The organism is Spirosoma flavum (assembly GCF_042686045.1).
Taxonomy (GTDB): domain Bacteria; phylum Bacteroidota; class Bacteroidia; order Cytophagales; family Spirosomataceae; genus Spirosoma; species Spirosoma flavum.
In genome coordinates this window covers 980,417-1,038,087 of record NZ_JBHUOM010000001.1, presented here as the reverse complement: position 1 = coordinate 1,038,087, position 57,671 = coordinate 980,417, and the positions used below count along the sequence as shown (strand labels likewise).

At 47.1% G+C, this 57,671-nt stretch carries 51 protein-coding genes (2 of these 51 running past the window's edge); 35 read left to right on the top strand and 16 right to left on the bottom strand.

The genetic code is table 11. The features are described from left to right. The 3 genes from rbsK to ACFS25_RS04190 all read left to right on the top strand — a co-directional run. A protein-coding gene (rbsK, locus tag ACFS25_RS04200; protein ID WP_381497151.1) for a ribokinase crosses the window boundary here: on the top strand, window positions 1–235 show its 3' end. 692 nt of this gene lie to the left of the window's left edge; the window shows 235 of its 927 coding nt (coding positions 693–927); its start codon lies off the left edge, out of view; the stop codon is at window positions 233–235. 62 nt (window positions 236–297) lie between these two features. Next, on the top strand, window positions 298–1,887 hold the full coding sequence (locus tag ACFS25_RS04195) for an ADP-ribosylglycohydrolase family protein (RefSeq protein WP_381497150.1): 1,590 nt from the start codon (window positions 298–300) through the stop codon (window positions 1,885–1,887). Between the two features lie 79 nt (window positions 1,888–1,966). Continuing rightward, complete coding sequence (locus tag ACFS25_RS04190) at window positions 1,967–3,181, top strand: hypothetical protein (protein WP_381497149.1); 1,215 nt, start codon at window positions 1,967–1,969, stop codon at window positions 3,179–3,181. A 98-nt stretch (window positions 3,182–3,279) separates the two neighbouring features. Here the strand turns inward: ACFS25_RS04190 and ACFS25_RS04185 are convergent, their stop codons facing one another. The 3 genes from ACFS25_RS04185 to ACFS25_RS04175 all read right to left on the bottom strand — a co-directional run bounded on the left by ACFS25_RS04185 (window position 3,280) and on the right by ACFS25_RS04175 (window position 6,582). Further along, window positions 3,280–3,909 (bottom strand): outer membrane beta-barrel protein, encoded by a 630-nt coding sequence (locus tag ACFS25_RS04185; protein ID WP_381497148.1) that lies wholly within the window; start codon window positions 3,907–3,909, stop codon window positions 3,280–3,282. Between the two features lie 96 nt (window positions 3,910–4,005). Then, window positions 4,006–5,460: a sulfatase family protein gene (locus ACFS25_RS04180; protein ID WP_381497147.1), complete on the bottom strand. Its 1,455-nt coding sequence runs from the start codon at window positions 5,458–5,460 to the stop codon at window positions 4,006–4,008. Window positions 5,461–5,589: 129 nt separating this feature from the next. Continuing rightward, window positions 5,590–6,582 (bottom strand): GRP family sugar transporter, encoded by a 993-nt coding sequence (locus tag ACFS25_RS04175; protein ID WP_381497146.1) that lies wholly within the window; start codon window positions 6,580–6,582, stop codon window positions 5,590–5,592. Window positions 6,583–6,740: 158 nt separating this feature from the next. On the opposite strand from ACFS25_RS04175, the gene ACFS25_RS04170 reads away from it, so the two are divergent. From ACFS25_RS04170 to ACFS25_RS04150, 5 genes are all read left to right on the top strand, one after another. After that, window positions 6,741–7,184 (top strand): DMT family transporter, encoded by a 444-nt coding sequence (locus ACFS25_RS04170; protein WP_381497145.1) that lies wholly within the window; start codon window positions 6,741–6,743, stop codon window positions 7,182–7,184. A gap of 61 nt (window positions 7,185–7,245) precedes the next feature. Next, window positions 7,246–7,863 (top strand): hypothetical protein, encoded by a 618-nt coding sequence (locus tag ACFS25_RS04165; protein ID WP_381497144.1) that lies wholly within the window; start codon window positions 7,246–7,248, stop codon window positions 7,861–7,863. A gap of 88 nt (window positions 7,864–7,951) precedes the next feature. Then, on the top strand, window positions 7,952–9,202 hold the full coding sequence (locus ACFS25_RS04160; protein WP_381497143.1) for an MFS transporter: 1,251 nt from the start codon (window positions 7,952–7,954) through the stop codon (window positions 9,200–9,202). Between the two features lie 136 nt (window positions 9,203–9,338). Next, the gene (argH, locus tag ACFS25_RS04155; protein WP_381497142.1) at window positions 9,339–10,673 is read left to right on the top strand and encodes an argininosuccinate lyase; all 1,335 of its coding nucleotides are present in this window, start codon (window positions 9,339–9,341) and stop codon (window positions 10,671–10,673) included. 9 nt (window positions 10,674–10,682) lie between these two features. Then, complete coding sequence (locus tag ACFS25_RS04150; RefSeq protein ID WP_381497141.1) at window positions 10,683–10,850, top strand: hypothetical protein; 168 nt, start codon at window positions 10,683–10,685, stop codon at window positions 10,848–10,850. Window positions 10,851–10,910: 60 nt separating this feature from the next. Here ACFS25_RS04150 and ACFS25_RS04145 read toward each other — a convergent pair whose 3' ends face one another. Further along, window positions 10,911–11,774 (bottom strand): SMP-30/gluconolactonase/LRE family protein, encoded by an 864-nt coding sequence (locus tag ACFS25_RS04145; RefSeq protein ID WP_381497140.1) that lies wholly within the window; start codon window positions 11,772–11,774, stop codon window positions 10,911–10,913. Window positions 11,775–11,970: 196 nt separating this feature from the next. Between ACFS25_RS04145 and ACFS25_RS04140 the strand changes: the two genes are divergently transcribed. Next, window positions 11,971–12,165, top strand: coding sequence for a hypothetical protein (locus tag ACFS25_RS04140; RefSeq protein WP_381497139.1), 195 nt, complete (start codon window positions 11,971–11,973; stop codon window positions 12,163–12,165). A gap of 85 nt (window positions 12,166–12,250) precedes the next feature. Here ACFS25_RS04140 and ACFS25_RS04135 read toward each other — a convergent pair whose 3' ends face one another. Next, window positions 12,251–13,501 (bottom strand): MFS transporter, encoded by a 1,251-nt coding sequence (locus tag ACFS25_RS04135; RefSeq protein ID WP_381497138.1) that lies wholly within the window; start codon window positions 13,499–13,501, stop codon window positions 12,251–12,253. Window positions 13,502–13,560: 59 nt separating this feature from the next. Between ACFS25_RS04135 and ACFS25_RS04130 the strand changes: the two genes are divergently transcribed. Both ACFS25_RS04130 and ACFS25_RS04125 read left to right on the top strand, forming a co-directional pair. Further along, window positions 13,561–14,226, top strand: coding sequence for a phosphoribosylanthranilate isomerase (locus ACFS25_RS04130; RefSeq protein WP_381497137.1), 666 nt, complete (start codon window positions 13,561–13,563; stop codon window positions 14,224–14,226). Window positions 14,227–14,302: 76 nt separating this feature from the next. Beyond that, window positions 14,303–15,067 carry a hypothetical protein gene (locus tag ACFS25_RS04125; protein ID WP_381497136.1) on the top strand — a complete coding sequence of 255 codons (765 nt, stop codon included), beginning with the start codon at window positions 14,303–14,305 and terminating at the stop codon, window positions 15,065–15,067. Window positions 15,068–15,177: 110 nt separating this feature from the next. On the opposite strand, the gene ACFS25_RS04120 is transcribed toward ACFS25_RS04125, so the two are convergent. Further along, window positions 15,178–15,600, bottom strand: coding sequence for an Hsp20/alpha crystallin family protein (locus ACFS25_RS04120; RefSeq protein WP_381497135.1), 423 nt, complete (start codon window positions 15,598–15,600; stop codon window positions 15,178–15,180). Between the two features lie 329 nt (window positions 15,601–15,929). Here ACFS25_RS04120 and ACFS25_RS04115 point away from each other — a divergent pair, with 329 nt between their 5' ends. Then, window positions 15,930–17,270 (top strand): tetratricopeptide repeat protein, encoded by a 1,341-nt coding sequence (locus ACFS25_RS04115; RefSeq protein WP_381497134.1) that lies wholly within the window; start codon window positions 15,930–15,932, stop codon window positions 17,268–17,270. Window positions 17,271–17,323: 53 nt separating this feature from the next. Here ACFS25_RS04115 and ACFS25_RS04110 read toward each other — a convergent pair whose 3' ends face one another. Next, window positions 17,324–18,094, bottom strand: a complete 771-nt coding sequence (locus tag ACFS25_RS04110; RefSeq protein WP_381497133.1) for an AMP nucleosidase — start codon at window positions 18,092–18,094, stop codon at window positions 17,324–17,326. 109 nt (window positions 18,095–18,203) lie between these two features. On the opposite strand from ACFS25_RS04110, the gene ACFS25_RS04105 reads away from it, so the two are divergent. Continuing rightward, window positions 18,204–18,647 carry a type I restriction enzyme HsdR N-terminal domain-containing protein gene (locus ACFS25_RS04105; protein WP_381497132.1) on the top strand — a complete coding sequence of 148 codons (444 nt, stop codon included), beginning with the start codon at window positions 18,204–18,206 and terminating at the stop codon, window positions 18,645–18,647. A 29-nt stretch (window positions 18,648–18,676) separates the two neighbouring features. After that, window positions 18,677–19,045 carry a DHCW motif cupin fold protein gene (locus tag ACFS25_RS04100; protein WP_381497131.1) on the top strand — a complete coding sequence of 123 codons (369 nt, stop codon included), beginning with the start codon at window positions 18,677–18,679 and terminating at the stop codon, window positions 19,043–19,045. Between the two features lie 161 nt (window positions 19,046–19,206). Here ACFS25_RS04100 and ACFS25_RS04095 read toward each other — a convergent pair whose 3' ends face one another. From ACFS25_RS04095 to ACFS25_RS04080, 4 genes are all read right to left on the bottom strand, one after another. Continuing rightward, window positions 19,207–19,773, bottom strand: coding sequence for a YceI family protein (locus ACFS25_RS04095; protein WP_381497130.1), 567 nt, complete (start codon window positions 19,771–19,773; stop codon window positions 19,207–19,209). 59 nt (window positions 19,774–19,832) lie between these two features. Continuing rightward, entirely contained in the window at window positions 19,833–20,288 is a 456-nt protein-coding gene (locus ACFS25_RS04090) for a MarR family winged helix-turn-helix transcriptional regulator (protein ID WP_381497129.1), read from the bottom strand. Window positions 20,289–20,342: 54 nt separating this feature from the next. Continuing rightward, entirely contained in the window at window positions 20,343–22,172 is a 1,830-nt protein-coding gene (locus ACFS25_RS04085; RefSeq protein WP_381497415.1) for a BamA/TamA family outer membrane protein, read from the bottom strand. A 340-nt stretch (window positions 22,173–22,512) separates the two neighbouring features. Further along, the gene (locus tag ACFS25_RS04080; RefSeq protein ID WP_381497128.1) at window positions 22,513–23,034 is read right to left on the bottom strand and encodes a GNAT family N-acetyltransferase; all 522 of its coding nucleotides are present in this window, start codon (window positions 23,032–23,034) and stop codon (window positions 22,513–22,515) included. Between the two features lie 76 nt (window positions 23,035–23,110). Here ACFS25_RS04080 and ACFS25_RS04075 point away from each other — a divergent pair, with 76 nt between their 5' ends. From ACFS25_RS04075 to ACFS25_RS04050, 6 genes are all read left to right on the top strand, one after another. After that, complete coding sequence (locus tag ACFS25_RS04075; protein ID WP_381497127.1) at window positions 23,111–23,731, top strand: Maf family protein; 621 nt, start codon at window positions 23,111–23,113, stop codon at window positions 23,729–23,731. 195 nt (window positions 23,732–23,926) lie between these two features. Next, window positions 23,927–25,477, top strand: a complete 1,551-nt coding sequence (locus ACFS25_RS04070) for an alpha-amylase family glycosyl hydrolase (RefSeq protein WP_381497126.1) — start codon at window positions 23,927–23,929, stop codon at window positions 25,475–25,477. A gap of 192 nt (window positions 25,478–25,669) precedes the next feature. Then, the gene (locus ACFS25_RS04065; RefSeq protein WP_381497125.1) at window positions 25,670–26,920 is read left to right on the top strand and encodes an efflux RND transporter periplasmic adaptor subunit; all 1,251 of its coding nucleotides are present in this window, start codon (window positions 25,670–25,672) and stop codon (window positions 26,918–26,920) included. 41 nt (window positions 26,921–26,961) lie between these two features. After that, the gene (locus ACFS25_RS04060) at window positions 26,962–30,171 is read left to right on the top strand and encodes an efflux RND transporter permease subunit (protein WP_381497124.1); all 3,210 of its coding nucleotides are present in this window, start codon (window positions 26,962–26,964) and stop codon (window positions 30,169–30,171) included. 26 nt (window positions 30,172–30,197) lie between these two features. After that, complete coding sequence (locus ACFS25_RS04055; RefSeq protein ID WP_381497123.1) at window positions 30,198–31,637, top strand: efflux transporter outer membrane subunit; 1,440 nt, start codon at window positions 30,198–30,200, stop codon at window positions 31,635–31,637. A 145-nt stretch (window positions 31,638–31,782) separates the two neighbouring features. Further along, a complete protein-coding gene (locus ACFS25_RS04050; protein WP_381497122.1) occupies window positions 31,783–32,409 on the top strand; it encodes a hypothetical protein in 627 nt (208 codons plus the stop codon). 197 nt (window positions 32,410–32,606) lie between these two features. Here ACFS25_RS04050 and ACFS25_RS04045 read toward each other — a convergent pair whose 3' ends face one another. After that, window positions 32,607–33,968 carry a spinster family MFS transporter gene (locus ACFS25_RS04045; RefSeq protein ID WP_381497121.1) on the bottom strand — a complete coding sequence of 454 codons (1,362 nt, stop codon included), beginning with the start codon at window positions 33,966–33,968 and terminating at the stop codon, window positions 32,607–32,609. A 246-nt stretch (window positions 33,969–34,214) separates the two neighbouring features. Between ACFS25_RS04045 and ACFS25_RS04040 the strand changes: the two genes are divergently transcribed. From ACFS25_RS04040 to ACFS25_RS03985, 12 genes are all read left to right on the top strand, one after another. Next, the gene (locus ACFS25_RS04040; RefSeq protein WP_381497120.1) at window positions 34,215–35,099 is read left to right on the top strand and encodes an ABC transporter ATP-binding protein; all 885 of its coding nucleotides are present in this window, start codon (window positions 34,215–34,217) and stop codon (window positions 35,097–35,099) included. 4 nt (window positions 35,100–35,103) lie between these two features. Further along, window positions 35,104–38,730 (top strand): ABC transporter permease/M1 family aminopeptidase, encoded by a 3,627-nt coding sequence (locus ACFS25_RS04035; RefSeq protein WP_381497119.1) that lies wholly within the window; start codon window positions 35,104–35,106, stop codon window positions 38,728–38,730. A 250-nt stretch (window positions 38,731–38,980) separates the two neighbouring features. Continuing rightward, entirely contained in the window at window positions 38,981–39,904 is a 924-nt protein-coding gene (locus ACFS25_RS04030; protein ID WP_381497118.1) for an aspartate carbamoyltransferase catalytic subunit, read from the top strand. A gap of 151 nt (window positions 39,905–40,055) precedes the next feature. Continuing rightward, window positions 40,056–41,060, top strand: coding sequence for an ABC transporter transmembrane domain-containing protein (locus tag ACFS25_RS04025; RefSeq protein WP_381497117.1), 1,005 nt, complete (start codon window positions 40,056–40,058; stop codon window positions 41,058–41,060). Continuing rightward, window positions 41,053–42,405, top strand: a complete 1,353-nt coding sequence (locus ACFS25_RS04020) for an HlyD family secretion protein (RefSeq protein ID WP_381497116.1) — start codon at window positions 41,053–41,055, stop codon at window positions 42,403–42,405. The genes ACFS25_RS04025 and ACFS25_RS04020 overlap by 8 nt, the downstream gene beginning before the upstream one ends. After that, a complete protein-coding gene (locus ACFS25_RS04015; protein ID WP_381497115.1) occupies window positions 42,402–43,994 on the top strand; it encodes a TolC family protein in 1,593 nt (530 codons plus the stop codon). Before ACFS25_RS04020 ends, ACFS25_RS04015 begins: the two co-directional genes overlap by 4 nt. A gap of 125 nt (window positions 43,995–44,119) precedes the next feature. Then, window positions 44,120–44,698 carry a Uma2 family endonuclease gene (locus tag ACFS25_RS04010; protein ID WP_381497114.1) on the top strand — a complete coding sequence of 193 codons (579 nt, stop codon included), beginning with the start codon at window positions 44,120–44,122 and terminating at the stop codon, window positions 44,696–44,698. Between the two features lie 282 nt (window positions 44,699–44,980). After that, a complete protein-coding gene (locus tag ACFS25_RS04005) occupies window positions 44,981–45,394 on the top strand; it encodes a hypothetical protein (RefSeq protein WP_381497113.1) in 414 nt (137 codons plus the stop codon). Window positions 45,395–45,559: 165 nt separating this feature from the next. After that, window positions 45,560–47,452 (top strand): CocE/NonD family hydrolase, encoded by a 1,893-nt coding sequence (locus tag ACFS25_RS04000; RefSeq protein ID WP_381497112.1) that lies wholly within the window; start codon window positions 45,560–45,562, stop codon window positions 47,450–47,452. A gap of 256 nt (window positions 47,453–47,708) precedes the next feature. Beyond that, window positions 47,709–48,812: a vWA domain-containing protein gene (locus ACFS25_RS03995; RefSeq protein WP_381497111.1), complete on the top strand. Its 1,104-nt coding sequence runs from the start codon at window positions 47,709–47,711 to the stop codon at window positions 48,810–48,812. 51 nt (window positions 48,813–48,863) lie between these two features. Then, window positions 48,864–49,757: a serine hydrolase gene (locus tag ACFS25_RS03990; protein ID WP_381497110.1), complete on the top strand. Its 894-nt coding sequence runs from the start codon at window positions 48,864–48,866 to the stop codon at window positions 49,755–49,757. After that, window positions 49,757–50,440 (top strand): uracil-DNA glycosylase family protein, encoded by a 684-nt coding sequence (locus ACFS25_RS03985; RefSeq protein ID WP_381497109.1) that lies wholly within the window; start codon window positions 49,757–49,759, stop codon window positions 50,438–50,440. The genes ACFS25_RS03990 and ACFS25_RS03985 overlap by 1 nt, the downstream gene beginning before the upstream one ends. Before the next feature lie 50 nt (window positions 50,441–50,490). Here the strand turns inward: ACFS25_RS03985 and ACFS25_RS03980 are convergent, their stop codons facing one another. Both ACFS25_RS03980 and ACFS25_RS03975 read right to left on the bottom strand, forming a co-directional pair. Continuing rightward, the gene (locus ACFS25_RS03980; RefSeq protein WP_381497108.1) at window positions 50,491–51,024 is read right to left on the bottom strand and encodes a lipocalin-like domain-containing protein; all 534 of its coding nucleotides are present in this window, start codon (window positions 51,022–51,024) and stop codon (window positions 50,491–50,493) included. A gap of 152 nt (window positions 51,025–51,176) precedes the next feature. Next, a complete protein-coding gene (locus ACFS25_RS03975; RefSeq protein ID WP_381497107.1) occupies window positions 51,177–51,692 on the bottom strand; it encodes a lipocalin family protein in 516 nt (171 codons plus the stop codon). A gap of 179 nt (window positions 51,693–51,871) precedes the next feature. Here ACFS25_RS03975 and ACFS25_RS03970 point away from each other — a divergent pair, with 179 nt between their 5' ends. Beyond that, complete coding sequence (locus tag ACFS25_RS03970; RefSeq protein WP_381497106.1) at window positions 51,872–53,203, top strand: alpha-L-fucosidase; 1,332 nt, start codon at window positions 51,872–51,874, stop codon at window positions 53,201–53,203. 128 nt (window positions 53,204–53,331) lie between these two features. Next, a complete protein-coding gene (locus ACFS25_RS03965; RefSeq protein ID WP_381497105.1) occupies window positions 53,332–53,652 on the top strand; it encodes a heavy metal-binding domain-containing protein in 321 nt (106 codons plus the stop codon). Between the two features lie 62 nt (window positions 53,653–53,714). Here the strand turns inward: ACFS25_RS03965 and ACFS25_RS03960 are convergent, their stop codons facing one another. Together ACFS25_RS03960 and ACFS25_RS03955 are read right to left on the bottom strand one after the other, a co-directional pair. Continuing rightward, a complete protein-coding gene (locus tag ACFS25_RS03960) occupies window positions 53,715–54,557 on the bottom strand; it encodes a metallophosphoesterase family protein (RefSeq protein ID WP_381497104.1) in 843 nt (280 codons plus the stop codon). 194 nt (window positions 54,558–54,751) lie between these two features. Then, entirely contained in the window at window positions 54,752–56,284 is a 1,533-nt protein-coding gene (locus tag ACFS25_RS03955; protein WP_381497103.1) for a P-loop NTPase family protein, read from the bottom strand. A gap of 249 nt (window positions 56,285–56,533) precedes the next feature. Between ACFS25_RS03955 and ACFS25_RS03950 the strand changes: the two genes are divergently transcribed. Beyond that, a protein-coding gene (locus ACFS25_RS03950; RefSeq protein ID WP_381497102.1) for an IPT/TIG domain-containing protein crosses the window boundary here: on the top strand, window positions 56,534–57,671 show its 5' portion. 656 nt of this gene lie beyond the right edge of the window; 1,138 of the gene's 1,794 nt are visible here — the first part of the coding sequence; the start codon lies at window positions 56,534–56,536; its stop codon lies off the right edge, out of view.

The window sequence follows — 57,671 nt, the reverse complement described above, 5'->3', positions numbered from 1 at the left end:
CTCAAAAGGGGCTTATCTGCATACGGGCACTCATAGTCAACTTATTACAACCTCTTCGGTTAAGGCGGTGGATACCACGGCGGCTGGTGACTGTTTCAATGGTGCCCTGGCCGTTGGGTTGTCAGAAGGACAATCGCTGCCCGATGCCATAGCCTTTGCCTGCAAAGCTGCGTCAATTTCGGTTACGCGTATGGGTGCTCAGGCATCAATGCCGCATCGAAACGAACTACTGTAGGATCATCGTTTTCTGCCGACTCATTAAACACTTATAGAAACTCCTCAATCAACTCGTTCTCTATGAAAATGCTCCTCTTGTCAGTCCTGATGGTAACGTTGCTTTCGGCGACGACCCTTCCGGTCAAACCGCCCAAAGTGGCCCCTAAAACTATTACGGTAACCAAATCTGCTCTCCAAAACAAAATAAAGGGGGGATGGGCAGGCCAACTGATCGGCTGCACATTTGGCGGGCCAACAGAATTTCGGTTCACAGGCACCATGATTAATGATTATCAACCCATTCCGTGGTACAATGGCTACATTAAGCACACGATGCTCAATACGCCCGGCCTTTACGACGATATTTACATGGACCTGACATTTGTGGATGTGTTTGAGCGAAAGGGAATTAATGCGCCCGTTTCCGAGCATGCCAACGCCTATGCCAATGCGGGTTACATGCTCTGGCACGCCAATCAGGCTGGTCGGTACAATCTCCTGAACGGCATGAAAGCCCCGGAATCCGGACACTGGCTCAACAACCCTCACGCCGACGATATTGACTTCCAGATCGAAGCTGACTTTTCGGGCTTAATGGCCCCCGGAATGCCAAACACGGCGGTGCAAATCGGCGACCCCATCGGCCACATTATGAACTACGGCGATGGGTGGTATGGCGGGGCCTACGTTGGGGCTATGTATTCGCTGGCGTTTCTACCCACCGGGCAGACAGGTGTCTCGAAGGATGTTAATTATATCGTTAGGGAAGCCCTAAAAACGATTCCGGCACATAGCACATTCTATCAATGCATTGCCGATGTAATTAAATGGCACGAGCAGTTTCCTAACGACTGGAAACGCAACTGGTTTGAGATTCAGCGAAAGTGGTCTAGTGAAGTGGGGTGTCCTGATGGTGTGTTTCGCGCATTTAACATCGACGCCAAACTCAATTCAGCGTACATTGTCTTGGGTTTACTTTATGGTGGAGGTGATTTCACCAAAACAATGGAGATCAGCACCCGAGCCGGACAAGATTCCGACTGCAACCCATCGTCGGCGGGCGGCATTTTGGGTACCCTGCTTGGATATGACAAAATACCTCCTTACTGGAAACAGGGGCTAAAAGAAGCCGAAGATATTGATTTCAAATACACGACCATGTCGCTGAACGACGTGTATGCAATGGGCATGAAACACGCGCTGCAAGTAGTGGAACTCAACGGTGGCAGCGTAGCCGGAGAACAGGTAACAATTGCGGTGCAAACACCCAAAGCCGTGCGGCTCGAACAAGCATTTACGGGCCATTACCCCGTGTTGATAAAAAACATTCAGAAAGATTTAGAAAACGAGTACAGTATTGATTTTGAGGGAGTTGGCTTCGTTCTACGGGGCGAAGCAAAAACGAAAGATCGGAGTTTGTCGAACGCGGCTTCAGCAAACAATGATATTAATTTTGCCTTCAACGCAGAGTTGTATATTGACGAGAAAAAGGTAGAAACGGTGAAATTACCCGTCAATTTTACCCAACGCCGACATGAGTTGTTCTGGAAATACCAACTGTCGAAAGGCAAGCATACCATTCGTATCAAACTACTAAATCCTGATACCGATCATGTTGTCCACATGACAGATTTGCTAGTGTATAGCGATAAGCCAATCAAATCAATATAGGGTAGAGCTGGTCACAAATTGGTCTGCCGTTGCGGCACGGAGAACCCGTTGTTGTTAATAAAATTTTTACAACTTATGTATGCTCCTCCGCTGGTTCATCTTTTTTCTGCTTCTGCCGCTATCCACTTTTGCACAGAAGCTTGTGCCGCCAATCCTGCACATGAATCCGATGGGTGCCTTACAGGTATACAGGGATAACTTAACGTTACTTCGGCAGGAATATCCTACCCACCGCGACCTGCCCAACCTGAAATTTTTCCTGTTCGGGATGGGCGACCGGCTAAAACTTATTTACCGCAATGGGCGGCTGTTAAACGCGTTGACCGGCAATATTGAAGAGCAATGGAATGTGCAGCAGGAAATCATTGTCCCATCGGCGTATCTGGTTCACTTGATTCTGGCTGACGGACAAACGGTACAGATCCAGGAAGATGAAACGGGGGTGTGGTTACTCCAGCCTACTAAACGGCCCAAACTAATTCCGGGTACACGCAGTCAGTTGAACTTGCCGCACTTTGCCGACAAACGCTTCGGACCCGTGTTGCGGGTGCTACATCAGGAAATACTTATCAACGTTATTCATGGGCGGCCTGTACCAAACTTTCTGGTTTATCAGAAACCCTCGTATCGAGATGCTACGCTGATGGCAATGGTGCTGCATGAGACTAACAATCTGCATCTGATTCACGACTGGATTATGGCTATCCGCGACCCATTCGACCGAAACAACCCCGGAATTACCGAAGCGGACAACCCCGGCGAGGTGCTATTTCTTGTCTCGTTGGTCTCGGATAAAACCCATCCGGCGGTACAGATGGCTTTAGATTCGGTCCAGCGATTCCGGTACGAGAACTATGTAAGGGGCAAAACTGATTATGTCGAACACCCTGTTTTCCAGACAAAATGGCTTAAATACGGACTCAAATCGCTCAATCTGCCCGACCCTTACGTTATTCCAAAACAGTATGATAGCTATTCATCGCTAGTCTGGTGGGCCTATACGAATGAACACATTGCCGGCAAGAAATTCAGTGATGATTTGAGTATCAATCATCCCCATTTTATCTGGGCAGAAGATCACTTTTACAGCCGTTCCCGTAGCAACAGCACAGGGATTCCAGAAAAACGGGGTATTGTCGGAAATCTTGACTACCCATTAAGTTGGGAACAACAAGGTAGTAATGCCCACTATCCCGGCCTGACGGTGCTGGACAAAGGTCTGGTAAAACAGACGTTAGCCTTTCCACACACCTGGCACGCTTCCGAGATGTTTTTGTTACTCAACGAGCAGTAAAACATCTCGTTCAGTAGAGTTTCCTCAAACAGAAAGCGCAACCCAGTTTGGATTGCGCTTTCTGTTTGAGATCATTTAGCCCTATTTCTTATTCATAATCAGCGCGAACCACCAATGGTGATGCCAGCTTTAACACTAAAATATGAATTTTTAGCCGTCAACGTGAGTCGGGCGGCAGCATTGGTTACACTGGTTTCGCTAATCAAGTTGTAGTTGGCTTCTACATTCAGAATACCGAATTTGACCCCTACCCTGCCCAATCCACCGATTGTTGCCGTGGCAGGTAGCGGATAATGGACAAGCGAACTGCCCGACGACTGATAGGTTTGTTCGCTGGCAGCCGTATAATAAGCTCCTACACCAACCCCAACATAAGGCCGCACAACACTTCCTATATCAATTACATAGTTAACCGTCGCGGTTGCGGAGAGCATTGACTTAACCTTACTGGCATAAAAAAGATCATTGTCAAGAGCCTCAGAGCGCTTGATAAATGCCTGCTCAAGCCGTAAGCCAACCTCAAGGTTTTTGCTCAGTTCATATTGTGGCTCAAGGCTGTAGACAAAACCAGGTTTAACAAAATCATTATTTCCTATATTATCCACAGGCGATGCATATCCCCCGGCAATACTTACTTTAAATGGTTTGGCAGGCTTCTCTGGTTTGGCAATTTGGGCGTTTACGACAAAGGATGCCAGTAAAAGTGTAGTAATGAATAAGTTACGCATAAAAAGGCGAGAATTTTGTACTTGGTTATTATTGAATTTTCAATGGGTAGTTCTTATCCTATACAAGTAATGCTCAATTTCCGTTGCAGCAAGTCCTTATTCATCCAGGAAAATAATGCCCGTTCTGGTTATCCAGGCCCGTGTAGTAGGTTCGTATTTATCAATCTGATCGCCACCGCCTTGCCGACGCGGATCATTTTCCTGCCGCATCCACACATCCAACCGCTTGCGCAACTGTCGGCTTGTTGACGCATACGTAGCTTCGTTGATGCGGTTATGGAGATTATACGGATCATTTTTCAGCACGTACAACTCTTCAGCGGGTCGCTTGTCGAAACCTAACGTAAATAAGCTCTTGACAGGTGCATCCCGCCGGTGATCCATCATGTAAATTTTGGTAGGGCCACCGTCTACATCGCCAAAAACGGAGGGCGTATTCGGAATGGTTTCGTCGCCAGCCGGCATCCGGTTCGGGCGGAAGTTTCGAATATATAAATAGTCTTTGGTTCGGATGGCCCGCATGGGATAGCCCGCTCCATAATCAAACTCCGGACGGCACAAACAATGCCGCTCGCGTTCAAGAAACACCTCAGACCGATGGACACTTTTCTGCCCACTCAGTACGGGCACTAAACTAAGCCCATCCAGTTCAGGCCGCTTTTTAACATCAGCCCAATCTAAAAAGGTGGGCATCAGGTCAATCAGATTCACAAACGAATCGTTTCGTTTAGGCTGACCTTTAGCAGAAAAATCACTTACCAGCAGCGGAACACGGGTACCATAATCATACAGGTTTGCTTTGGCGTGGGGAAAGGGCATTCCATTGTCGGAGGCAACAACAATAATGGTATTTTCTAACTGTCCTGAACGGTCTAATTTCTTAAGTAAATCGCCAATCTCCCGGTCTAGCCGTTCAACCTCCGATAGATAATCGGCGACATCGTTCCTAATTTCGGGTACATCAGGCAGGAACTTCGGCAGGTGAATTTTTTTTGGATCAATGCCGGATTTCTTACCGCTCCCCAGATCGAAAGGTCGATGCGGATCATTGGTGCCGAACCAGAAAAAGAAGGGTTGGTCTTTGGTAAGCTTATCAATGAACGAGTTAAACTCAGCCGTTTTACCAGCGGGATTTTCGGTGTAGCCCATTTTGCGAAAATCGCCGGGAGCCCACCCTTTTCGGTCGAAGGCAACCGCGTATCCTTCTTTTTCCAGAAGCTGAACGTAAGTTGGAATATTGTGATCGAGTTTTCCGACCAGATTAACGCCTTCACCGAGGTTATGGGGATAACGACCTGTTAGGATAGCAGCCCGCGATGGTGTGCAGGACGGAGAAGCACAATACGCATTTGTAAAAACGGTTCCGTGCTCCGCTAATTTACTCAGATTGGGGGTTCGTATGGTTTTGTCACCGTAGATACTGGCATAGGGATAGCTCCAGTCGTCGGCCAGGATAAATAGGATATTAGGCCGTTTTGTTTTCTGGTTAAACGAGAGAAAGCCAAGAGCAATCAACAAAAGCGAACCCGTCAGTAGAAAGATATATTTCATGCTCAGGCAGTAGTTTCCAGAAAAGTACCACGAAATTCTCTGTTCGTCAGGTATTTTCTTTCTCTTTGCAGGCGTTACGGTCAAACAGGCAGTCTATTCCGCCAACTAGAATCGCCCTAGTCTGCCGTCCTATTTGGCCGCAATAATCAATGCTAAACCCAGCACGTAACACAGGCCCATCAGCGTCAGGTAGCGATTAGAGATGGCGGGGGCTCCCCGAAATTCGTGCCAGATGAACACACCCCATAACACAGCTATAATGGTTGCACCTTGGCCCAACCCGTAGCTGATAGCATAGCCAGCCTCCCCCGATGCCAGTAAACTCGATGCCATACCCATGCACCAGACCATGCCGCCCAACATACCAATTCGGTGATTTCGACGGCTTACATCGCCATAGCTAATTTCACCGTCGGCGGGTTTACTCGCAAACCGACGCAGTATTGGCAGAAATAAGGGGGTGCTGACCAACACCCCAAAGGCAAACAGCACTAAAGCCGTATAAGGCGTTAGGAGGCCAGGCGCAGGATTGATAAAATCTACAGCCATGGCCCGTGCCACGAAGTAGAAAAAGAAACTCATTAGAAAGCCGCCTACCAGCGAGATGACAAGCCCCCGCGTACTGACAGATTGATCAGTGGTTGCTTTAGCCCGATAGGCTAAGGCGCTGAATACAATGGCCAGAAAAACAGCAAAAACTCCCCCCGATAATAAATTAACATTCCCTATTGGCGACAGAATATAATTAACGAGTACCCCCAGAATCAACGCCAGTCCGATACCAACCGGCATGGCTACTGATAGACCAGCCAACTCGATACCAACCACAATAAGAACATTGGCCATGTTGAACACGAGTCCGCCAATTAGTGCATAGAGTACACTCTGCGTATCGGCCTGTTTAAAATCGGCCACAAAAGATCGGCCATCCGAGCCTATACTACCAAGCGTAAAGGCTAGTAACAAGCTCATTATCAGTATACCATAGGTATAGTCCCGGTAGAAAATAGTTGTAGGAACAGACTGTGTGGTTAGTTTTTGGGTGTTAGCCCAAGAGCCCCAGCAAAGCATGGTCAAAAAGCAAATGCCAACCGCCAGCGGATAATGAGAGATAATAAACATAAAGGTCTAAGGTTGTTTAGGTTAGGAATGACGGGCAATTTACAAAATGCATCAATTATGACAAACTCTCAGTTTATTAAATATGATAAAACCTCAATTTATCGGAAAAGTTGATCAGACGGAGAGTCCACACTTTTCCGTTTTCTACCTTTACACGCATGAATTACATCTATATCTTATTTGCCTTTCTAGTTGGCCTGGCCATTACCGTTCAGGCCGGTGTTAACGCAAATTTGCGGCAGGCAATGGCTAGCCCTATTTTGGCAGCTGCTGTCTCTTTTGGCTCTGGCTTTGTGGCGTTAGTCATTCTTTTTATGGCTTCCGGCGCATCAGTGCCTTCACTTGAAGCTATTAAACAAGTGAGCTGGTGGAAATGGATGGGTGGGGTTATGGGAGCCGTTTATATGATAACCGTAATTGTTAGTGTCCCGAAGATTGGGACAGCTAACCTGGTAAGCCTGAGCGTAGCGGGGCAGCTGGTAGCGGCCCTTGTACTCGACCATTACGGTCTGCTGGGCTTCGCCCTTCACCCGGTCAATGGCTGGCGGCTGCTCGGTGTTGCGCTAATTATTACGGGCGTCCTGTTTGTCGTGAAAAACTAAAGACATAGCCACGGGTTTAATCTGTTACAGATAAGCACGGCTTTTAGCCCGTGGATATGTTATGATAAATTATCGCTTTTATCCTTCTCTGCTGAATGTATTTTCACGCTACGTACATGGCGGAAATCTTTCGGCACAAGAACTGATTGACTCTATAAATCGGGTTCCATCACCTACCACGGCGGCTCAGGAACGTGGCATCTCGTTTGAAGATGCCATAGTAAAAGGTACGCACGAAGACCGTTTTGATCCGGAGGTTATCAAAAAAGTCCGTAAACTTCTCCCCCGTCCCATTGTCGATACCCAGGTTTATTGCCAGTGGCAAATTGACGATGTGCTGTTTTACGGTTACGTTGATTTGATTGGCAAGTTTAAGGCGGTAGATTTAAAAACGACAGCGTCATACCAACCGGGGCGTTATCTGCATAACCATCAAAATCTGTACCTCCACGCCCTCAAGCGCAAAGGCATCAAGCTAATGGAGTATGTAATTACTGAGTTCCAGCCGGGTAGTCATACGGAGGTATATGTAGAAAGTTACGCGTTGACGCATCCGATTGATAAACAGCTGGAAGAGATCCGATTATTAAAATCGTTTCTGGAAGAGCACCGGTCATTGATTACCGACAGGAAAATATTTGTGGCCCCCGGCGAAGATGCTGATGCGAAGAGACGATGACATGTATGATTCGCTCATTTTATACGCTTATCATCCATAACCTCAATAACAAGCTTTCGGAAACTCAGTTTCGCCATACCTTCGCGCTATGCTTCAGCGCACCCTACATCTATACCAACGTGCTTACCAGGGCCTAGCGCCGTCAGTTTGGTTATTGGCGGGTGTCATGCTCATCAATCGCTGCGGCACAATGGTCTTGCCCTTCATGACGCTTTATCTGACCCTGCATCTAAATTATTCGGTCCAGGACGCGGGCATTGTGATGGCAGTTTATGGCTTGGGAGCTTTTGTGGGCACCTTCCTCGGTGGTCGCCTGACCGATCGGTTTGGCTTTTATTACGTTCAACTGTTCAGCCTATTGTTTAGTGGTGTGGCGTTGCTGGCCCTCCAGTTCGTCACCAGTTTCTCTATTCTTTGCGGCAGTGTGTTTGTCTTTACGCTATTTGGTGATGCTTTCCGACCGGCTAATCAGGCAGCCATTGCTTACTATTCGGAAGCCGAAACCCGTACTCGTGCGTTCTCGCTCAATCGGCTAGCCATTAACCTCGGCTGGGCCGTTGGCGGTGGACTGGGCGGCTGGTTAGCCGGTATAAATTACGCGCTTCTTTTTTGGGCCGATGGCCTGACCTGTTTACTGGCTGGTGTTGTCTTATGGATGTACTTGCCGGTTCCAGCCGCAACTTCAGCCACTGAATCAATTCATATAGAAACCCCATCAGCCCCTACGGAGTCACGATCACCTTACCGCGACAAATGGTTTATCGCCTTTGTGATCTGTTCCGCACTATATCTGGTCGGATTTATGCAGCTATTCTCCATTGTACCCCTGTTTTTCAAGCAGATACTGCGGATCAATGAGCGTACAATCGGTGGCCTGATGGCACTGAATGGTGTGGTAATCGTATGTGTCGAAATGACATTGGTTTACACCCTGGAACAACAGAAACGACCTAAAATAAGCCTCATTGTAGCGGGCGTCCTGCTCACCACCATTTCGTATATCGTGCTGGCCTCCACAAACTGGCTGCATGTCTCTACCATGACCATTGCTCTGCTCTTCATTCTGATTGGCACATTCAGCGAGATGCTGGCAATTCCGTTTATTCAATCAATCACAGTCGAGCGGTCCAGTACAGCCACACGTGGTCAATACCTGGCGTTGTATGCCATGGGCGGGGCACTGGCTCAAACAATGGCTCCCGCCTTCGGCTCACAGCTAGTAGCCCATTTTGGTTTTTCTGTCCATTGGCTGGTTATCGCGGCAATAAGTTTGGTATCGGCCAGTGGGTTTTGGTGGCTGGGACAGAGATTGAGGTCAGCAGTAAGCGGGGCCACTTAAGAAATTGTCACGCCAACTTTCTTTACGACCTTTGCAAGGATCAATGAACGAACTGTTTTTTCGCTCCCGTACATCTCGACTGTTCGTCGGATAGGCGAAACGTCGGGTCCGGTTTCACCTTTTTCACTCTTTCGCTTTGAAACTCTGGCAAAAAGAAGGCGTTAGTACCGCCGAACAAATTGAACGCTTTACCGTCGGGCGCGACCGTGAAATGGATCTTCACTTAGCTCCCTTCGACGTGCTGGGTAACCTTGCTCATGCCCAAATGCTCGAAACTATCGGTCTTCTGAGTTATGATGAACTGAGCATGATAACTGATGAATTGAAAATCATTTATCACCAGATTCAGACTGGGAAATTTGCCATTGAAGAAGGCGTTGAAGATGTGCATTCGCAGGTTGAATTGATGCTCACCCGCGTGTTAGGCGATGTGGGCAAGAAAATTCACTCGGGCCGGTCGCGCAACGATCAGGTGCTGGTTGATTTAAAACTCTTCACCCGCGATCGGCTCTGGCGCGTTGCCGAAAGTGTCAGGCGCGTGTTCGACCGGCTCGTGAGCCGCTCAGAGCAACATAAAAATGACCTTTTGCCGGGTTACACTCACTTGCAGATTGCCATGCCATCTTCATTTGGGCTTTGGTTTGGTGCTTATGCCGAAGCCCTTTCGGATGATATGCTGACGTTGCAAACAGCCTATCGGCTTGCTAACCGCAACCCACTTGGATCGGGAGCAGGTTATGGTTCGTCATTCCCGCTTAACCGAACCCTCACAACTGAGTTGCTGGGATTTGAAGGCATGCACGTCAACGTCGTATATGCCCAGATGAGTCGGGGCAAAACCGAGCAAACTGCCCTGACCGCACTGGCAACCGTAGCCGCTACCATTTCGCGAATGGCCATGGATATTTGCCTGTACAATAGCCAGAACTTCGGTTTCCTACTACTTCCCGACGCGCTAACGACTGGTAGCAGTATCATGCCACATAAGAAAAACCCGGACGTGGCTGAACTGCTTCGGGCTAAAACCAACCGAATGAAAGCACTGCCTATGGAAGTAACGCTCGTGATGAGCAACCTTCCCTCTGGCTATCATCGGGATATGCAGTTGCTGAAAGAAATCCTGATGCCTGCTTTTGACGAAATTCTTGATTGCCTTGAGATTACCGATTTCATGCTTGAGCATCTTCAGGTAAAAACCAATCTTTTAGACGACCCCAAATACGACTTACTGTTCAGTGTTGAGCGCGTAAACGAATTGGTGTTACAAGGTGTGCCTTTCCGTGAAGCTTACCAGACGATTGGCAAGGAGATTGCCGATCATACGTATGAACCACCCCGGAATTTGCATCATACGCACGAAGGCAGCATTGGCAACTTAGGCAACGACCTTATTGAGAAAGCAATGGATCAGGCAATGGCTGGTTTTGGGGCTGAATCGGCGCAAGAAGCAGTGAAAAGGCTGTTGGCCTGAACGGGTCAATTGTATAACGTTTACAAAAAAGCTGAACGCTATGGTATCCGCAAAGTAGTTATTCTTCAGACTAATCAGGATTGGATAATTACAGACTGGAGTAACGACATAACCCTCATGGACGGCTGCGTTCTGACTATTAAGAAGCTGTTAGACGAAGAAGAGATCGATTATTAACGACAAATGCCTGACTAGTATGGTCAGGCATTTGTCGTTTTCCATAAAACAAATAAACAGTTATTCCACCCGATAGGCTACCAGTTTATTCTTGAAAAATGTCGGTACGATTAGTAATTTTTTCTTGGCAACGTAGTCAATATCAGCCGAATTTATTTTCTGTTCGCGGGTGTCGAGCAGTTGCTCTTTTGTACCGTCGGCATTGACGTGAAAGACCTGCCCGTTCCAGTCCGAAACAAAATAATTACCTTTCCCCTCTGGCACAATGCCATCGGTAGCAGCCATCCCGTCGGCAAGAGTTGTCATCGTTTTCGACGCCAAATCCACCGACCGTAACGCGCCAATTTTAGTACTGCCAATCATAAGTTTATCATTGCCGACGGCCAGTACGCCATTTGGTTTATTAAGTTGTTCGCCTTCCATCCAGACTTCCCATTTGCCGTCTTTCAGGCGATAAATTTTATCAGCACGGCTATCCGATACATAGACCGTACCGTCTTTTGCTACCGTTACGTCGTTTAGGAAAGCGCCTTTTCCAACGGCATCCCAGGTTTTTTCGGCTTGCCCATTCGTCGTGTTAATGCACAGTAAGCGATACACATCCGTCACGTAAAGCTTGTCTTTATAAAGCCCCATTCCTTTTGGAGCATTCAGACCCGATGTCCAGCGTAGGTTCTCAATTTTACCATCAAGCGACACTTTTGAAATAAATCCACTCCCATCGAGCGAGTCAGATTTACCATCAATATTAGCCACATAGAGCGTGTTGTTACCATCATAAAGCACCGATTCAGGAGTGCGCAGCGTGGTATCCGTTTCCCATACTTTCACCAATTTAATCGGCTTCGGGCGAACTGGTGGTGTTAGAGCAACCAAGCTACTAGTAACGATAGCTATTGCTGCGAACAGGTTAAAGTTTTTCATACTTTAATTGATTATCAACAGATTAAAAAGTTTAGAAAAAAAATAGTTGTATCCTACCGAGCTACTAGTTGCTTTGGGCGCACAGGTAGAAGGAAGAATATGAATTTTCTAACCACTTGTTGAGTGACTGCCTCTGCGTTAAAAACAATAAGAGAATGAGGGTGTTTAAAAAATTCGCACGTTAAAAACAAAGGTCATGGAAACAGCACAATTTCGCACATATGAAGTGCAAATACCGGTGGTACAACTCAAAGAAAGCACCCGTGATATGGTTCGGCTGCAACGCGATTACCAACTTTCAGATGAATTGTTCTGGGAGATATTTAACGCCCGCGTTTTACTCAATGAGCCTATAAATATCGACGAATTTATTAGCGACCTCGACCTATAGCCGGCTCACGCCTGACAATTTCCTGATCACTATAAGCATCCGGCCCAACTACCTGCAAACAGTAGCTGACTAATTGCCCATATTCTCAACTCAATCGTACGGCAAACAGTATTTTTGATTTGGTGTACACGTATGTCACTACGAGTAGTGTAACGACACCGCCAAGCATAACCGATGGCACCGTACCCATCAAGCGGGCCAGTAAACCCGACTCAAACGCGCCAATTTCATTCGACGAACTCAAGAAGATTCCGTTCACGGCGGCCACACGTCCGCGCATGTGATCGGGCGGAAAGATCTGTAAAATTGTTTGTCGGATAATTACACTTACACTGTCGAATGCACCCGTTAGCCCAAGCATGATAAGCGACAGGTAAAAATTCGTTGACAGGGAAAAGACAATAGTGGCTATACCAAAGCCCGTTACGGCCAGTAACATATTTCGCCAGGCGTTATGGGTTGGTGGGTGTTTGGTCATATATACCATTGTCAGTAGTGCACCAATAGATGGCGCTGCCCGCAAAAACCCTAAGCCTTCGGCTCCTACCTTCAAAATATCTTCGGCAAAGACCGGTAAGATGGCCACCACGCCCCCAAACAGTACGGAAAATAAATCCAGCGAGATAGCGTAAAGAACAATCCGAGTGTTAAAAACAAATCGAAATCCTTCCTTTAAACTCTCGCGAAGCCCCAACACGGGCGCATTACTAACGGGCGTTGGTTTGCGTTCAATGAGCATTATCAGCAGAAAACAAACGACCAGAAGCGCAATGACCACAATCAGCGTATTGTCGAACCCAACCCAACTATAAAGAAAGCCGGCCAATCCCGGTCCTACAATAGCACCCGCCTGCCAGAATGAACTGCTCCAGGTAGCCGAGTTGGCATAGAGTTCGCGCGGCACCAAAAATGGCTTTATGGATGAGCTGGCTGGTGAGTAAAACCCTTTGGCTGTACCAATTAGCATTAGCACGCCATAAATGGTTGCTAATCGCGCTGTTTGCGATAGTCCGCCTACGATAGACGGTTGAAAAACTAAATATAGAATAACAGAGCCGAGCAGAATAACTAACAAGCTCCACAGTAGAATCTGTTTTTTGTCCCGTCGGTCGGCCAAATGACCACCAAATAGCGACAAAGCGATGAAGGGGATAGCTTCTGCAAGTCCAACGAGGCCCAGCATCAGCGGATCATGGGTGATTTTGTAAAGTTCGTAACCCAAAATAACTTCCTGAATAAGCAGCGTTGCTGTGATCAGGAAACTGTTCATCACGAAATAGCGAAATTCAGGAATTCGGAGAGATGCGTATGTATCGACGGGAGCCTGTTGAACCATTTTATTGCTGGCGTATTGTATATTTATCGCCTGAGTTTTTGATTAATCAACCCAAAACAATGCAATCTCCGTTCCGAACAAGGGTTAAAATTTGTTGCATTAGTAGTCTTGCCGAAGCTCAATCAGCCATTCGATTCGGGGCCGATGCCCTAGGTTTAGTGGGACGGATGCCTAGTGGTCCCGGTGTGGTAAGCGACGAGCTGGCCGCGCAAATTGTCTGCGCAACGCCCCCGCCCGTAGCTACGTTCATGCTCACAAGTGAAACTAATAGCGCCGATATTATTGCTCACCAACAGCGCGTAGGCGCTAGCACCATCCAACTCGTAGACGCTGTACCCACCGATACCTACGCTCAACTTCATGCCGCGTTACCGGCCATAAAACTGGTCCAGGTTATTCACGTCATTGACGAACGAAACATTGATGAAGCTTTGCTCGCTGTTCAGAATGGCGTTGATGCGCTGTTACTCGATTCGGGAAATCCCAATTTAGCCGTGAAAGAACTAGGCGGCACCGGGCGGGTACATAACTGGACGGTAAGCCGACAGATTGTGGAGCAGTCGCCGGTACCAGTGTTTCTAGCGGGTGGTTTAAACTCGGCAAACGTCCGCGAAGCGATTGACGCGGTGCGTCCTTTTGGTCTGGATATCTGTAGTGGCGTGCGGACCAACGGTCACTTAGATGCTCAGAAGCTGCAAGCGTTTATGAATGCCCTGAAGTCTTGAAGCCTTTTAATTCGAAAGATAAAATTTTGTGTTAACTCGTACTATGTTGTCAAACTAAACCCTAAACGACTTAACCATGCGCAGTCTTACGATCCAGATTCCGCAGCCTTGTCACGAACGCTGGGCCGATATGCAACCAACCGAACAAGGCCGCTTTTGCGCCAGTTGCCAGAAAACAGTGGTCGATTATACGTTGCTCTCAGATCAGGAATTGGTAAGACTGTTGAGAAAAGCTTCTGAAACAAGTTGCGGACGTTTTCGAAATGAACAATTAGACCGCCCATTACCGCTATCAAATTCGGGCTTCACCCCACTATGGCGTCATTGGGTCGAACTAATTACTATGAGTTTATTCGGTTGGCAAACGGCACAAGCGCAAGTTAAACCAGTAAATAAACCGTCGCCACCAACTTCAGTACGGCCAGACTTTACGGTCATGGCTCTTCCTGTTCGAGCGGGTGCTTCTCCTCAAACAAAGATGGTTATTGACGGGCGAGCCATGCTGATGGACTCAAATGGGAGTCTATTCCCTGCTCTGGAAGCTCGTGTATCAGTTTCATTACATGGCGAAAACTGGCAAGCACTCACGGATAGTACCGGCGCTTTTAACCTTCTGGTTCCTACTCAACTACAGGTTACTGAGATAAAAGTCCGTATAATGACGCCAAGCTTTGCTTTAGGAAGCACCACGTTCAGCGTATCACCGTCAACTTGTTCAATTGCTTTGAACGATATTATATTGTCTAAACCAATGCCCCGACGAGATATAACTGGTGGAGCGCTAACCACTACCAAAACACCTTCTCGCTGGCAGAAATTGAAAAATAAATTTTTTAACTGAGACGAAGCGTTTTCAAGAGGCATCAAAAAAAAGTGGTGGCATAGGATGCCACCACTTTTTTAATGAAGTGATCTGTTTAATAAGATCAAGTTTTATTCTGCCAAATGCACTTAGGCAACGACAATTTCTTTCATTAATTTCTCTTCTTTTACCTCAATTTTAGGTAATTCAACGGTTAGGATACCATCTGTGTAAGCAGCCTTGATTGAGTCGGCATTCACCGTTTTTGGCAAACGGAAACTGCGTTCAAATGAGCTGAAGCCAAACTCCTGCCGAGTAAACTTCTCAGTGGTTTCATCAGCTTTCACTTCCGACTGGTAAGCAATCGTCAGTTTATTGTTTTCTACGTTGATTTTCAAATCTTCTTTTTTCAGACCAGGAGCAGCCAATTCAAGAAGGAAAGCGGTTTCGATTTCTTTAACGTTTACGGCTGGTACGTTAGGCGTTTCGTTTTGATACCGATTAATGACCGGACGACCGTAGAAAGGATTAAAGAATGTAGGGATGTTGTTGTATCGAACTAAGGTTGCCATGTTTTTATTTGTTTTATTAGGTTGTTTACTATCAAACACATTCACCCTAAGTCAAATCTTGTACCAAGTCGTATTCTAAACCAAATACTGTCATTTTGTCCTAGTATCTATTAATTAGCTAGAATTCACATGACATAATGTCACAATAGTCGCATAAACGCCGTCAAAAACCGAGAAATGCCCTGCGATTTTGACACTCTTCAGTTCGGCTGTTCGCTAATTCACTGGTTTGCATGTCTTAACAGTCTAATAACTTGGCGAAGCGCGAACAAACGGCTAATTTTATCCCGCCCATCAAGCACGTGCTCACCAAAACTTCTTACTTATTCATGAAGCGACATATACTGCCGCTGGTCACTCTGTTGTTGAGTGCCAGTCTAACCATTCCGGCTACTGCCCAACAAACCGCCGTCGACCACTTCGAAAGTGGTATCACCAAGAGTAAATCGAATGATTTTACGGGTGCCCAGCAAGCATTCAGCATGGCGATAAGCATGAATCCCGAAAATTCGGCGAGTTATTATAACCGGGGATTGGCTAAAGCTAATTTGAAAGACCATCGGGGTGCCGTTCTTGATTATGACAAAGCCATCGACCTGAACGGGAAAGACGCATTGGCTTACCTGAGTCGGGGTGTCAGCAAAAGCAGGCAGGACGATCACCGGGGCGCTTTGCTGGATTACAGTCGGTCAATTGAACTCAATCCCGATGATGCCCAGACCTATTACAATCGGGGTGTTAGCCGTACCAACATTGATCAATACCGGGGTGCTCTAGCCGATTTTTCCAAATCCATTGAATTAGAGCCAACTAATGGTCAGACGTACTACGCCCGAGCCGTTACCAAACAAAAACTGGAAGACTATGCAGGTAGCGTAACCGACTTCACAAAAGTTGTGGAGATTACCCCTAAACGTCCGCAAGCCTATGGTGGACGAGGTATGTCGAAGGTTGAGCTAAACGACTTCGCCAGTGCTATAATCGATTTAAATAAAGATATTGAGTTAAGTCCCGAAGATGGCGAAGCTTACTTTTACCGGGCTTATGCGAAAGGGAAATCAGAAGATTACAAAGGTGCACTAGCTGATTATGACCGCGCTATTGCCCTCAAGAGCGATAATTACCGGGCCTATTATGGTCGTGGTTTCTGCCGCAGTAAACTCGGTGACCAGAAAGGCGCTGTTCAGGACTTCAATCAGTCTATCGAGATCAATAACGTTAACGCCGACGCCAAGGTTGTTTACAACGGTCGTATGACCCATGCTATCCTCGATAATCTACGCAATACCGTGCAGGAGCGTAGCAAAATAAATGAGTTAGGCAGCGAACGCGCCGAAGCGTATTTCAGCCGGGGTATCAGCAAAAACAAGCAAGGTGAATCTAAAGCGGCTATTGCTGACCTGAACAAGGCCATTGAACTTAGCCCGGCCTATGCCGAAGCCTACTTTAGCCGGGGGCTGATCAAGTCGGTGCAGGGCGACCAGAAAGGATCTATTATGGATTGCAATAGTGCCATTAAACTGAATCCCCGTTATGCTGAAGTTTATTACGTCCGTGGCCTTATCAAGCACAGCCTTGGCGACGAAAACGGTGGTTGCCTTGATCTCTCCAAAGCGGGCGAATTGGGTTACAATCCAGCCTATAAGGTGATTAGCCAATATTGTAACTAAGAAAAGAAGCCGAAGGAACGTGTACAAGAATCTTCCCTTCGGCTTCTTTCCCTTTATTCAAATCGTAAATGCTTCACGGAATCGCCGGACGATTCGAGTTCAAGCAGTGCATCGATGCCAATATCCAAGTGAACATTGACGAACTGACCCGTTACACGTTTGTCACTTTCTTCGGTTTTGACTCCTTCCGGCACTAACGGATTGTCGGATACCAGCAACAAAGCACCGTGTGGAATAGAGTTAACAAAGCCGACAGTGAAAATGGTAGCCGTCTCCATATCAATAGCCATTGTCCTGATTTCGCGCAGATAATCCTTAAACTGCTCGTCGTGTTCCCAAATGCGTCGGTTGGTCGTATAAACCGTACCTGTCCAATAATCTAGTTCGTACCGTTTAATGGTAGATGACACCGCCCGTTGTAAACGGAAAGAGGGTAGAGCAGGAATTTCGGGACGCATGTAGTCATTACTGGTTCCTTCGCCCCTGATGGCCGCAATCGGCAGAACCAAATCGCCAATCTGCGTTTTTTTCAACCCGCCACATTTACCTAAAAACAATACAGCCTTCGGATTGATGGCCGAGAGTAGATCCATGACTGTTGCAGCCATAGCACTACCCATGCCAAAATTTATAATTGTGATATTGTTCGCCGTAGCCGTTTGCATCGCCCGACCAATTCCGAAAATCTCCACATCGAACTTCTTGGCGAAGAGATCTACATAATTGATAAAATTGGTCAATAGAATGTACTCGCCGAAATTCTCGATAGGTGTGCCTGTGTAACGCGGCAACCAGTTTAAAACAATTTCTTCCTTAGTTTTCATTTATTAGAGAGTGAATAACCGGGCCGCCGGTGTGGTGAAAGAGCGAGAGGAAGGTTAAAAAGATTGGCTCTTTCTCTCATTCACTCTATCACTCCTTTATCTTTGGGATATGGTTGCGCTAAACCTTCCTGTTTTCGACTGTAAAATTAAACAAGTCGAAGGGAAACCCTACATTTTCGATTCATTACGCCGAAAGTACGTTCGGCTATCGCCCGAGGAGTGGGTTCGGCAGCATATTGTCAACCTACTGTTAACTCATTATGCCTATCCTAAAGCGCTAATCCGGGCCGAAGGTGGTCTGATTCTGAACAAAACTCAAAAACGAACGGATATTGTGGTCTTCGACCGGCAGGGGGAGCCCTTTTTAGTCGTTGAATGCAAAGCGCCACATATTCCTCTGACGCAGGCGGTTTTTGATCAGATTACCCGTTACAACCACATCCATCGAGCGCCTTATATTGTCGTCTCCAACGGGCTGACACACTACTGCTGCGGCATCGACCACAACACGACTGAAGTTCGATTTCTGGATGATTTCCCTGCATTTGAATAATCTACATTTTTTACATTCCCATCGCAACTATGTGGCCTACCAGTATTCCATTTCAAGTTACAGACTGGGCCAACGTGCCAGCAACTGAATACCCCGGCGAGTCAGGAACCGCTTTTTGGCGTAGTCTGCAATTTGGCAGTTTGCGAGTCCGATTAGTTGAGTACTCACCGGGTTATCTGGCTGATCATTGGTGCCAGAAAGGGCATATTCTTTATGTCGTTAGCGGAGTGCTTGAGACGGAACTCGAAACGGGCGAAGTTTTTAGGATGTTGCCGGGTATGTCTTACGAGGTATCGGACGAACAAAGTTCACATCGATCCCGCACAGATGTAGGGGCTACATTATTTGTGGTTGACGGAGATTTTCTAGCCGCAAAGACTACCCAAAGTTCTTTATAGCAACGGGACAGTCTTGCTCAAATGCCGACTTTTACTTTATACTACCAGTAGGTTTCTGCAAAGGTAATATACCGTTCTGTGAGTAGATAAGGCTTGGTATAATACAAAAAAAATCCCTGACACCGTTGGGTATCAGGGATCCATACTAAAGCTAGAGTTAGTTAGTTTTTAACAAGCTCACCGCTGGCGCGGATAGTAATTTCATCGCCAACAACAGCGGCTGGAGCAGAACCCAGTGTAAAATCACCACGTTTTACTTCGCCAGTTACGACAAAACCAGCTAAGGTTTTCTTGTTCTGTGGGTTAGTAACAGGGCCTTTAAGTACGGCATCAAGCGTTACAGGCTTCGTTACACCGTGCATCGTTAGATCGCCCAGCACTTTATATTTATTACCTGATACTTTGCTGATCGATTTGCTTTTGAAAGCCAGTGTTGGATACTTAGCCGCATCGAAAAAATCAGCGCTCTTCAGGTGACCATCACGTTTTTCCTGGTTCGTATTGATGCTACTTACATCGGCAGTTAAGTCGATTTGGGCATCCGTGAAATCATCTTTCATCGATGTCATTTTAACATCGAAATTCTGGAATTTGCCATCCACTTCCGACAACATCATGTGTGTTACCGTAAATCCCAGGTTGGAGTGTGCTTTGTCGAGAGTCCAGTTTTGAGCGAAAGCTCCTACCGAAGAGAACAACAGCGCAGCGATCATCGTTGCTTTTTTCATTGGTTTGTAAGTAAATGTTAAGTGAGACACTGGTAAGAAAAAACGTTAAATGGTAGAGGTTAGGCGCGTAATCGATCGAGTAGTTGACTAAGAGATGCTGCTTCTTCGGCGGTCAGTTTCTCCTGTAGCGAGGTATCCCATTCAGCCTGCCGGGCATCTAATTGCGTGAGCAACGCCAGACCCTTCTCTGTAATGACAACATCAACGGCCCGGCGATCGCTTGGACATTCTGTGCGCAGCACGAATTTCTTAGCAACCAGTTTGTCAACCAATCGGGAAGCGTTCGACATTTTGTCGAGCATACGTTCCGTGATGTCAGATACTTTGATGGGGTTAGGAGACTGACCACGTAGGATCCTTAACACATTATATTGCTGCAACGTGAGTTTGAACGGCTTTAGCAATTGAGTCTGCCCCCCAGCAAGCCAGTTGCTGGTATAAATCAAATTAACAACTACCCGGTGGTAGGATGATTTGAAGGGTGTACTCTGCTTAATGTCAGTTTCTATAGACATGCCTCAAAGATAATGTAAATGTATTTAATGTCTATACATTATATGCATTTATTTTTATCGATAAGGAACGATCTGAGGAGCCGATAAATCGAAGTCACGAAGTTTTAGCGTTGGAATCCCCTCAAATGCCTGGCGAAATGGTAGCGTGTTACCAGGAATGTTTGGGTAATAACTGAGTCGGATTTGAAAACTATTGAACGTCAGATTTTCGTTTCGAAGCCGAAATCCAATACCATATCCCTGATAAAGAGGGCCCTGCAAAAAAGACTTATTTGAAAAACTGACTAGACCGAGGTTAGCGAATGTAATAAAAGCAACCCGAAACCCGATCAGATTCAGGCGGGAGAATAAAATGTTTTCGTAGTTAATCAACCATCGTTTGGTGCCTCGTAACAAATCACTATTGACACCAATTCCATCCGTGTTAAGACCACTACCGCTACTACCCAGCGTAATATATTCGTTCGTAAAACGATCAATACCCGTGGTGTAACGCGTATTCAAAAAATGCCGCATGTTCCCCCATTTGGTTTTCATTAACGGACTGAAATAATTCGATTCGAGCGAGAAAACGCCCTGTTCAATTTTGCCTGACCGGATGTATCCACCCACGTTGATTAACCCGTAAACATATCCTACGTGACGGACATACTTGCCCTGCGAAAAGTTTAGCCCTGTATATAATCGTTGGCCCAGTTCAGCATTATCAAACCCAATAATTCCCGCCACGTTCTCTCCAATTGGTACGTCCTCAGTTCGACCAAATCCATAGATCAGCACGTCGCGAACGTATTTTCGTCGGGAAAACCCAACACTAAACAAGGTTGTACGGCTATCCTGATAAATCTGGTTGGTATCTGCCGTTACATTGGGCCGCTTACTATAGGTATAACTGGTATTACGCAGGGCAACAACGAGCCGGGAACGACCCTTTTCTTCCGTCTCGCTTTGCCGATAGAACAACCGAAACGACCGACCAATCCAAATATCGGAGTAATTATAGCCGAGTGGAACCAGCACAACGCTATCATTGCGGTTAACGAGCCGATTGTTAATCTGTGTGTGGTTCAATTCTATTGACCCGGCATATTTCATATCAGGTGTCAGAAAAGGTCGATACAGTTTTACGGATGCCTGCTTCAAATCGCGCAAATACAATAAGTTCGCTTCGGCGGTTAGAAATGTTTTTCCGATAAAGGGCACTCGGTAACGCCCCTGATATTCTAGTTTCTGACGTGGATCATTGCCCGAATAGGCTACCTGAGCGAAAAGCTGGTGGCCCAACCCCCTGAAATTGAGCTGATCGAACCCAACGCTAAAATTGGTAAGTCCGCCAAATCCACCATTAGGCAGCAGCGACCAAACGTCCTGCGTAATCACATACACATCCACAAATTGCTTGCTGCCCACGCGTGGAAAAACGAGAATACGGGCGTCGTGAAAGATGGATGTATTCCGTAATAACCGCTCATTATCGCGCAGGACCAAGGGGTCAAGTATATCGCCTTGCTGGAAAAGCAGGTACGAATTGCGGATAACGTGCTCACGCGTGTTTGTGTGCAAACGACTACCCGTTCGCTCAATCCAGTTGGCGGGCTTACGCAGGGTGTCATAAACCGTCTGACCAAATACACTGAGCCGTCTGATATAAATATCGCCAATGATCTTCCCTTCAAATATCTTAAATGGATTAGCTTCAATCTGATTGACCTCACCCGTTTTAACCCGACTATTATACACATCTTGAAAAACAGCGTCGTAAAGCTGGCGCGTTAGTCGATGCTTATACATTTTGGTTTTCAAACGGCTATAAAAAACGCTGTCGCGTTGCATCAGTATACTATCTGTCACCGCATTTAAATGAATGGCGGCTAACGAATCCATACTGGTAATTTGCTGAATCGGTGTGGGCCGCATGGAATCTATCTGCATCCGATCAGGCGTTGCGGGCATTTTTCTTTGACTTGTATCAGCCTGCCCTATCGCACTGATTGAGTGTCCAACAAAAAGCATCAGCCACACCAAAAATTGGCGCAACGCTGGCCTATATTCGTTCGGACACAAGTAATGCATTAGGAAAATATAACGCTGATTAGAGTACGGTATGTATGAATGGTTTAAACCTGAGAACTGAGTAAATTGATTGACGATTAGTAGCTAACGAATTTACGAATAACACTTTCATTATGAATTGATTAAAATCACAAACCGACGTACCGGCAGGCTACCTATTTATCTGTTTCTGAAGCCAAAAATCCCGTTGTCGCTCCGAACCGAACTGAAAATAATGAAAGCCGAGTGGCTCGAATCCCATTTTTTTATAAAATGATATGGCTCGTTCATTTCGCTCCCATACACCAAGCCACACGGCAGTATACCCCTGCGCTTTTGCCCAGTCGATACAGTGATTTATTAATGTTTGGCCCTGCCCCTTCCCTATTTGTGACTGTAACAAATAAATACGCTGAATTTCAATAGCATTCCGATTTGTCATCCGGCGGGGTGGCGCATGCCGACGTAGCTTTGCATAACCTATGGGCGTTCCGTCGGGTAAATCCAACAGAAAAAATGTCGAGCGGGAATCTGCCAATTCTGCTTCTAAAATAGATTGTGTACAGGCCGACTGGATGTATTCATCAACAAGTTCGGCTGGATTGTGGGGCGGCCCAAAAGCTTCACGCATGGTCATTGCTGAAAGATCTGTGAGCAAGGCTGCATCAGCAATAGTAGCGGTTCGGATTAACATGGCGTAGGTAAGTAACTGACCAATTTACATAAAAACCCCGGCTTTGAGTACTTTTACCGTTTCTCTATCTGAATTTATGCTCACATTACGTTACCCATTGATACTGGCATCGGGATCTCCTCGTCGGAAACAACTCATGACCGACGCGGGCTTTTCATTCACTATTGAAACGCGACCTACGGATGAGATATTTCCCGAAACAATGCCAGCCAATGAGGTTGCCGAATACCTAGCCCGCCAGAAAGCCGACCAATTTCGGGATGATTTGGGCGACAGCCAAACGCCACCCCGGATTATCCTCTGCGCTGATACCGTTGTTATTCTGGACAACCAGATTCTAAATAAACCGCAGGACGAAACGGATGCCCGACGAATGCTCAGAGCGTTGTCAGGACAAACACACCGCGTACGTACAGGCGTTGCAATTTTGGCACCAAATCCGAATAAGTCCGATACTGCGGTTGAACCAGTTATGCACTCCTTTACGGATGAGACGATTGTACAGTTTGCTACCTTGACCGACGATGAGATTACGTACTATATTCGGGAGTGCAAACCCTTCGATAAAGCCGGGTCTTACGGGGCACAGGATTTTATTGGGTTGGTTGGAATCGAGCGATTGGAAGGGTCTTTTTATACGGTGATGGGCTTGCCAACGCATCGGGTTTATCAGGCTCTGAAAAAATATACTCAGTAGCCTTTGAACGCAAGCGGAAATATCCGTTACTTCTTTTCCGAAATGATAGACTAGTAAAAAAGGTCTAATTCGTACACCCTTTTAAGAGAATCTGTTGTCTTATAAAATGATTTTTGTCCAAATTATTTACAGATTGTAAACCCATAGTAAATCTTCATAGTTTTCAATGAAACAGCAAAATTTAGTATGACGGCAATGACTCCCGTTCAACCCAGTATAGTAACAGTATCTACTAAGCCTCATCCACAATCATCGTCCGTTGGTCACCAAGGTGTTCACTACGAAATCTTCGTTCGCTCCTTCGCGGACTCTAACGGCGATGGTATCGGCGATATCAATGGCATAACAAATAACCTCGATTATTTAAAAGAATTAGGCATCTCGGCTATCTGGCTCATGCCCATCAGCCCTTCGCCAACCTACCATAAATACGACGTTACAGATTACTACGGCATCGACGCTGAGTACGGTACAATGGACGATTTTAAGCGACTGATTGCCGAAGCTCACAGCCGTAACATGGCGGTTATTATTGATTTAGTCCTACACCACACCAGTATTCAGCATCCTTGGTTTCGAGAAGCGTCCAAAGGGCCGGACAATCCATATTGGAATTATTATAAATGGCTTCGGCCCGACGAAATCAACCGGCGTAACTTAGCCAATCGTGACATCACGGCTGATTCTGGCGAGCGAAACCCCTGGCATTCTATTCGCGGTTCCAACTATCCCGAGAAATACTACGGAATGTTCTGGAGCGGCATGCCCGACTTAAATTTTGACCATCCGCCAGTACGGGAAGAGTTTTTCAACATTGCCCGCTACTGGCTAAACGATATTGGCATAGATGGTTTTCGATTGGATGCAGCCCGCCATCTTTATCGTGAATCCGAAGAGCCGAAAAACCATGAATTCTGGCAGGAGTTCGGTCGGGTAGTTGAAGCCGCTAAACCCGGTGCCTACACCGTTGGTGAGGTATGGACACGCCCCGAACGCATTGCTCCCTATTTCCGGGGATTGAAGGCTAACTTCAATTTTGATTTGCAATTGATGATTGCAGAAATCGTTCAGCAAGAAGACGATACAGAAGATTTAATTGAATTTTTGGTTTATGTCCACGCTACATTCGGCACCGTAAATCCTCAATTTATTGACGCGCTGCTCCTGTCTAACCACGATCAGAACCGAATTGGCAGTTTGCTAAAGGGTAATCTCAACCGGCTAAAAGTAGCGGCTAACCTGTTACTCACCCTACCCGGCCTGCCTTACCTTTATTACGGTGAAGAAATTGGGATGTTGGGGATGAAGCCCGACGAAAATATTCGCGAGCCGTTCCTTTGGGATATTCGCGCCCGCGACCGGAAACGCACCCATTGGCGACGGGGCCGCTACTCGACTAGCCAGACTGTGCGACCACTGGCCGAACAGCAAACGGACCCCGATTCACTGTTCAATCGCTATAAACGGCTGATTCAGTACCGCAATAGTCATCCCGTTCTGAACGATAACCTTAGTCAATTAGAGCAGGCTGGCATTCGGCAAAAGGGGATTGTAGCTTTTATCCGACACAACGGAAATGGACAACGCGTATTGGTCGTGCATAACCTGACAAAAAACTCTATCGACGTAATATTTTCTCCTGATGAAAACTGGTGCCGATGCATCGTATTTGAGACGATAACGGGCGGTTCATTTACAGGCGACCGGGTAGCAGTACCGGGCTATGGATGCGTAATTGTCGAGTAAAAGCAGGTTGCAATCCGTAACATCCTAACAGGTAGCAACCTGTTAATACTATTTTAATCTTCACTATTGTCTATTCAGCTACTATAATTGCCGATTCAGGTGCCTTAATTTGGGCTTTAGCTTGTTTTAACTCGTAGCTAATAACCCACAGTAGCCTTTATACTGTTATTTACTCTCTGACGAGGATAAATTATGAAGGCGTTTAGAAATTACCCATTGTTCATTTATAGCTGGCTATACAGTCCAGCCTTCTTACTGGTTAATGCGTTACTACTAGTATCAGCCTGTGGTAGTGGCGACAAAAAGAAAGGTAATCAGGCTGATTCCACCGCACTAAAACAACCCAAAACGTATTCTGTATTAACCGTTGCTCCCCGAAAGACAACACTCTTCGTCGATTTTCCGGCGATCATTCAGGGTGAACAAAATGTCGAAATCCGCCCCAGAGTGGATGGATATGTAGAAGCCATTTTCGTTGACGAAGGGGCAACGGTAACGAAAGGGCAACGTCTTTTTCGCATCAACGCACCCCAATATGCGCAGGACGTACTCACGGCACAGGCTGGCGTTCGAACGGCGCAGGCCGATGTTAGTTCTGCCTTACTGGCTGTTAACAAGGTTCGTCCATTAGTAGAAAAAGACATTATTAGTAAATATGAGCTTGAGGCCGCCCAATATGCGCTTGCATCCAAGCAGGCCGCATTATCACAAGCGCAGGCTTCGCTGGCTAATGCGAACACCAATCTGGGCTACACCAATTTAGTCAGTCCCGTTAGCGGAGTGGTTGGCTCGATACCGTATAAAATCGGAAGTTTAATAACCAGCACGACCACAAATCCACTGACAACTATTTCTGGCATTAGTGCCGTGTACGCCTATTTTTCACTCAACGAAAAGCAGTTACTCGACTTCACCCGCGACGTGAAGGGCAACACCCTACAGGATAAGTTAGCCAAATTACCGGATGTTATACTCTTGCTGGCTGACGGGTCGCTTTACAATTACAAAGGCCGGATAAAAACCGCTATCGGCCAGATCGATACGCAAACGGGTTCCAGTAATTTCCGTGCTACGTTTCCAAATCCGCAAGCCCTATTGCGCAGTGGCAGCAGTGGTACTGTGCGTGTTCCACGCACCATCGACTCCTCGCTGATGGTGCCGCAAAGTGCTACCTATGAACTTCAGGATAAGCACTTTCTGTACGTAGTCGAAAAGAATAATGTGGTTAAGAACACAGCCATCACCGTAACGCCCACGCCCGACGGTCAGTATTACGTCGTGCAGACAGGGCTCAGAGCAGGCGATAAAGTCGTGCTCGACGGGGGCACAGGCTTGAAAGATGGCGCATCGATAAAGCCAAAACCGGTGTCATCAGCCAGCATTTACAAAACGACAGCGCCATCCAGTACAACGACCAACACCGATCCAAGCCCTGAGCTATAATTCACTTGTAGCAACCGTTACCGACTAATAATCACCTTCTTATGTTTCGCATATTCATAGAACGTCCTGTACTGAGCACCGTTATTTCGGCTCTGATTGTTTTGCTGGGCATTCTGGGGATGGTCAAATTGCCCATTGCTCAATACCCTGATATTTCGCCACCAACCGTACAGGTATCGGCCAGCTATAGCGGTGCCAACGCCGACGTTGTGCTCAAAAGCGTTATTGTACCGCTGGAAGAGCAGATAAACGGGGTGGAAGGCATGACGTACATGACCTCGTCGGCGACCAACGACGGAGCGGGCAGTATAAGCATTTTTTTTGCTGTTGGTACTGACCCAAATCAGGCGGCAGTCGATGTGCAGAATCGCGTTTCAGCCGCTACCAGTCTTTTACCACAAGAGGTCACTCAGGCGGGCGTAACGGTCCGTAAACAGCAGAGCAGCAATTTGTTGATTATGTCTATTTATAGCGATAACCCCGCTTACGACCAGACATTTCTGCAAAATTATGCCGCCATCAACGTTATCCCGCAACTCCAACGGGTAAATGGCGTAGGCAGTGCCAACGTGTTTGGTTCAGCCAAAACGTACTCGATGCGAATCTGGCTGAAGCCGGATGTCATGTCTATTTACGGCATTACACCCGCCGACGTTTCGACCGCGCTGGCAGATCAAAATGTGGATGCTGCACCCGGTAAATTCGGCGAAAACGACAACCAGACGTTTCAATACGTAATCCGGTACAGCGGTCGGTTGCAATCCACCGAACAGTTTGGCGATATAATTATTAAAACAACGGGCAACGGCCAGCTTTTGCGGCTCAAAGACATTGCCCGTATTGAACTGGGGTCGCAGACATACACCAGTTTCACCACCACTAATGGCAAGCAATCAGTTGGTATTTCCGTGAGCCAGACGCCGGGCTCCAACGCGCGGGAGGTCATTAATAATTCAAAGAAAGTTATTGAGTTGGCTGCGATGTCTTTCCCGAAAGACATCCATTTTATTTATTTGGTGGATATCAATCAATTTCTGGATGCCTCCATCAGTAAAGTTCTTCATACGTTATTGGAATGCTTTGCGCTGGTGTTTCTGGTAATTTTTGTTTTTCTACAGGATTTCCGGTCCACCATTATTCACGGCGTTTCGGTGCCGGTAGCCATTACAGGTACGTTTTTCTTTCTGTACTTGTTTGGGTTCAGCATTAATCTGCTCACCCTATTTGCATTAGTGCTGGCTATTGGTATCGTGGTCGATGATGCCATTGTAGTCGTTGAAGCGGTCCACTCTAAATTGGAAAGCGGCTATACATCACCGCGTAAAGCCGCCATTGACGCGATGGGCGAAATATCGGGTGCTATCATTTCCATTACGCTGGTCATGGCGTCGGTGTTTTTGCCTGTAACGTTCATCACCGGATCAGCGGGAGTGTTTTATCGACAATTTGGTATCACGCTGGCGGTTGCCATTATTATTTCGGCGGTCAATGCCCTAACCCTTTGCCCGGCACTAGCGGCTCTGTTTCTAAAGCCACCTGTACATACCGACGGCACGAAGCCAAAAACTTTTCTTCAGCGATTTGGCGTAGGGTTTAATGCGTCCTACGATGTTCTCACGGCCAAATACACCAAATCGGTCACGTTTCTTTCTGCTCGGAAGTGGCTCGCCCTCGTGGGCGTTGGATTGTTTGCCGGTGCATTTTTTCTATTATTTAAAACCACGCCTTCCAGCTTTGTGCCAAAAGAGGACATGGGAAGCATTTACGTAAATATTACGCTTCCGCCTGCTTCGTCAATGGAGCGCACAACAGCTATTGCCAACAAGGTAGACGCGATTGCCCACACTATACCAGAAGTCCAAAACAGCCTAAGAAACCTGGGACAAAATTTTGTTGCCGGAAATGGTAGCGCATATGGCCTGATTATCTTACGATTAAAGCCCTGGGATGAGCGTCCCGGCGTCACTGACGACGATGTAATTAAGCAGCTTAAACAGAAAACGGCCAGCATCAGGGATGCCGAACTCGTCTTTATTCAGCAACCGACCATTACCGGTTTTGGCACTAGTGGCGGTTTCACCTTTCAGTTGCAGGACAAAGGTGGGCACACGATCGATGAATTTTATAAAGTGACACAGAGCTTTCTGGCTGTGCTGAGCAAACGTCCCGAAATACAATACGCGACCACGTCATTCAACCCCAATTTTCCACAGTATCAGTTAGATGTGAACGTGGCAAAATGTAAAGAGGCTGGTATTGCAGTGGGCGATGTACTCAATGCGATGCAGGTATTTTACGGCAGTTCATACGTGTCAAACTTCAATGAGTTTGGCAAGCAGTACCGTGTGATCATGCAGGCCGACACTAGCTACCGGGCCAGCCCGGATGGGCTAACGAAAATAGCCGTTCGAACGTCAGCTGGCAGCATGGCACCCATTACTGAATTTATCAGCCTCAAACGAATCTACGGACCAGAAAGCGTTTCCCGCTTCAACCTGTTTTCGTCTATGTCAGTCAACGGGTCGCCGAATCCGAATTACAGCACCGGACAGGCATTGTTGGCTATTCAGGAAGTAGCGACCCAGACGCTTCCGGCTGGCTATGGCTTTGAATATTCGGGCATTAGCCGTGAAGAACAGAATGTTGGCTCCCAAACATTATACGTCTTCGTCTTGTGTCTGGCGTTTGTTTATCTTCTGCTTAGTGCACAATATGAAAGCTACGTACTGCCGTTTGCGGTCTTATTATCACTACCGATTGGCTTGACAGGAGTATATGTGTTTGCCCGGATTTTCGGTTTGGACAACAACATATACATGCAAATATCGCTCATCATGCTGATTGGTTTGCTGGCCAAAAACGCCATTCTGATTGTTCAGTTTGCCGTCGAGCGACGGCAAACGGGCATGGATTTGCTGGAATCGGCAGTGGAAGGGGCCAAGGCCCGCTTACGACCAATTCTGATGACATCATTTGCATTTATTTTTGGATTAATGCCGTTGATGTTTGCCAGCGGGGCCGGAGCGCAGGGCAACCGGTCCATTGGTACGGGTGCTATTGGCGGTATGCTGTTTGGTACGTTACTAGGTGTATTTTTCGTGCCAACGCTGTTCGTCATTTTTCAGGGTTTGCAAGAGAAAATCAGTGGTCCGCCCAGTCGACCTAACGCAGATGATGATGAAGTACCGGCCAAAGTTAACGGGCAGGAAACACATCCCACGGAGCAGGCTACCAAAGTTGTTAGCGCATAGCGGACTCTCAGAAGCAGACACATATCATGAATACGATACACATAAAGCTGGGATTGGCGATGCTACTAGGGGCGTTGCTCACTTCGTGTAACATCACAAAACCCTATCAACAAGCGGGCGTTACAACCAACGGACTTTATCGGGGGACGCAAACGACAGATTCATCCACGTTAGCCAGTCTACCCTGGCAGCAAATGTTTCCTGATACAATCTTACAGGGGTTAATTGAACGAAGTCTTAATAATAATTTAGACCTGAAAATCGCTGTGGCCCGGATGCAGGGAGCCGAAGCTAATTTAAAGCAAAGTAAACTGGCCTTCTTCCCAACGCTTAGTACCAATGCCGCCTTTACCCTCTCTAAATCGTCGTCGGCGCAGTTACGGGCACTGAATATCCGAAATGCAGAATCAGGATCAAGTACGGTCAGTACGACCTCAATTCCCACTATAAAGCAGTATTCATTGACAGCCAGTACCAGTTGGGAAGCCGATGTCTGGGGGAAACTACGTAGCACAAAACGGGCTTACCTAGCCTCTTATCTGCAAAGTGAAGCCTATCGACGTGCCGTACAAACGCAATTAATCGCCAACATCGCCAATGATTATTATGCTCTTTTAGCCTACGATCAACAATTAAAAATCACGCTGGAAACCGTTGACAACCGTAAGTTTGACGTCGAGACGATGAAAGCCCTGAAAGAAGGAGCTATCGTGACTGGTGCTGACGTTGTGCAAAGCGAAGCCAACCGCTACGCTGCCGAAGTGACCCTGCCCGACATTCGGCAGAACATCCGACAGACCGAAAATGCCCTTAGTGTACTATTAGCCATGCCTCCCGACAGTATTCCACGAACTCAGCTAGATAGCCAGCAAGTTGTGCCTTCGTTGCAAACGGGTTTGCCAGCACAACTGCTCAGTAATCGCCCCGATGTGCAGGAAGCGGAGTATTCGTTTCGCAACACCTTCGAGTTAACGAACGTGGCCCGCACCTATTTTTACCCGGCACTTACGATTACCGGCACCGGCGGTTTTGCTACCGCTAACACGCTGACCGGGTTCTTTGCCGGAACTTTTTATGGAAGCCTGATTAGTGGATTAACACAGCCAATTTTCAATCAGGGCATTAATAGACAGCGGCTTAGTCGAGCTCAGGCCGCCCAGGCAGAAGCCTTTTATACCTATCAGGCCACCCTGTTAACAGCCGGGCAGGAAGTATCGAATGCGCTGTATTCGTACCAGATGGCCGTAGATAAAGCGAACACTCGTCAGCAGCAGTTAGCCGCTTTACAAAAGGCGGTTTCTTACACGAAGGAGTTGCTCAAGTACACCGCCAATACAAATTACACGGACGTATTGACCGCTGAACAAAATCTGCTGGCAACCCAGCTTAATGGCGTCAACGACCGTTTGCAGCAACTTCAAGCGACAGTAGAACTCTATCGGGCGCTGGGCGGTGGATGGCGATGATGAACAACTAGAGCAAACGTCTAATAAACATTGCTTTTAGCAACGTTCTGGCAACAGCCGACGTAGGAATTAGTGGAGACAGTCAATAATGACGAATAAAATTAAATCAGCGTAAGCCATGAAAAAAGTGAGGATTACATCCGTTATGAAAAAACTCTTGATCGTGCTCGGCCTGCTGGCCAGTACTGGACTATATACCAACAGTCAGGCGCAGGTAAACGTCAACATCAATATTGGCAATCAGCCCATTTGGGGCCCAACCGGCTACGACTACGTAAACTATTATTACCTGCCCGATTTAGATATCTATTACTATGTTCCGTTACAACAGTGGATTTATAATAGTGGGGGCCGTTGGATAACAGCTACGGCGTTGCCTCCTCAATATGGCAATTATGATTTGTATCGGATGCACAAAGTAGTTATCAACGACCAGCAGCCCTATCTGCGTAACGCGACTTACCGGAAACAATATGCATCGTTCAAAGGGCGTTACGACCAGCAACCCATCCGCGATAGCCGTGATTCGAAATACTTTGTTATAAATAACCATCCTCAACATAATCAGGCTGTTAACAAAGGGGGCAATAATCGTCCGGGTGGCAACTCAGGACCGCAAATGGGCCAAAGCCATGGGCAACAACCAGGGCGCAATAACGGACAGCAACAGCAGCCCAACCGAAACGGGGACCAGCAACAGGGACAAAAGGGCGGTCGGCAAGATCGAAATGGCAAACCGCAGGGGCAGGGCCAACAACGTGGCCCACGGTAATCGATGCCCTATTAAACTTTACTTACCTAGATTGTCATTGCGAACTCTTGAGAAAACCAATGTAGACTCCACTTTATTGGCGCTTGGAACGAATTAACAATCAGCGTTCAAAATCCCTAAATTTCCGAAGGAGACGTTGCTTAAGCACGAATTATTCCTTGTTGGGAATTTAGGGATTTGTCTTCTCTTAGTAAAAATCAGCCTTGCTCAGTTACAGGAACCTTGTCAACCGGAACAGCCAGATAGCGCTCCAAATAATCAAGTGTAGCCCGGTAAGGCCGCAATCCATACCAGAATAGACTGGCCGCTCCTGCCGATGCTAAAAGCCCGGTGATGACCAGGGCGTAGTGTAATTTAGTTGGATCAGCAAAAATCTTGTCAGTTAACAAGGCGGGTAATAAAGGCCCTAAAGCAATGCTTATTAAGCTATTAACGAATAAATAAATGGCCGATGCTGTCGCCCGAAATCGGTTGGGTGTCATTTCCTGAATAGCCGCCGAACCCAGGCCACCCGATAGCCCCAGACAAAAGTAAATGGGTACCAACGCTGCCAAGGCCAGTTCTGGAGTGGGCAAAAGTGGGAACAGGCTTAACGGAATCAACGCCACCGATTGCCAGGCCATTACGCGCAAATTGCTATCCACAACATTCTTTTGCCGCCACATATCAGCCAGTCGGCCACCCACTAAAATGCCGACCGAGGTGCAAACGATTACAATCAAACTATACTGCATGCCAATCTGGGCGGTCGTCCAGCCATAATGCCGCATGAACAAACTCGGAATCCAGGCACCATAGCTGTAAATCAGCAACATAAGTAGCGCATAGCCCAGATGATGAGCCAAAAACGTTTGGCGATTAGCCCGAATGTAGCGAAGTACCTCGCCAAACGTAGCAGGAATCGAAGCGATACCCTTTGTTAGAACGATACCCTGCCGGGCCGGTTCACGAACGGTTAGTAGTAAGACCGCAATTAATATACCGGGCAAACCGATATAGAAAAACAGCGACTGCCAGGCGAATACCGCACCCACGAATGGCAATTCATATTTGGGGGCCTGTGTTAATTTCTGAATCAGAGCCGCGCCAATTATGATGGCAAGACCTGACCCAACTGCATAGGCCACCCCAAAAACGCTCATAGCTGTACTGAGTTTCCGTTTGGGAAAATAATCGGCAAGCAACGAATATGCCACCGCTGTGAGGGCTGCTTCGCCAACACCAACGCCAACCCGAAACATAAACAACTGACTATACGAGGTGGCAATACCACACAGAGCCGTCATTACGCTCCAGAAAAAGACACCCAGCGCAATAATATTCCGGCGGCTACTTCGGTCAGCCAGCCGACCAATAGGAATACCAGCTGTGGCATAAAATATGACAAAACTCAGGCCCATCAACGAACCCACTTCCGTATCGGATAACTGGAAATCGTGCTTTAGCGGCTCAACCAGCAGGCTCAGAATCTGCCGGTCTACATACGACGAAATGTAAGCCAGCATTAGTACGCCAACAACATACCAGGCATAGCGGGGAGATGGGTAAGGATGATTCATTGCAATACAGTATGTATATAGTACTTAATTCTGTTAAAAATATTTTTACTTATGTAACAAGGCCATTAATTAACTAAAATCCAAATTATTAATCGAGATTGAGCCTACCCGTATTCATATCCCCTGTAAACCGATAGATTCGGTAAAATACACCCGCTTATCCCTTCCTTGCAACCATTCGCCCTAAAAAGTCATCGGTTAAGCAAGTCATGTTTATTTTTGGCTATAGCCTCTAATTTTCCTCCTATGCAACTGATTATCGAACACTTATCGAAACGATATCCTAACGGAGTCCATGCCCTTGACGACGTATCGCTCACTATTCCGAACGGGATGTATGGCCTGCTGGGTCAGAATGGAGCGGGGAAATCAACACTCATGCGTACGCTCGCCACATTGCAGGACGCCGATACGGGTACCGCCATGCTCGATGATCTTGACATACTGAATCAGAAAGATACCGTACGTCGGTTGTTGGGTTATCTGCCGCAGGAGTTTGGTGTTTACCCGAAAGTGTCAGCAACGGATTTACTCGACCATTTTGCCATCCTGAAGGGGATCACCAATGGTCACGAACGAAGCGAGTTGGTCAAGGCGCTGCTGCACCGGGTAAATCTCTATGATCACCGCAAAAAGGCCGTCAGCAGCTATTCGGGTGGGATGAAGCAACGGTTTGGCATTGCCCAGGCACTGATCGGTAATCCTAAACTTATCATTGTCGATGAACCGACGGCTGGCCTTGATCCCGGCGAGCGAAATCGGTTTTACAATCTGTTGTCTGAAATCGGCGAAAATGTGATTGTGATTCTTTCGACCCACATTGTGCAGGATGTCATGGAGCTTTGCAATAATATGGCCATCATCCACAAGGGCCGTGTGCTCTACAGCGGCTCTCCGCAGGATTCGGTGACCCAGTTGAAAGGCAAAATCTGGGAGAAGTCAATTTTGAAAACTGAGTTATCAACCTACCAGCAACAGTACAACGTTATCTCGAACAAGCTTGTAGCGGGTAAACCACTCGTCCATATTTTGAGCGAAACTGACCCCGGCGACGGGTTTCAGTCTGCCCAGCCGGATCTTGAAGATGTGTTCTTTTCCACCATAGAAAAAAGTGATTCCATAACAGCCTAAGCCTATGTTTCGACACCTATTCACGTTCGAATTACGCTATTGGCTACGGCAACCAATGGTGTACGTATTCCTGTTGGTCAACATCCTGATGTTTACCTGGGCGGGAGCCTCCGATGATCTGACTATCGGTGGTACGTTCGGCAATATCCACAAGAACGCTCCCTATGTCATTCAGAATCAGTACGGTATTTGGTGCATCTTCGCCCTGCTGATGACAACTGCCTTCGTGCAAAGTGCGGCTATCCGCGATTTTACGTACAAGACAAACCAAATCGTCTTCTCATCACCCATCCGTAAGTTCGATTACCTCGCCGGGCGATTTTTTGGCTCATTTCTGATTTCACTCATTCCCTTTCTGGGTGTTTCCATCGGTATTATCTTTGGTTCATGGATTGGACAAGTGACGGGAGCAACGGATGCGGAACGATATGGCGCTATCGACTGGATGGCCCACCTGAACAGCTTCCTGATTTTTGCCATTCCAAATACATTCCTGTCCGGAGCGTTCATTTTTATGCTGGCGGCTTTGACTCGCTCGTCGGTTACAGCCTTTATTGGGGCCATTGGGCTGCTGGTTGCTCAGCTTGTCGCCGGTAACTTTTTGAGTGATGTCGAGCACGAACACCTCGCTATCTATTTTGACGCCCTGGGGGTTGGGCCATTCCAGCTTATTACGAAATACTGGACCGTCAACGACAAGAATACCCAATCGGTTGGTCTTACGGATATGCCGGAACTGATTAACCGCCTGATTTGGGTAGGTTTTGGGCTCGTTCTTCTCGTCATCACGTACGTACGCTTTTCGTTTGCCGAGAAAGTCAAGAAAACCCGTACCTGGCGTAATCCACTAGCCAGAGACGAAGCCGGGACAACCGTTTTCACGCCCCTCCAAAGTCTGCCCCCTGTAAGTCTGCATTTTGGTCGGTCCGCACAATGGGTGCAGATGCTGCGGGTCTTCAAAACCGATTTCTGGGGAACCGTGAAAGGCACAGCTTTTATTGTTATTCTATTGCTCGGCCTGCTCAATATGGGCTTTTCGTTGCAATACGCCGGAAAATTTTACGGATTGAGCTCATATCCTGTAACGTATCAGGTCATTCAACTCATTCAGGGAACAATTTCTTTGTTCCTGTTTGCCATCATAATTTTTTATTCCGGCACCCTTATCTGGAAGGAGCGCGATGCCGAACTCGACCAGATTTACGACGCCATGCCGCACCGGAACTGGAGTGTGTTTGCCGGGAAGTTTCTGGCCATGATGGGTATCGTAGTTATCGTTCAGTTTTTATGCATCATCGCGGGGGTATCGGCGCAGTTACTGATGGGGTACTCAACGCTGGAACTTGGTCAGTATATCATTGAATTTTTGGTGATTGCCGTACTCCGGCTCGCGCCAATTGTCATGCTGTCAATGATCGTTCATACGCTTGTCAACAATAAATACATTGCCTTTTTCATGGTGATTGCTCTGTTGATTGCCAATGCTTATGCCTGGTCACCCCTAGATGTACAGAGCAATCTTGTTCAATTCAATGCCTCCCCAAACTATACTTATTCGGATATGAACGGCTGGGGTCCATACATCACATCGTTGGTATGGTTCCGGGTTTACTGGTCACTTTGGACCGCCGTGTTGGGGGTAGCCGCGATTTTGTTTTGGGTGCGGGGCAGAGATACGTCCTGGCGCAGTCGATTGCGGGGAGCAAAGCAGGCGCTAAATGGCCCAAACCGGCTGGCCTTAACCGGCCTGACAGTAGCCTTGCTCGTAGTAGGTGGGTTTATTTTTTATAATACAAACGTACTGAATCGCTACGTGACGACGAAAGTACGGGAGAAACAACAGGTAGCGTACGAGCAGAAATACAAACGTTACGAACATCGCCCGCAGCCGCGTATTGCCAACGTGAAGTATACCATCGATGTCTATCCTGCCGAGCGCAACCTGATTGTAAATGGTGATTATGTACTGGTTAACCGCACAACCAAGCCGATTGATTCCGTACATATTGCACTTCCTAACCGCCTGGATTTCAGCCTTAATGTAGATCGGGCGAAACGAATTTTGGATGATTCACTGCTTCAGTACTCCATTTATCGACTCAGTCCCGCGCTGGCTCCCGGCGATTCCTTGCACATGCATTTTACGACCAGCAGACACACGCGCGGCTTCGAGAATGAGGTGCAGTTTACCAAACAGATTAATCAGAACGGCTCCTTTTTCGACACATTCGACATAGCCCCGCAAATTGGCTATCAGGCACAGGGCGAACTGAGTGACAAAAACGACCGCAAAAAATACGGGCTGCCCGAAAAGGTCAGGATGCCGAAACTGGAACGAGACTGTACAGGCGACTGTATGGATAGCTATATCAGCAACAATTCCGATTGGGTGATGGTCGAGACAATTATCAGTACATCGCCCGACCAGATTGCTGTCGCGCCGGGGTCGCTGCTTAAGGAGTGGAAACAGGCTAATGCGGCAGGTCAGTCCCGACGGTATTTTCACTATAAACTTGACCATCCATCCCTCAACTTCTACTCGTTCATTTCGGCAAAGTATGAAGTAGCGCGGGAAAAGTGGAAAGGCATTGACGTGGAGGTGTATTATGACGAAAAGCATCCCTACAACGTTCGCGACATGCTCGAATCCGTTAAAAGTTCGCTAGCGTACTATACCGAGCATTTTGGGCCATATTACCACAAACAGGCCCGCATCATCGAGTTCCCGCGTTACGCCCGCTTCGCCCAGGCATTCCCCGGCACAATGCCTTATTCGGAAGCTATTGGATTCATTGCCAAAATTGACCCGGAAGAAGACATTGACATGGTCAAATACGTCGTGGCCCACGAAATGGGCCACCAGTGGTGGGCACATCAGGTAGTTGGCGCATACATGCAGGGTGCAACGATGCTTTCAGAGACGCAGGCACAATATTCGGCGCTGATGGTGATGGAAAAAGCCTATGGGAAAAGTCGTATGAAGCGCTTTTTAGCTTTTGAAATGGACCGTTACCTGTCGGCGCGTGGGACAGAGTCGCTTAAGGAAGTACCGCTCGAACGAGTGGAAAATCAAGGGTATGTTCATTATAACAAGGGCAGCGCGGTGATGTATTACCTGAAAGAACTCATCGGTGAGGCTGCGGTAAACAAAGCGCTGGAAACACTGGTCAGTCAACACGCGTATCGGCAGCCACCATACCCCGTTTCCTACAATTTGGTGGACTTGTTCCGCCAGCAAACGCCCGATTCACTACAATCAGTCATTACCGACCAGTTCGAACGTATTACTATTTTCAACAACCGAGCAACAGCCGCTTCAGCTAAAAAGCGCCCTGATGGTCAGTACGTTGTAACGATAAATGTGCAGGCAGAAAAGTTTTATGCCGACTCACTTGGCCGCGAAACACCAACGAAGCTCAACGATCTCATCGACGTAGGCGTGTACGGCAAACCGGCCAAAGGCAAAAAGCAGGGTAAACTGTTGGTCGTTCGGCGCGAACGAATGCGACAAAAGGACGGAAAATATACGTTTGTCGTGAAGGAAGAACCGTATGAAGCGGGCATCGACCCAATCAGTTTCCTGGTCGATCGTGTACCGACTGATAATTTGAAGCGTGTGGATAAATTATAGGTTCGCCAGAACGAATGCTGGCTACGCTTACCTATCAGGGAATTTCGTCTGGAAAATAAACAGTAGGAGAAAGCCGCGCTCAAATTATCTGGGCGCGGCTTTTTTACGGCACAACTTTTTCGACGTTCCAAAGTCCGCCCAGATGCAGAAGAAGTTCTTTTTTAGACAGGATTACAACCGTCCATCCAGTGGATGTTATCTTTAAGCTGCTACAGTATATCTTTGCCCAATTTATAGTTATACTGTTCTCATGGCCCAATCCCTTAGCGTCCGCCATCTGGTGGGTATTAAAGACCTTACCGAGTCTGACATTCAGCTTATTCTGGAAACGGCCAGACAGTTTAAAGAAGTTATCAACCGCCCCATCAAGAAAGTCCCATCATTGCGTGATGTGACCATTGCCAACGTTTTTTTCGAAAATTCGACTAGAACCCGGTTATCATTTGAATTAGCTGAAAAACGATTATCAGCCGATGTTGTCAATTTTTCGGCTTCGGGCAGTTCGGTCAAGAAAGGTGAAACACTGCTCGATACGGTCAATAATATTCTGGCGATGAAAGTCGATATGGTTGTGATGCGGCACAGTAGCCCCGGCGCTCCCCATTACCTGACCAAGCACATCAAAGCGAACGTCGTCAACGCGGGCGATGGTACGCATGAACACCCGACGCAGGCACTACTGGACTCCTTTTCCATACGGGAAAAGCTCGGCGACGTAGCGGGCAAACGTGTTGCAATCATTGGCGACATTACGCATTCACGCGTGGCCCTTTCCAATATTTTCTGTCTGCAAAAGCAGGGTGCCGACGTGATGGTTTGCGGCCCTAAAACGCTCATTCCAAAATACATAGAAGCGTTGGGCGTAAAGGTCGGACACGACGTGCGGGAAGCTTTGGCCTGGTGTGACGTTGCCAATGTACTCCGTATTCAGTTGGAGCGGCAACAGATCAAATATTTCCCCTCATTACGTGAGTACTCGCTTTACTTCGGTATCTCGAAACAGATGCTCGACGACCTGGACCGGCCCATCGTACTGATGCACCCGGGTCCCATAAACAGGGGCGTTGAACTAACCTCCGACGCTGCCGATTCGTCGCATTCCATCATTCTGGATCAGGTCGAAAATGGTGTGGCCGTTCGGATGGCCGTACTGTATTTACTGGCGCAGTTGTGAGAGCGTGACTATCAATTATTTTTCCAGTCGTTAAAAATTCATCATTCCCGACAACTCCTTCACTTTATCGTCCTAAACTAAAGCCCTGATTTAGTCGTTAGTCATTTAATGGTTTTTAATGCCTTTTTAATGTTAACGATTTTTGATACTTATGGCGGTTAGTACAATCCAGCAACCACCTCCGTCGCCTTTGCAGCGGCTGATACGGTTACTCGGAACCGAACAAAAAGATATAGTCTATATTCTTCTGTTCGCTGTTATTACGGGGTTAATTGGTCTTACACTGCCGCTTGGCATTCAGGCCGTCTTCAATTTAGTGTCAAGCGGTATGCTCTTCAGCTCGATTTACGTCCTGATCGGGCTGGTCATTGTGGGTGTTCTGGTTGGAGGTTTACTCACCATCGTCCAGTTTACGCTGGTTGAAATCATTCAGCAACGCATCTTTGCCAAGGCTGCTTTTGAATTTACATACCGGCTGCCCCGCATCAAACCGGAAGCGATGGAAGGATACTACCCACCCGAACTAATGAACCGGTTCTTCGACGTAGTAACTCTGCAAAAAGGCATGTCGAAGATTCTGATCGATTTACCAGCGGCTGCGGTGCAAATTCTGTTTGGCATCATTCTGCTCTCGTTCTACCACCCTATTTTCCTGGCTTTTGGGCTGGTTACGCTGCTGGTTATCTACGGGGTTATTCGCCTGTTCGGACCGGAAGGAACACGTACCAGCATCAAAGAATCGAGCGATAAATACAAGGTTGTGGACTGGCTCGAACACTATTCGCTGAACCTGGCAGAACACAAAACCGGCGAAGACATGGCTAATCCTATTGCCCAAATTGATCATCGGCTGGCTAGCTACGTAAGCCACCGAAACGAGCACTTTACCGTTCTGAAACGCTTTTATTACAGTTCCGTTGCCTTTAGAGCCCTCGTTACGGGCGGCCTGTTGATCTTGGGAACATCACTGGTTGTAAGTCGGCAAATGTCAATGGGTCAATTCGTTGCTTCCGAATTTGTGATTGTACTCATTACGGGAGCCGTTGACAAATTAACGTCCAGCATTGATACCGTATTTGATATGCTGGCCGGTGTCGAAAAGATTGCCGCCGTAACCGACTTACCGATAGAAACCGACACACCGACTCATGCTTAATATATCCAATCAGCCGATTGATGAGGAGATGTTCGACGAGTATCCGCTCAAAACGCTGCACGAACTTCCGCATCCCCGAAGCAGTCGCCGACTGGGTCGCTGGATGCTTTTCTTTCTCTTTCTGATTATAATCGTCCTGCTCCTGCCCTGGCGTCAGAATATCAACGGCAGCGGTAGCATTACGTCTCTCACCCCGCAGGATCGTCCGCAATCTCTCCAGAATGCCATTGCCGGACGGATTGAGCGCTGGCTGGTTCGGGAGGGTCAGTACGTGAAAAAGGGTGATACGCTGCTCGTCATTTCTGAGATCAAGGACGAATATTTCGACCCTAACCTACCCGAGCGACTTAATGAGCAACTGGCCGCCAAGCAAGGTACAAGGCTAGCCACCGAAGCTAAAATTTCGGCCTTAGATGGGCAAATTAGCGCCCTGGGCACTGGAGTAACGGTGGATCTTGCGTCAGCCCGGAACCGGGTTCGTCAAAACCAGTTGCAGGTTGGCATCGATAGTGCCGATCTGGTGGCCATCCGGCGGAATTACCAGATTGCCGTCGACCGGCTTGAGCGGTACGAAAAAGGTTATCGCGATGGACTGTTTTCCCTTACCGATCTGGAAACCCGGCGGATTAGTCTCCAGCAGGATTACGCAAAAGTGATTATGCAGGAAAACAAGCTAAACGTAACGCGTCAGGAACTGGCCAACGCCCGGCTCGATCTACAAGTGATTCAGGCCAAATACCGACAGGAAGTGGCCAAAACAATGTCTGATCGTAGTTCAGCGGTTTCGAGCAAGGCCAGCGCCACTAATGATATCGCTGTTATGCGCAACAAAATCAGCAGCGTAGATGTCCGGCGTGGTCTGTACATCATTCGTGCGCCACAAAATGGCTACGTGGTACGGACGATAAAAGCCGGGATCGGTGAAACGATTAAAGAAGGGGAATCCATCGCCACCTTACAACCTGCCAACCCAACGCTAGCTGTGGAATTATACGTACGGGCCATGGACGTACCACTTATTCAGCGTGGGCGCATAGTGCGTATTCAGTTTGATGGCTGGCCTGCCATTCAGTTTTCGGGCTGGCCTGCAGTATCGGTCGGCACCTTTGGGGGACGTGTAGCCGTAATTGACGTTGTCAGTAGCCCCGATGGTATGTACCGACTATTGGTCAGACCCGATACCCGGCCCGGCGACCAGCCGTGGCCGAAACAACTCCGTATTGGTTCGGGGGTTATTGGCTGGGTTATGCTCGATGATGTGCCCATCTGGTATGAACTCTGGCGACAACTCAACGGATTTCCGCCTAGTCTGCGTCAAGAACCCAAGACAGCCGAAAAAGTATGAGATCATTCGCTTTTAAGGGCTTTCTCTGGAGTCTATTTCTCTTGACAGGATCAGTGTTTGCCCAAAGCACTCTGCCGGTCCAGTCTACAGTTCCCCGCAAGCCAGCTACTCCGATAACAACAGACGTCTTGTCCCGGACAGCTATATCGGTGTCAGGAACGTCAACCGGTGCTGTATCTACTTTGACAACGGCTCTGGCGCAGTCACCTGCAACTGATACCTTACCCGTTTTTACAGCAGAAGAATTCTATCAGGCCGTTTTACAGTACCATCCTATTGTTAGACAGGCGGCTTTATTGAATCAGGCCGCCCAGGCACAGCTTCAGCAGGCACGAGGAGCGTTTGATCCCCGGCTGTTTTCAACATATAATCGTAAAAACTTCGGCAATACGCTTTACTACGACAAATGGCAGTCAGGCTTGGCAGTACCAATATGGCCCGGTGGTCTTGATGTAAAAATGACGTATGACCGGAACACGGGTAAGTATCTGAACCCCGAAAATAATGTTCCGTCCACGGGCTTGATTGCGCTGGGACTAAGCGTGCCCGTTACGCAGGGTTTGCTCATCGACGCTCGTCGAAACACCCTTCGGCAGGCTCAGTTAGCCATCAATCTGGCTGATGCTGACAGAATTTCGCTGATTAATAAAACGCTTCTCGACGCAGCCAAAGCGTATTGGAACTGGTATTTAGGTTACCAGCAGTTTCGCTGGGTTGAGCGGGGGTATCAATTGGCCCAAACGCGTTTTGTAGCCGTTCGGCAACGGGCCCTAATCGGCGACGCAGCCCCTATTGATACGACCGAAGCCCTGATTACAGTTCAGGACAGACTGGTTAGTTTCCAACAGGCAGTTGTCGACTTGCAAAATGCCCGACTCAGTTTAACCACATTCTTGTGGAGTAGTCAGGAAGGTACTACTCCGCAGCCCGTTGACCTGCCGCTTACCGTTATTCCGCAGGCTGCCCCCCCCGACCAGCCTAGCCAGGTGCAGCTTCAGGACTTGCTTGGTCGAGCCGCCCAGCAGCATCCGGAGCTGATTAAATTAGTCAATAAACAGCAGCAGTTAACCATCGAAGAGCGCTACCGACGGGCGTTATTGTTGCCTAAGGTGAGCCTTGAGGCTAGTTTACTGAGCCGGGGTCCATTGCCGGAAGTTGCTTATGACGGGTCGAGTTCCTACGGCTTTCAATCCGACAATCATAAGGTCGGCGTCGATTTGGCCTTTCCTCTGTTTCTCCGCGCCGAACGGGGGAAGCTTCGTCAGATACAGTTTCAAAACCAACAGACGGGTTTGGAACGACAACAGACCGGGCGCGATATTAGTAATGAAGTACAGCGGTCATGGAATGAGCTGGTAACTTTTGAAAAACAGATTAGTACCCAGCAGCAGATTGTAGCGAACCAGCAGACCTTAGTGCAGGCTGAAGTAAACAAGTTTCAACTAGGCGAGAGTTCGTTGTTTCTGGTTAATAGCCGGGAAACCAAACTCATCGATTTACAGGTGAAACTGGAAGAATTGCGCGCCAAGCACCAAAAAGCGCTTGCCAGTTTATGGTACGCAGCCGGTTCCAATGTCGGCACCCGATAATTTTCATAGCAAAGCAAGTAAGCGATTTTTACGGATTGAATAGAGCAGGTAGTCGTGTCTTACCGGCACCGTGGTCAGCGGAATCAAATACTTTTTTCGTTATATTTGACAAATAGCTTGAGCTAATGGAACTGGAACTTCGCACACTACATCCGCCCCGTTACCAGAAATTTGACGATGATTTTTTCTTTGCCTTGTGTCAGGCGAATGAAACAGCCCGATTGGAGCGTGATTCTAACGGCAATATTATTCTTATGCCCCCCACCGGAAGTGAAACAGGACGCTACAACGCCGATTTATCAGGCGAAATATGGACTTGGAATCGTCGAAAAAAACTTGGCTATGTATTTGATTCATCAACTGGATTCAAGTTGCCTGATTCAGCCGTTCGTTCACCAGATGTATCGTGGGTAAGTCAGGAGCGCTGGGATATTATTTCTCAAACTGATAAGCAGGGATTTGCACCACTTTGCCCTGACTTTGTCGTTGAGATCCGCTCAAAGAGTGATGATCTGAAAGAACTTAAAGAAAAGATGGAAGAATATCGCGACAACGGTTGCCGATTGGGCTGGCTGATTGACCGCGCAGGAAAACAAGTGTTCATCTATAGAGAAAACGGCTCGATAGAGATTAAGCAAGGAACAAGCGTCAATTTATCTGGCGAAGATATCCTGTTAGAATTGAGTGTACAGATTGATTTATAAAAAGCCAAAAAGAAATCACCTTCAATAGCTTTCGTATAAAATGGCTCTACGGTAACAGGGTTTTCTTATACAAACTGGATTCAGCCAAGTATAACTACAATCGGTTCCATCTCTGTTCCCTGTCTTTTTTATAAAGAAGCCCTGCTATGGTGTGTGTGCGTTGGGACATTAAATTTTGCTAAAAGACTCAAAAAAAGCGTCTTAATTATAAACGCAGTGGGTAGTCTATCAGTTTTGTTGGTTTACAAATTATTCGTTCAACAACAAACTTCAGAAACAACCATGAAAGCGCTAAACGTTCTGCTCATTAGTATGAGCTTTCTTCCTGCGGCTGTACAAGCCCATTCAAACAATTACCCAAATGCTGAGTCACTCAAGCCACTTAACAACCCCATTTATTCGGTCAACAACTATAAACAGCCAAACCTGGCCGCTGCTGCTCTTCGTTGGGAAAACAAGGATGAGGTGTGGGTTAAAAAGATGACATTTAGTGACACGAAATTGGCGAATTACAAAACCCATTTGTCTACTACGAAGCCAGTTGGCAGTGTTACCTTGCCGTATACACCTCACAACAACCTGAGTAATTGGAACTATAAAATTCCGCATCTAAATGAGTTGAAATCAACTGGTTCAGAAAGCGATCTTCACGTGAAAAAACACCACAAAAATAACCATATAACCGTTGGTCGTTAATATTTCAATGAGCCATTAGTTAAACAGATAGCTTACTGGCTTTCAGGAAGCACTGCTCCTGTAATAGGTTGGCAGCAAAACAGCATAGCTCAGAAGGGCTATGCTGTTTTGTTTTATGCCCATAAATTTGCTACTTCACTACTTCTCATCTTTACTAAACTGGTAATGAAAAACCACTCCTCTTTCTCAAGACTGGTATTTGCTATCGTCTTGGGCCTCACCAATTATGCCTATGCTCAGGAAGATGTACTCAAACAACTACAGGGAATTGCGACCATTGAGCAAAAAGTTATGATGCCTATGCGCGATGGTGCTCGGTTGGCAACGGACATTTATCGCCCCAAAACGGATAAACCGGTACCAATCGTTTTTTCCAAAACACCCTATAATTTCAATAGCTGGGGTGATGGAGAAATGCGCCAAAACTCGTACAAAGAAGCTCTTGAAGCCGTAAAACGGGGTTACGCATACGTCGTACAAAACGAACGTGGCAAGTTCTTTTCGGAAGGCGAATGGGATATTCTCGGACCACCAACGACCGATGGCTACGATGCATTTTCGTGGATGGTTAAACAACCGTGGTCGAATGGAAAGATTGGAACGCTGGGCTGCTCATCTACCGCGGAATGGCAAATGGCGGTTGCCGCTTTAGATCACCCAGCACACGCAGCGATGGTGCCCATGGGATTTGGTGCGGGCGTTGGCCGTGTCGGTCCGTTTATGGAGCAGGGCAACTGGTACCGGGGCGGTGCTCAACAGATGCTTTTTACGACCTGGTTATATGGCACTCAGGTCGATGCCTTTGCCCGGCCACTTTTTCAAAAAACGGCCACCAGTGAGGATTTAACCCGCGTATCGCGCTTTTATGACTTAGCCCCCGAGATGCCTAAAGTTGATTGGGCACAGGGATTGCGCTACCTGCCCGTTCAGGACATCATCAAAAATGCAAACGGCCAGAAAGGGGTTTACGAGAAGATGATTGTTCGCAAACCGAATGACCCTGAGTGGTATAAAGGTGGACTTTATCATGACAACATGCCTTTTGGTGTTCCCAGTTATTGGTTTGTATCCTGGTATGACGTTTCGAACGGCCCAAATTTGGCGTTGTTCAATCACGTTCGTAAAAATGGAACCGATGCCCAGGTCCGTGACGGCCAATACCTGGTGATTGCCCCTACATTGCATTGCGCCTACAAACGAGCGAGCGAAAACACCATTGTTGGCGAGCGTAGTGTTGGTGATGCTCGCCTGGACTACGACGGCATGATTTATGGCTGGTTTGATTATTGGCTCAAGGGTGAACCCAATGATGTACTGAAAACGACACCTCGTGTCAAATACTACACAATGGGGTCCAACAAGTGGCAGAGTTCGGACACATGGCCACCGGCTACGTCCGAAATGACATCCTATTATCTTTCCAGTGGCGGACGTGCCAACAGCCTATATGGCGACGGAAAGCTTACCACGAAAGCCGTGGGTAAAGACGAAAAAGTCGATGCCTTTGCCTACGACCCTGCGTTTCCCGTTCCATCGTATGGTGGCAATGTTTGCTGTACCGGAACAGCGATTCAGGGAGGAGCTTACGATCAGCACCAGATGGAAACACGGCAGGATATTCTGGTGTACACCACCGAGCCTTTCGCCAATGGTGTTGAACTAACCGGGTCTATAGAAACAACCCTCTACGTTTCGTCGGATGCAAAAGATACTGATTTTACGGTTAAATTGGTTGATGTTTATCCAGACGGGAAAGCCTATAATCTGGACGAAACCATTCTGCGTGCCCGCTATCGCGAAGGGTTCGACAAAGAAGTATGGATGGATAAAGGGAAAGTGTATAAACTCACCCTGAGCCCTATGGCAACGAGTAATTATTTTGCGCCGGGACATAGCGTTCGGGTTGAAATATCGAGCAGTAATTTTCCCCGTTTTGACCGTAACATGAATACAGGAGGCAATAATTACAGCGAGTCGAAAGGTGTAATCGCTCATAATCAAGTGCTTCACTCGGCCCAATACCCGTCGCAGATTCGATTGCCGATTGTGAAAAAGTAATGTGATATCCCGGGATGCTCCGCTGAATTCAGAAGACACTTAAACAGACGAACAAATCTGCGAAACCTACTGTTCTTTTAGCATACTCAGAAACCGTTCAGCACCTGTTTTTACAAATAAAAATAGGCTGAAAATCATCTTTTACTTAGCATGGAATTACCCCTGCCCCCTAAAAAGGGTCTTAACTAGCTCTAAGACAGGCAAAAACCCTTTTTAGGGGATTGGGCAATTCGGATAGCTTTTAACAACTTCACCAATGAAAGGCTTTCAATTTTCTGATTACATACCGCCCGAACAAAAGGAAGGCAATAAGTTTGATCAACTGCTGAATATTTTCCAGCAACTGTTGCTGTTAACCTCCGGCGATGTGGAGCAGGCTATGGCGTGGATGAGCCAGCTTGACCGGCAATATAGCCTGACTGACGATAAATACGGCATCGGCAATTTCTTTGACGAACTCAAAGAAAAAGGCTACCTGACGGAAGAAAATCAGGAAGGAAAAATCGTGATGACGCCAAAAAGCGAACAGACGATTCGGCGGGCGGCACTCGAAGAAATATTTGGCAAACTCAAACGATCTAAGTCGGGGGGAAATCACAAAACGCCCTTTACCGGCACTGGTGACGAGCTGAGCAGCGACCTCCGTTCGTATCAATTTGGCGATTCACTGGAGCAGATTTCAATGACCGAATCCATCAAAAACGCTCAGATCAATAGCGGTGTGGAGGAGTTCAGGCTCATGGAGCGCGACCTTGAAGTGACGGAGAAAGAGCAGAAATCGCAAACCTCGACGGTGCTAATGATCGACATTAGCCACTCGATGATTTTGTACGGCGAAGACCGCATTACGCCAGCCAAAAAAGTAGCTCTTGCGCTGGTTGAGTTGATCAAAATGAAATATCCGAAAGACACACTCGATATTGTGGTCTTTGGTAACGATGCCTGGCAAATTCAGGCCAAAGAACTCCCCTACCTGGAAGTTGGTCCGTACCATACGAACACGGTGGCCGGATTGGAACTGGCAATGGACTTGCTGCGTCGGCGGAAGAATAAGAATAAACAGATTTTCATGATTACAGACGGGAAACCGACCTGTCTGAAAGAAGGTATTAAGTACTATAAAAACTCGTTCGGACTGGATCGTAAAGTGGTTAGCAAAACACTGACGTTAGCCGCCCAGGCCCGCCGACTGGAGATTCCAATCACGACATTCATGATTGCCTCCGACCCATACCTGAAACAGTTCGTGCAGGAGTTTACCAAGGTTAACAATGGCCGGGCCTATTACAGCGGTTTGCAAGGTCTGGGAAACATGATGTTTGAGGATTTCCAACGTAACCGCCGGAAGAATATTAAATAGTTTTTAGCTTTCGGTTTGGCATGTTCTAATTCGTTTAGTTTTGTACAAACTATGAATTACGAACTGAAATTTATAAATCGTAAAAACAAAGTCGGGACCATCATCCCGACTTTGTTTTTGCTTTTCGGTATGACAATCACCGCACGGAGTCAATCGCAAAGCGATTCACTGACGGCTTATTTACACCGCTTACCACCCACTACAAGAGTGAGCTTAGCAGTACAATCGCTGGGCCGTAACGGTATACTTGTTAACCACCGCGCCGATGAGCGTGTACCATCGGCCAGCGTTATTAAGCTACCAATCATGCTCGAAACAATGGAGCGCGTCAAAGTCGGGAAGCTGAACCTTGACGAGATTCATGTACTAACCGATGCCGAAAAAGTAGGCGGTTCGGGCGTGTTACAAACGTATCCTGACCAGAGCCGCGTTAGTTATCGTGAGTTACTTCGGTTGATGATGGTACGCAGTGATAATACGGCCACCAACATAATCATTAGCAAACTTGGTCGAGAAACCATTAATCAACGAATACGGACAATTGGCTTAACCAAAAGTCAACTCAACCGGGTGATGATGGACACGATATCAGCGCAACAGGGACGCGACAATTTCGTCTCGGCGCAGGATATGAACAGGCTGCTGGAAAAAGTTTATCGACATCAGGTTGCCACGCCTGAACTTTGCAACCAGATGATTGAAATTTTAAAGCAAAATGCTGATACACTATGCATTCCGAGATTACTTCCAAAAAGTACAGTCGTTGCCCATAAAACAGGCTCATTAACCTATGTTAGAGGGGATTCGGGCATTGTTTACGCAAAATCGGGACGGCGGGCCGAACCTTTCCTCATATCAATATTTGTCGAAGGGGTTCCGATGGAAGAAGCTGAGCAAATTATTGGTGAGATTTCGTTAGTTTGTTATACTTACTTTTCGCGTTGATGACCACCTTCGCCAACAAAGCCATTGCTTACTATAATGCACTTGCTGCACCCGCCAATCTGCCGCCAGATATAGGTGTCATGAATCCATTCCCAAAACCGGCCGTTCAGCAAATCGTTGAGGAGTTCTACACTAAATTTTTCGACGATAACAAGCCACGAGTATTTGTGCTGGGCATTAATCCCGGTCGGTTTGGCGCGGGCGTAACGGGAATTTCATTTACGACGCCCCAGAACCTGCGCCGGTACTGCGGCATTGATAACGACCTGCGTGATACCCCCGAATTATCAAGTCGATTTATCTATCGGATTGTCGAAGCATTTGGTGGAGCAAAAGAGTTTTACAGCCAGTTTTTTCTAACTTCCCTCTTTCCATTAGCCCTAACGAAGGATAACAAAAATTACAATTTTTATGACGACCGGGCGACAACCGAAGCCCTATGGCCAGCCATTACGCACGAAGTAAAAACGCAGCTTAATTTTGGGTATAACAGGCGGGTAGCGGTGTGTTTAGGCCGTAAAAACGAAACATATTTACGCCGACTCAACGACCAGCAGGGATTTTTCGATCGCATCGTCACCCTCGATCATCCACGCTACATTTTGCAGTACAAATCAAAAGACGCTCCGCTATACCTGGAAAGATACATTGCTACGTTGCAGGAATGCGTGGAGGAAACATAAAAAAATGACTCGCTAAAAAGCGAGTCATTTTTTTATAACGTTTGAGTTAATTAGACTTTCGTCAACTCTAACGTAACCGTGTACGTTTCTTCTTTACCATCGCCATCATAATCCTCCAGCTGGTTTTCACTCATTTTCAGGGTATTCCCGCTAATAACTGTATCATAAGTAGATACGTCACTACCACTGGTAATTGTCAATTTATTACCATCTAATTTCCAGGTTGAGTTATCCTCAACTGGATTCATATCGGTCGATGCTGTGCATTTAGCGCCGGGGGTTCCGGTAATCTTTCCATTCGCATTAAACGTAATTGTCGTGCTGGTCAGGCAATCAGCTATGTCATTCCCAATGCCATTAGGCAACGATTTGAAGTAAGCCAGAAGATCATTGCTTTTCTGGCCAGTCCCCGAGAAATCAACACCGGGATCAATTTTGTAGCCTGATATTTTCCAGCTTCCCTGAACAGATGATGTTGTTGGCGTTACAGTATCATCGCTGCCTTTCTTACAACTCCCAAACCAAAGTGGCATTGCCGCAACCAATACCCAGGCTATTAAGCGGCTTATATTCCTGTTTTCCATTGTGAATAGCGTATAAAGATAAATATTCGGTTCGAAACTATTATCTAGGCTAACACGACTGAAAGAGTGTTGAGTAAGTGGTAACTTATGATTAGCAAACGGTCATAATATCGTATAAAAAAACCGGCTCATTACTGAGCCGGTTTTTAGAATTACTGTTTTTTCAAATCCATAGTATAGGTGTACGCAACCTTTGTACCCGTACTCAGATAATCCTGACTATCCTGCCATTGTAGCTGTAATATAGTGCCCGAACTCAGAACGGTATAATTAGTTTTTGTACCATCCGTTTTTGTAATCGTTAGTATGTTACCACTAAGTGCCCATTTACTCGAAGCATCAATACCAGTAATCGTGCTAGGGGGTATAGTACTTTTCTGACAGGTGGTTGGATTGTCGGTTGTAATAGATCCGCCCGTTTGAAACGTCAACGTAATGTCACTTAGGCAGGTAGTCGTTAATATTAACGGGGCAGCAGCCAACAAATCTTCATATAGTCCACCCACCTTCGGGCTTACTTTGAGCGCGTTTACTTTATAGCTCCCTTCAACGGTAGTGGTTGGCGTTGTTGTAGTAGGGTCGTCACTTTTCTTGCAACTGCTAAACCATAAAGGAATAGTTACTAATAAGGACCAGGCTAACAGGCGGGACGGGCACAGATTTTTCATTTTTTTATGGTTGTAAGAGGAAATTAATCAGGTTCAGTTTTACATTGGTACGCAAATAAAGTAAGTTCCTTAACTAGTTACACGAATCCTCTCAATAATTTGTGGATGATCCGCACAGAGAATCAATAAATAAAAAAAATAGAAGTCATCTTTTCTAATAAATCACGAGTATGTCGTCTATGCGTCTTCTACTGTTTTTTCTTGTTTGTCTGACTGTTTCAGCAGCTGCCCAAACTGACTATCAGCCCAGTGCCGAAAATCTGGCGGCTCGGAAAGTGTTTCAGGACAATAAGTTTGGACTATTTATTCATTGGGGTGTTTATAGCGTCTTGGGTGATGGTGAGTGGGTTATGAACCAACGTCAGATTCCCATTAAGGACTACGAAAAAATACCAGCGTTTTTCAACCCGACGGCCTTCGATGCGAAAGAATGGGTCACGATGGCCAAAAATGCGGGCATGAAGTACATCACCATAACGAGCAAACACCACGACGGATTTGCGATGTACGATTCAAAAGTTTCAGACTACGACATCGTTGATCGGACGCCTTACAAAAAAGATGTGTTGAAAGCCCTCGCCGATGAATGTCGGGCACAAGGTATCAAGCTATTTTTCTATCATTCCCACCTCGACTGGCACCACCCCGACTATTACCCGCGTGGCCGGACAGGCCAAACCGCCGGCCGGCCAGCCAGTGGCAACTTCGACAGGTACCTAACCTATATGGATACGCAACTGAGCGAGTTACTGACCAACTATGGTCCCATTGCTGGTATCTGGTTCGACGGATGGTGGGACCAATCGGCCAACGACAAACAAGATCCACACAAAACAGTGGTCGATTGGAAGCTTGACCGAACGTACTCACTCATTCATAAACTTCAGCCAGCCGCCCTGATTGGCAATAATCACCATGTGGCCCCATTTCCAGGTGAGGATTTTCAAATGTTTGAAAAAGATTTGCCAGGCCAAAATCACACCGGTTTCAGTGGTGAATCAGTTATTGGCCAATTACCCCTCGAAACCTGCGAAACCATGAACGGCGCATGGGGTTTCAATATCAAGGACGATAACTATAAAAGTACAAAAGATCTGGTGCATTATCTGGTGAAAGCAGCGGGCCACAATGCTAACTTCCTGCTCAATGTAGGGCCAATGCCGAATGGTAAAATCCAGCCGGAATTTGTAAAGACACTCGGCGAAATAGGTCAGTGGATGCAGAAAAATGGCGAAACAATTTATGGCACACGTGGCGGACCCATTTCAGCCCACAACTGGGGGGTTACAACAGCCGTGGGGAATCGGGTGTTTGTCCATCTGCTCGACTGGCCAGACCGCCAACTGACGCTACCTGCTATCTCTGGCAAAATCCGCTCAGCCAAATTATTTGCGGATAAGAGTCCGGTGAAGGTTGTACAGTCGCCAGAAGGTATTGTACTCACATTAGCCAGCGCCCCGTCAAACGAGGCTATTGACACGATTATTGAGTTGGAAATGGCACCAAAATAAGTTCTAATGCTGTTCGCGGTAGTGATTTCAAGTCCAATGTCTATTCAATCGCACATCTGTATAACTTTACAACCGCACGACCGCCCCGTGCTACGGCGAACCGATTTTTACCTTTATAATTTCTTCTTATGCTCGTAACCACTACCTCTAATATTGAAGGCAAACGTATTACAAAATATGTAGGGTTGGTCAACGGTGAGGCCATTATTGGTGCCAACCTTGTTAAAGATTTTTTCTCTCCAATCCGTGATGTAGTTGGCGGTCACTCAGGAGCGTATGTACAGGCTCTGCGGGAAGCTAAAAGTATTGCTCTCAAAGAAATGATCGATCAGGCCACGCGGCTGGGAGCTACCGCCGTTATTGGTGTCGATTTAGATTACCAAACCATTGGAGGAAGTGGTGCCATGCTCATGGTCAGTGCTAACGGCACAGCTGTAATTCTTGACTAACTGGGCTGATGCATGGTCTGTAGTGAGGGCATACGCCAGAGAAGCCATGATAACTCCCAGATTTAGAATATCAGGCTATTAATCTGTTTCTGATTGATAAAATCGTATTGGTACGTGCTGAGTGTCTGGCCAGCCTGTTCCACAATTCGATAGCCCCGGTAGGCGGTACCCCAGCTACTACCAAAATGGGCATCGAATAGCAAAGCCGACCGCTGATAAAAAATGCTCTGATCCTTTGTGTGGTCATGTCCGTGAAATACTGCCCGGACAGCTGGAAAATCGGTTAGAACGGACACAATATTGCCACAAATATCTGTACCCTGAATGTTATGAATAAACGGAATATGCATAAACAAAAACACGGGGACAGTCGAGCGTACCGTTTTTAGGGTTTGCCGAAGCCACACATCATCGCCACAAAGTGTGTCGCCTGCTTCGTTGGATGTGTCGAGCAAAATAAGGGTAGCGTTATCACGTTCAACAACATGGTTCGTGTCATAACCCCAGAGTTGCTGCCAGTCACTGACGCTCACCCGGTCATGATTGCCGCGCGTTACATAGTACGGCACAGGCAATGTATCCAAATAGGCTTTTGCTCTTGGCAGTAGATTATTGTTACCCTCGTGAACCAGATCGCCATTAATAACAATAAACTGTAATGGCGACGATTTATGTTCGCGGGTTAGAGCAGCCAGCAGGTCGGTATAAAACTGGTCCGACGTAGTGAACGGTTCGCCTAGGTGCCCATCCGACGCCACGGCAAAACGCAGGGGCAATACAGTGGGCGTGGGCGTTGCATCGGTAGTCTTATGACAGGAAAACAGCAACCCAGCCGAAACGGTGCCTACGGTTGCCTGTAAAAATAATCGTCGATTGATAGCGCACATCAAATTTAACTCCCTCATTTCAGAGCGATTAATTACGTTGTGTCAAAGGAAGCCTTTTCATATAGAATCGGTATTAAGAGCCTGTTAAACATTCATTAATGCTATTGGCTTAGCATAAAAAGGGCATTGACTGCTACCATAATGGTATCAATCAATGCCCTTAACTAAGGAATTAAATTACTTCTATGATGTATTTAATTCACTTTACTAGTCTAAAATTGATCGTCGTCTTCCTCTTCCTCCTCTTCTCCAAAATTACTGTTGGGGTTGAACATGGAGCCAAGTAGATCTTTAAATGACAAACCCGTATCCATTGCTTTTTTGCCAACCAATGAATGCTCTGCCAAACCGTGCAGAGCAAATTCCATCATAAACAGTTTTTCACCTTTGCTCAGGCGCGGGTGAAGTTGGTCAACCACATCGTCGAGGCCGTCAATGGTGCGAAGTCGGGCCTCATAGTCACGGTTGGTTAGATCGTTTAGGATCTCCATCGTGTTATTGTCGCCAAACCAATCCGTAATTTTCTTGTAGAGGTTACCGCGCTTATCTTTCTTGGCCTTTTCAGGATTCGGGAAATAAGCTAAAAACTGGTTGCGGATGGCTTTGCCAATCAGATTTTGTGCCACAATAACCGGGCCTTCAACCTCCCCTTCATACACCAGTTCGACCTTGCCACAAATGGCAGGAACCACGCCGTACAAGTCAGAAACACGAACATACGTTTCTTTTTCGCCGTTGATCAATGCCCGACGTTCAGCCGAGGAAAGCAGGTTTTCGTAAGCCGAAATAGTCATCCGGGCAGATACCCCGCTTTTAGAATCGACGTACTCACTCTCGCGGGCCTCAACCGCAATCTGTTCAATAAGATCAGCAATTAAGTCGTTGGTCTGTACCATGCCTTTCTGCTCGGTCTTAACAACCGCTTCCTGCATCGTAATCTTCTTCCCGATTTCAATGGATTTCGGATAGTGAGTCACAATCTGCGAGTCAATCCGGTCTTTCAAGGGCGTTACAATGCTTCCCCGGTTTGTATAATCTTCTGGATTGGCCGTAAATACAAACTGAATATCGAGTGGCAACCGGAGTTTAAACCCACGAATCTGGATGTCGCCTTCCTGCAAAATATTAAACAGGGAGACCTGGATTCGGGCTTGCAAATCGGGCAACTCGTTAATAACAAAAATACACCGGTGCGACCGTGGAATCAGCCCGAAGTGAATGGTTCGCTCGTCGGAGTAAGGCAATTTGAGCGTGGCCGCTTTAATAGGGTCCACGTCGCCAATAAGGTCGGCTACCGACACATCGGGTGTAGCGAGTTTCTCGGTATAACGATCGCTGCGATGCATCCACGAAACAGGCGTCTGGTCACCATGTTCGGCAATCAGATCGAGGGCAAAACGCGAGAGAGGTTGCAGCGGATCATCGTTTAATTCTGACCCGGCTACCACGGGAATATACTCGTCTAACAAGTTGACCATCAGCCGGGCGATACGGGTTTTAGCCTGACCACGCAACCCTAATAAATTGATGTGATGCATGGACAGAATAGCCCGTTCTACATCAGGAATAACCGTATCTTCGTATCCCCATATACCCGGAAAAACAACTTCTTTTTCCTTAATTCGGTCAATCAGATTTTCCCGCAATTCCTGCTTAATTGAGCGGGTTTCATACCCAGCGGCTTTGAGTTCGCCAAGCGTAGAGATTGTTAGTAATTTTGATGATTTCAGGCTGCGGTAGTTCATTCGCTGATTCTTAATGAATAATGCAGAATGGCAAATATTGATGTGGCCATCCGTGGGGTGAAAGTAATTTATTAAAGAATATAGGCTACAGTAAATGTTGACTATTCTTCACCGCACGGGCAACCCAGTCTATATTAATCACTCCTCCTTACTTCTAACAGGCTTTCGGCAGAAATGGTTTTTAGACGTTCAAATTGACTAATTTTACCAATTGATTATGCACCGGAGTGCAAATTCCCGTTGCCATTTATGAAATCAACATTATTACTTTTCTTCTTTTTTACTGTACTTCTTGGCTTATTCAGTTGCCGTGTTCAGCATAGTCCACCAGAATTAACCAAGTTATCAGCCCCACAAGCACTTGTAAACCAGAGCATTACGCTGACTGGTTATCAGTTTGGCACTGACCCAACTGTTACATTTGGCATGGCGGCATCGGCAGTTACAGCCCCAATTGGTAGTCATGATGAAACTACTATTCAATTAGTGGTACCGCGTGTACTTCCCGGTAAAACCCAAATTCGTGTCCAAACCAAAGAGGGCACTTCAGACCCATTACCGTTCACCGTTTTGCAACCGGCACCTATTGTAACAGCCGTTACGCCCGCAAATGGGCTTCAAGGTACAGAGGTGGCTATAACAGGCGATTACCTTAATCAGATTAAACGAATCCGGTTCGACAATATCGATGCCGTAGTAAAAGATAGTTCTGCCCAAAAAATTACCATTGTTATACCGGCTAACGTGCCACGAGGTCCGCAGGCACTGGTTGTGGAGACGTTGGCAGGCATAGTAGTGACTAAGTTTGTCGTTGCCGGAACACCCCAGATTACAAGTGTTGGCCCGTTGAAAACAAAACCCGGTGCCGAGTTGGTCATTCAGGGCAAGAACTTGACAGATGGCATTGTAAGCATCAATGGCCTGGCCACCGACAAAAATCTAACGACTATTAAAGATACCGAGATTCGCACAACGATTCCAGCAACAGCAACGACAGGTTTAGTAACAGTCAAGGTTTTCGATGTGTTAGTAGCAACCAGTACCGATACGGTAAAGATTTTCCAGCCGCCCTTTATCACGCATCTTGTTGCCCAGGACGGCATTGCGGGCGATAAATTACTGGTGGAGGGCAGAAATCTGAGCGAAGTATCAACTATATCTATTGGTACAATCCCGGTAACATTTCGATTGCTTAGCGATACGCAAATCGAAGCCATTGTCCCTGCGTTGCCTTCGTCGGGGCAAGTGTCCGTAACGGCCAGCGGCATTGGCGGCAACACGACGGCTACCGATCCGTTCTTTTTTTACGTAGCGCCCTCCAACCTCGTCCTTAGTCCGGCCCGGCAATTTCCAGGACGACCGCTTACCATTTCGGGCAAGAATCTCT

What these genes read in the sequence shown, in the direction of transcription:
- ACFS25_RS04110 (WP_381497133.1), bottom strand. Translation starts at nt 18,094, where the DNA reads ATGAAAACTAAGGAAGAAATTGTTTTAAACTGGTTGCCGCGTTACACA.
- ACFS25_RS04135 (WP_381497138.1), bottom strand. Translation starts at nt 13,501, where the DNA reads ATGGTTCAACAGGCTCCCGTCGATACATACGCATCTCTCCGAATTCCT.
- ACFS25_RS04050 (WP_381497122.1), top strand. Translation starts at nt 31,783, where the DNA reads ATGAAAAAACTCTTGATCGTGCTCGGCCTGCTGGCCAGTACTGGACTA.
- ACFS25_RS04075 (WP_381497127.1), top strand. Translation starts at nt 23,111, where the DNA reads ATGCTCACATTACGTTACCCATTGATACTGGCATCGGGATCTCCTCGT.
- ACFS25_RS04190 (WP_381497149.1), top strand. Translation starts at nt 1,967, where the DNA reads ATGCTCCTCCGCTGGTTCATCTTTTTTCTGCTTCTGCCGCTATCCACT.
- ACFS25_RS03990 (WP_381497110.1), top strand. Translation starts at nt 48,864, where the DNA reads ATGAATTACGAACTGAAATTTATAAATCGTAAAAACAAAGTCGGGACC.
- ACFS25_RS03980 (WP_381497108.1), bottom strand. Translation starts at nt 51,024, where the DNA reads ATGGAAAACAGGAATATAAGCCGCTTAATAGCCTGGGTATTGGTTGCG.
- ACFS25_RS04060 (WP_381497124.1), top strand. Translation starts at nt 26,962, where the DNA reads ATGTTTCGCATATTCATAGAACGTCCTGTACTGAGCACCGTTATTTCG.
- ACFS25_RS04005 (WP_381497113.1), top strand. Translation starts at nt 44,981, where the DNA reads ATGAAAGCGCTAAACGTTCTGCTCATTAGTATGAGCTTTCTTCCTGCG.
- ACFS25_RS04160 (WP_381497143.1), top strand. Translation starts at nt 7,952, where the DNA reads ATGCTTCAGCGCACCCTACATCTATACCAACGTGCTTACCAGGGCCTA.
- ACFS25_RS04115 (WP_381497134.1), top strand. Translation starts at nt 15,930, where the DNA reads ATGAAGCGACATATACTGCCGCTGGTCACTCTGTTGTTGAGTGCCAGT.
- ACFS25_RS04095 (WP_381497130.1), bottom strand. Translation starts at nt 19,773, where the DNA reads ATGAAAAAAGCAACGATGATCGCTGCGCTGTTGTTCTCTTCGGTAGGA.
- ACFS25_RS04145 (WP_381497140.1), bottom strand. Translation starts at nt 11,774, where the DNA reads ATGAAAAACTTTAACCTGTTCGCAGCAATAGCTATCGTTACTAGTAGC.
- ACFS25_RS04030 (WP_381497118.1), top strand. Translation starts at nt 38,981, where the DNA reads ATGGCCCAATCCCTTAGCGTCCGCCATCTGGTGGGTATTAAAGACCTT.
- ACFS25_RS03960 (WP_381497104.1), bottom strand. Translation starts at nt 54,557, where the DNA reads ATGAGGGAGTTAAATTTGATGTGCGCTATCAATCGACGATTATTTTTA.
- ACFS25_RS04090 (WP_381497129.1), bottom strand. Translation starts at nt 20,288, where the DNA reads ATGTCTATAGAAACTGACATTAAGCAGAGTACACCCTTCAAATCATCC.
- ACFS25_RS04170 (WP_381497145.1), top strand. Translation starts at nt 6,741, where the DNA reads ATGAATTACATCTATATCTTATTTGCCTTTCTAGTTGGCCTGGCCATT.
- ACFS25_RS04165 (WP_381497144.1), top strand. Translation starts at nt 7,246, where the DNA reads ATGATAAATTATCGCTTTTATCCTTCTCTGCTGAATGTATTTTCACGC.
- ACFS25_RS04185 (WP_381497148.1), bottom strand. Translation starts at nt 3,909, where the DNA reads ATGCGTAACTTATTCATTACTACACTTTTACTGGCATCCTTTGTCGTA.
- ACFS25_RS03955 (WP_381497103.1), bottom strand. Translation starts at nt 56,284, where the DNA reads ATGAACTACCGCAGCCTGAAATCATCAAAATTACTAACAATCTCTACG.
- ACFS25_RS04120 (WP_381497135.1), bottom strand. Translation starts at nt 15,600, where the DNA reads ATGGCAACCTTAGTTCGATACAACAACATCCCTACATTCTTTAATCCT.
- ACFS25_RS04180 (WP_381497147.1), bottom strand. Translation starts at nt 5,460, where the DNA reads ATGAAATATATCTTTCTACTGACGGGTTCGCTTTTGTTGATTGCTCTT.
- ACFS25_RS04045 (WP_381497121.1), bottom strand. Translation starts at nt 33,968, where the DNA reads ATGAATCATCCTTACCCATCTCCCCGCTATGCCTGGTATGTTGTTGGC.
- ACFS25_RS04010 (WP_381497114.1), top strand. Translation starts at nt 44,120, where the DNA reads ATGGAACTGGAACTTCGCACACTACATCCGCCCCGTTACCAGAAATTT.
- ACFS25_RS04025 (WP_381497117.1), top strand. Translation starts at nt 40,056, where the DNA reads ATGGCGGTTAGTACAATCCAGCAACCACCTCCGTCGCCTTTGCAGCGG.
- ACFS25_RS03970 (WP_381497106.1), top strand. Translation starts at nt 51,872, where the DNA reads ATGCGTCTTCTACTGTTTTTTCTTGTTTGTCTGACTGTTTCAGCAGCT.
- ACFS25_RS04055 (WP_381497123.1), top strand. Translation starts at nt 30,198, where the DNA reads ATGAATACGATACACATAAAGCTGGGATTGGCGATGCTACTAGGGGCG.
- ACFS25_RS04080 (WP_381497128.1), bottom strand. Translation starts at nt 23,034, where the DNA reads ATGTTAATCCGAACCGCTACTATTGCTGATGCAGCCTTGCTCACAGAT.
- ACFS25_RS04000 (WP_381497112.1), top strand. Translation starts at nt 45,560, where the DNA reads ATGAAAAACCACTCCTCTTTCTCAAGACTGGTATTTGCTATCGTCTTG.
- ACFS25_RS04020 (WP_381497116.1), top strand. Translation starts at nt 41,053, where the DNA reads ATGCTTAATATATCCAATCAGCCGATTGATGAGGAGATGTTCGACGAG.
- ACFS25_RS04140 (WP_381497139.1), top strand. Translation starts at nt 11,971, where the DNA reads ATGGAAACAGCACAATTTCGCACATATGAAGTGCAAATACCGGTGGTA.
- ACFS25_RS04035 (WP_381497119.1), top strand. Translation starts at nt 35,104, where the DNA reads ATGTTTCGACACCTATTCACGTTCGAATTACGCTATTGGCTACGGCAA.
- ACFS25_RS03965 (WP_381497105.1), top strand. Translation starts at nt 53,332, where the DNA reads ATGCTCGTAACCACTACCTCTAATATTGAAGGCAAACGTATTACAAAA.
- ACFS25_RS04130 (WP_381497137.1), top strand. Translation starts at nt 13,561, where the DNA reads ATGCAATCTCCGTTCCGAACAAGGGTTAAAATTTGTTGCATTAGTAGT.
- ACFS25_RS04105 (WP_381497132.1), top strand. Translation starts at nt 18,204, where the DNA reads ATGGTTGCGCTAAACCTTCCTGTTTTCGACTGTAAAATTAAACAAGTC.
- ACFS25_RS03985 (WP_381497109.1), top strand. Translation starts at nt 49,757, where the DNA reads ATGACCACCTTCGCCAACAAAGCCATTGCTTACTATAATGCACTTGCT.
- ACFS25_RS04065 (WP_381497125.1), top strand. Translation starts at nt 25,670, where the DNA reads ATGAAGGCGTTTAGAAATTACCCATTGTTCATTTATAGCTGGCTATAC.
- ACFS25_RS04100 (WP_381497131.1), top strand. Translation starts at nt 18,677, where the DNA reads ATGTGGCCTACCAGTATTCCATTTCAAGTTACAGACTGGGCCAACGTG.
- ACFS25_RS03995 (WP_381497111.1), top strand. Translation starts at nt 47,709, where the DNA reads ATGAAAGGCTTTCAATTTTCTGATTACATACCGCCCGAACAAAAGGAA.
- ACFS25_RS04015 (WP_381497115.1), top strand. Translation starts at nt 42,402, where the DNA reads ATGAGATCATTCGCTTTTAAGGGCTTTCTCTGGAGTCTATTTCTCTTG.
- ACFS25_RS03975 (WP_381497107.1), bottom strand. Translation starts at nt 51,692, where the DNA reads ATGAAAAATCTGTGCCCGTCCCGCCTGTTAGCCTGGTCCTTATTAGTA.
- ACFS25_RS04195 (WP_381497150.1), top strand. Translation starts at nt 298, where the DNA reads ATGAAAATGCTCCTCTTGTCAGTCCTGATGGTAACGTTGCTTTCGGCG.
- ACFS25_RS04070 (WP_381497126.1), top strand. Translation starts at nt 23,927, where the DNA reads ATGACTCCCGTTCAACCCAGTATAGTAACAGTATCTACTAAGCCTCAT.
- ACFS25_RS04175 (WP_381497146.1), bottom strand. Translation starts at nt 6,582, where the DNA reads ATGTTTATTATCTCTCATTATCCGCTGGCGGTTGGCATTTGCTTTTTG.
- ACFS25_RS04085 (WP_381497415.1), bottom strand. Translation starts at nt 22,172, where the DNA reads ATGGATTCGTTAGCCGCCATTCATTTAAATGCGGTGACAGATAGTATA.
- ACFS25_RS04040 (WP_381497120.1), top strand. Translation starts at nt 34,215, where the DNA reads ATGCAACTGATTATCGAACACTTATCGAAACGATATCCTAACGGAGTC.
- ACFS25_RS04125 (WP_381497136.1), top strand. Translation starts at nt 14,303, where the DNA reads ATGCGCAGTCTTACGATCCAGATTCCGCAGCCTTGTCACGAACGCTGG.